This is a genomic window from Ruegeria sp. CL3, assembly GCF_056536505.1.
Genome location: NZ_JBQFPT010000004.1, coordinates 1 through 56,659, shown reverse-complemented (window position 1 = coordinate 56,659; position 56,659 = coordinate 1). Strand labels below are relative to the sequence as shown.

The window sequence follows — 56,659 nt, the reverse complement described above, 5'->3', positions numbered from 1 at the left end:
CGCGCTGCCCAATGGAATCATCGAGCCGAGCAGCACCACAACGGGCCATTCGATATGGTTGTAGATGTCACTGATCGGCATGATTTTGGTCAGGACGTAGGCCACCACGACAAAACCCAGCGCGATGGGCAGGTAGATCAACCCAATGCTGGCCGCCAGAACCGCAGCGGCGAACAGACCGATGGCGAGCCAGGCTTTTTCGTTTGCTGTTACGTTCAGGCCCCGCTGCGCCAGTGGCAGACAGCCCAGCCATTCTGTCACGTCTGCACCCCGGTCGCGGGGGCAGAGCAGAAGCAGGATGTCGCCGGCCTCGACCTCGGTCTTGCGGACTTGTTCGGTGATGCGGCGTCCCTGGCGCGAGATGCCCATCAGAACCGTGCTTTGCCGCCACGCCAGACCCAACCCTTGCGCGGTACGGCCGGTGATGCGTGCGCTTTCAGTGGCGACAACTTCGATCACCTCAAGCCCGTCGCCTTCTGCCGTCAGCATCTCTTGCCGGCGGGTGTCCGAGAAATCCAGCTTGAGCGCCGCGCGGAATTCATCCAGCGCTTCGGGCCGCGCTTCCAGTACCAGCGCGTCGCCCTCTTTCAGAGTAGCGTGGGCAGATCGGCCATAGCGCCGTTTGCCGTCGCGGATCAGGCCGATAATCGCCACATCGGACTTTTCGGCATCCTCGTACAGCTCACTGACGCGCTTGCCGATATGGGGTGACTCGGAGGGCAGGGTGAGTTCGGCGATGTATTCGGCCAGCGCCTCGGAGGCTTCTTCCTGTGCGCCTCGGTTCGGAATCAGCCGCCAGCCGATCAGCGAGACGAAAGCCAATCCGGCGATGGCTGCAATCCCGCCAACGGGGGCGAAGTCGAACATCTTGAACGGCTCGCCCAATGTCTCGGCCCGGATCGAGGCGATGATGATGTTTGGCGGTGTCCCGATCAGGGTCGCCATGCCACCCAGGATCGTCGCAAAACTGAGCGGCATGAGCGTCAGCCCCACAGCGCGCCCCGCTTTGCGCGCAGTCTGTATGTCAACCGGCATCAGAAGGGCCAGTGCGGCGACGTTGTTCATGAACGCTGACAAAACCGCGCCGATCCCGCCCATCAGTGCGATATGGGCGCCAAGACCGCGCGAGGCATCCACGAGGGTGCGCGTGATCAGGAATACGGCCCCGGATCGGACCAGCCCAGCCGAAACTACCAGCACCAAGGCAACGATGATCGTTGCGGGATGCCCGAACCCGGCAAAGGCGTTGTCGACTGGCACAACACCCAGCGTGACCCCGATCATCAGGGCAGTGAAGGCCACAAGGTCATACCGGAAACGGCCCCAAAGGAGCATTCCAAAGACTGTAATGAAAAGCGCAAACAGAATGATTTGATCGGTCGTCATGCGGCCACCTTACCCTCAGATGGGCGTCTCGCAAGCCGCTCTCTTGATCCTTTGCCCCGCAAACGTCTATATGAGCGCCGAATACGCTAACATGATGACGAGGACGCACCATGGCAGGCCACTCCAAATGGGCCAATATCCAGCACCGCAAGGGACGTCAGGACGCCGCGCGGTCCAAACTGTTTTCCAAACTGTCGAAAGAGATCACCGTGGCCGCCAAGATGGGCGACCCCGATCCCGACAAGAACCCGCGCCTGCGTCTGGCGGTGAAAGAGGCCAAGTCGAACTCGGTCCCCAAGGACGTGATCGACCGCGCGATCAAGAAATCGGTTGCAGGAGAAGGTGACGAATACGAAGAAATCCGGTACGAGGGTTACGGCCCCAACGGTGTGGCCGTGATCGTCGAAACCATGACGGATAACCGCAACCGGACGGCCTCGACCGTGCGCTCGACCTTTTCCAAGAACGGTGGAAACCTGGGCGAAACCGGTTCGGTCGGGTTCATGTTCGACCGCAAGGGTGAGGTGGTCTATCAGGCGGATGCAGGTGATGCGGATACCATCTTTGAAGCCGCGATCGAGGCAGGGGCCGAGGATGTCGAAAGTTCGGAAGATGGTCACATCATCTGGTGCGCCGATACCGATCTGAACGACGTATCGAATGCGCTGGAAGAGGCGTTAGGCGAATCCGAATCCACTAAGCTGGTCTGGAAACCCACCACGACCACTGAGCTGGGTCTGGAAGACATGCAGAAGCTGATGAAGCTGGTCGATGCGCTGGAAGATGACGATGACGTTCAGCGCGTGACAACCAATTTCGAAGCGACTGATGAGGTCATGGCGCAGCTCTGATCGCACTCAAAAACTGGTACCTGAAAGCCCGGCCCGTTTGGTCGGGCTTTTGTTTTTTGCTTCCGAAGTGTTGCTTGGCTGATCCGGCTCAAGCGATTACTCTTTGAAATGTGGGCGAGAAAACAAAAGGGCTGGCTTTGATGCCAGAGTGATTTATGGCGCGTGACCCGTCAGATCTGGCAAAACGCAACGTCCCGGTTCTCGCCGGGCAGAGCATTCTGTCTCAGGTCGCGTGGACCTTAGGCAGTCCGTCGGTGGTTTTACCGTTTCTGGCGGTCTCATTCGAGTTGCCGATGTTCATCGCTGGGGCGTTGGTCTCAGTTCGCATGGTCGGCAGCATGATCGCGGATTTCTTTCTGGCGCGTTCGATTGCCGCGCGGCCCGAGAAGAAACGCGGGATCGCGATGACCGAAATTGCAATCGGAACCTGCCTTTTGGTCGCCATGGGAGTGGCCGCCACAGGCATCGTGCCGTTGATTGCCATTGCCTTCATTGCAGTCTTTTTCCTGATCGGGCTTATCGATGAGGTGCAGAACCTCATGTTAACCGATCTACTGGGCGATCATGTGCATTCGAAATCCCGAATGATGATGCAGTATTTGCAACTGGGGGCCGGTGGGCTGGGCGCCATAGGGTTGGCGCTTTTGTTGCATGAGTTGACCAAGGACAATCCGCCGTTTTCGCGCCACTCAGCCGTCATCGCTGTCTCCGCCACGTTCTTTTTACTGTCTGCCCTGTCGATCCTCGCGATGTTTGAGATCCGCAAAGCCAACAGTTCAGCAGCCAATGAAGCGAAACACTTGGGCCTGTCTTTGAAAGCCAATATCAAGTCCATTTTCAGCATGTTCGAACATGCTTGGTTTCGCCGCTACCTGGTCATGCGCATGCCGCTTGTCGTGGTGTCCTTGTCGGTGCCGTTCTTTGCCCTGATCGCGGCCGAGGCGCATCACAGCTCGGCCAAGGGGCTGACCGCGATGATTGTGTCTTCTGCGTCTGGCTATCTTGTCTCGGCCCCGCTTTGGCAGCTGTTAAACATGAAATCCCATCGTACCGTCATGGTCGCAGGGACTTTGATGGTGGCGATCACGGGGATCGTCCTCTTGGCGTTTCACTATTTGGGCATCGACCACGAAGTTCACTTGCACGCAATTGCCCTGTTCATCGCAACGGTTGCCGTCACGGGGATCAGCAGCGCGCGCAAGCTCTACTTTCTTGACGTCGCCCCGAAAGAGCAGCGGGTTCAGGCCTCTGCCGCGATCAAAAGCATCGCACGCCTGACCGCTGTTGCCATGTCAGCCGCTTTGGCAGCGGTCGCTCATATGCATGAGGTTTCGCTGGCGGTTGCGTTCATTGTGCTGTGCAGTCTGGTCGCAACCGCTGCCTGTTATCTGGTCGTCTTACCCAAGCCTGCGACACCTGATCTGCAGGGCGGCCAACGTCGTTAGAGTTCCAATCAGAAGAACGACGAAATCTCGTCCAGAGGTTTCTTCATCTTGGCAACGGAGGGGACAGTCGCGGCCTCTGATGGGTGACCAACAGCGATGATCATCGTCGGCTTTTCCGATGCGGGGCGCCCCAGCGCGTCATTCAGGAATTTCATCGGGTTCGGCGTGTGCGTTAGTGTAGAAAGCCCGGCGTGATGCAGGGCAGCCAACAGAAAGCCCGTTGCGATATTGACGCTTTCCGGGACGTAGTAGTTTTTGTACCGCGTTCCATCCTCGAACTCACCCCAGCGCTGGGCGAATACCACGATCAGCCAGGGGGCAATGGTCAGGTGTTCTTTGACCGCGTTGGTCCCGATGGGCTCTAACGCTTTGATCCATTCATCCCCTGCGCCGCCAGCATAGAAACGACGTTCTTCTTCTTCGGCTTCTTCACGGATGCGCTGTTTCAAAGCCGGTTCAGCGATGGCGGCAAAATGCCATGGCTGGTGGTTGGCCCCGGATGGCGCGGTGCCTGCGGTCCGCAAGCAGGTCTCAATTACTTCGCGATCAACGGGGCGGTCGATGAAATCTCGAACGGTATGGCGCTGTCGCATCTTGTCGTAGAATGCCTGAGCGGCCTGCTGCATCTCGGCATCGTTCATCTCGCTTCGGTCGGGCAAAGGGATCGGATCATAGCTGAGCGCATCGCGTGAGAACATCGTCTTACTCCGGATTTTTGCCCTTTATCTGGTGGTCGGCATCCGGGATCAAGGCCTTTGCAGCGGCCTGCTTTACGGCTTTGGTCAAGGGGGTCAGGGCCGAGGCCAACACGCGACCAACCTGCCAATTGAGGGGCACGTCCAAAGGCGCATCGGGCGCGACTTCGCAAAGCCTTCCGTCCCGCAACGCTTCGCGCACCAAGGGCTCCGGATTCATGCCCCAACCCAATCCTGCAATAGCGGCGTCGACAAACCCATGGGAAGAAGGGATGAAATGCGAAGGTGGCGACAGTCGCTGCCTGGTTTGATTGGATATCCAGACCCGCTGAAGGCTGTCCTTGCGGTTGAATACAAGGCAGGGCGCTTGTGCCAGCGACCGCGCGGTCAACCCCTCACTGAACCAGCGTTTGGTGAACTCCGGGCTTGCCGTTGCGAGATACCGCATCGCGCCAATGGGATGCGTATCACATCCAGTGACTGGTTGCCCTCCGACGGTGATTGCGGCGCTAACCTCGCCCCGGCGCAGCCAGTCTGCCGAATGCTCCTGATCGTCGATCACGAGATCGAACAGCAGGTCCGGCACCTGCGTCATCACATCGATGAACCACGCAGCCAGAACATCGGCCGGAAGGGCGATGCGCACCCGCGCCGGACCGGGGCCGCTCTCCAAGGTCAATTCGCGTGCAAGTTGGGACTCCAGCAGTCCGATATCCTCGGCATGTTTGGCAATCCGCAGCCCGGCAGGCGTGGCGGTGCAGGGGGAGCCGCGATTGATCAGGCTGGTGCCGATGCGATCCTCCAACGCTTTGATCCGTTGGGATATTGCCGAGGGCGTGACGGACAGCTCAGAGGCGGCGGCGTCAAAGCTCCCATGCCGCAGAATCGCGGCCAGCGCGTTCAGATGATGCGGATCGATCAGCATTAGTCAGACTTAATCCTGTTCAGTATCTTTAATTTGATAGACCGAGGCGAAGTCGCTAGTCAAACCTTCAAACGACAGGAGGTTTCATGTCTGCGCCCCTCATTGCTGGTTTTGTCCTGAGCTTCAGTCTTATTCTGGCCATTGGTGCGCAGAATGCGTTCATCCTCAGGCAGGGTCTGCGGCGCGAGCATGTGTTTATCCTGTGCCTGACCTGTGCCGTATCGGACGCGATCCTGATTACCGCCGGGATTGCCGGGTTTGGCACTCTGGCACAGGCCGCGCCGTGGTTTGAGACGGTTATGCGCTATGGCGGCGCTGCGTTTCTTACATGGTACGGATTGCGCAGCCTGTGGTCAGCCTGGCAGGGGGCGGCGGCGATGGAACTGGGCGAGAGCCAACGCACAAGCCTGCGGTCGGCGATGCTGACCGTGCTGGCCTTCACCTGGCTGAATCCGCATGTCTATCTGGATACCGTGGTGCTGATCGGCTCGATTTCGGCCCAGTATGACGACCGGTTCAGCTTTGCCATTGGGGCCGTGACCTCAAGCTTTGTTTTCTTCTTCACGCTCGGCTACGGGGCCAGGATACTATCGCCGTTTTTCGCACGCCCGCGCGCATGGCAGGTGTTGGACGCTTTGATCGGGATTGTGATGCTGGGAATTGCGTGGAAGTTGCTTGTCATGTGAAGGGTTGTTCTGCCGGTGAATTCGGTGTTCAACCGGGAGCATGACAACAGCTTCAGCACCTTCGCGCCCCGTAGTGGGAATGTTCTGGATGTTCGCCGCGGGTCTGGCCTTTGTGGTGATGACGGCGCTGGTGAAATCGCTAGGCTCGACCATGGACCCGATTCAGGCCGCGTTTTTGCGCTACGTCCTTGGGTTGGTATTTCTGCTGCCTGCTCTGCGGTCGATCCTGGCCACACGGCTCAGCAAGCGCGATCTCTCACTATTCGGGCTAAGAGGGGTCATCCACGGGGTGGCGGTCATGCTGTGGTTCTACGCGATGACACGCATTCCTTTGGCCGAGGTGACGGCCATGAACTACATGACCCCGGTCTATGTCACGCTTGGCGCGGCCCTGTTTCTGGGTGAGAAGCTGGCCTTTCGCCGGTTGGCGGCCATTCTGGTCGCCCTGATCGGCGTGCTGATCATTCTGCGCCCCGGCTTTCGTGAGGTCTCCAGCGGGCATCTCGCCATGCTGGGAACGGCGCTGACGCTGGGTGGGTCCTACCTGCTGGCCAAACTGTTGGTGCGGGATATCCCGCCCTCGGTCGTGGTGGCCCATCTGTCGATCTGGGTGACGTTGGCCTTGATCCCCTTTGCAATCGCGGTCTGGTCGCCGCCTACTCTGCGGGACATCGGGGTGCTGTTTCTGGTCGCAAGCTTTGCAACGGCAGGACACTACTTTATGACATTGGCGCTGCAAGCCGCCCCGGTTGCGGTGACTCAGCCGGTCACCTTCCTGCAGCTGATCTGGGCGACGATTGTCGGTGCCTTGGTGTTCCACGAAAGCGTTGACATCTGGGTCGTGGCTGGCGGTACGCTGATCCTGACCGCCGTCAGCTTCATTTCCTGGCGCGAAGCGATGCTGAACAAACGCGATGTGACACCATCGGCTTTTGCACCCAAAGCATGAAATCATCCGTCTGAAAACGAGATTGATTGACGAGTCAATAAAAAGCGCCTAGCGTCGTCGGGAAATCCTGTTGCCCAGGGGGACGCGATGCCAAAAGTCGGAATGGAGCCTATACGCCGTGATGCGATCGTTCGTGCGACGATTGCCGAATTGGGCGTACAGAAATCTCTGGATGTGACCGTCAGCCAGATCGCCAAGCGCGCGGGCATGTCCAGCGCGCTGGCGCACCATTATTTTGGCGGCAAGGATCAGATCTTTCTGGCTGCCATGCGGCAAATCCTGACGGATTTCGGTAAGGAAGCCCGGACTGAGCTGGCCGCCGCAGCCCCTGACCAACGGGCTCAGGCCATCATCCGCGCCTGTTTTGCCCATTCGTGTTTCACCCCGGACGTGATTGCCGCGTGGATGACCTTCTATGTCCTTGCGCAAACCAATGACGATGCGCTGCGGCTGTGGAAGGTCTATCAGGCGCGCATCCGCTCGAACCTGATCCATGCGCTGCGCCCGCAAATTGCCGAACCGATCAACGCGGCCGAGACCATGATTGCCTTGATCGACGGGCTGTACATCCACTCGGCGCTGAGCGCCCCGGAAGAGCCACAGCTGGCTGCCAATCACGCCTTGCGCGTCCTGAATACTCTGCTCGAGGGCGAAAAATGACAAACCCAAACATTCTGATCCTGATGGTGGATCAGCTGAACGGCACCTTGTTTCCCGATGGTCCGGCCGACTGGTTGCACGCGCCGAACCTGAAGAAACTGGCCGAACGCTCGACCCGTTTTGCCAATGCCTATACTGCCTCACCGCTTTGCGCGCCGGGGCGGGCGAGCTTCATGTCGGGTCAGTTGCCCTCACGCACGGGGGTCTACGACAACGCAGCCGAGTTCCGCAGCGATATCCCGACCTATGCCCACCATCTGCGCCGCGCGGGGTACTACACTTGCCTGTCGGGCAAGATGCATTTTGTCGGGCCAGACCAGTTGCACGGGTTCGAAGACCGCCTGACCACCGATATCTACCCCGCCGATTTCGGCTGGACCCCGGATTACCGCAAACCGGGTGAGCGGATCGATTGGTGGTATCACAACATGGGCTCGGTCACTGGTGCGGGTGTGGCCGAAATCTCGAACCAGATGGAGTATGACGACGAGGTCGCTTACCACGCCAAGGCCAAGCTCTATGATCTGGCGCGCGGCAAGGACGACCGTCCGTGGGCTATGACCGTCAGCTTCACGCACCCTCATGACCCCTATGTTGCGCGCCGCAAGTATTGGGATCTTTATGAGGATTGCGAGCATCTGCTGCCCGAGATCTCTGATCTCGGCTATGAAAATCAGGACCCGCATTCCAAGCGTATTTTCGACGCCAACGACTGGCGCAGCTTCGACATCACCGAGGAAGATATCCGCAAGTCGCGCCGCGCGTATTTCGCCAATATCTCTTACATGGATGACAAGATCGGTGAGATCCTCGAAGTGCTGGAGACGACGCGCCAAGAGGCGATCATCATGTTTGTCTCGGATCATGGCGACATGCTGGGCGAACGCGGGTTGTGGTTCAAGATGACGTTCTTCGAGGGCTCGTCGCGAGTGCCACTGATGATCTCGGCACCGGATTTACCTGCCGGACTGATTGAAACGCCTGTGTCCACCATCGACGTGACCCCGACTCTGGGCGCGCTAGCCGGTGTTGATATGGCCGAGATTGCCCCATGGACGGATGGCGAAGACCTCGTGCCTCTGGCCAAAGGGCAGGAGCGGACAGCCCCTGTGGCGATGGAATACGCGGCCGAGGCCTCCTATGCGCCGCTAGTCTCGTTGCGCTACGGCAAGTGGAAATACAATCGTTGCGCGCTGGACCCCGATCAGCTGTTTGATCTTGAGGCTGACCCGCATGAACAGAACAACCTCGCCGATGACCCCGCGCATGCCGGAACCTTGCAAACGTTGCGTGCGAAGTCCGAGGCGCGCTGGAACCTGGGCCGGTTTGATGCGGATGTTCGCGCCAGTCAGGCGCGCCGCTGGGTTGTCTATGAGGCGTTGCGGCAGGGTGGGTACTACCCCTGGGACTACCAGCCGCTGCAAAAGGCATCCGAGCGCTACATGCGCAACCACATGGACCTGAATATTGTCGAGGAGAGCCAGCGGTTCCCGCGCGGCGAGTGACCTCTTCTTATTATTGAAAATACGCCCGCCGGAGGCAGAGCAGGTTTCGAAACCTCTCACGGCGGATCTATGGAGACGTGAAATGGAAGCAGATTTTGTCATTGTGGGTGCTGGCTCTGCCGGCTGTGCGATGGCCTATCGCCTGAGCGAGGCTGGGGCCTCGGTCCTGGTGATCGAACATGGGGGCACGGATGCCGGGCCCTTTATTCAGATGCCTGCGGCGCTGAGCTATCCGATGAATATGTCGCTGTACGACTGGGGATTCAGCTCGGAACCCGAACCTAACATGAACAACCGCCGGATGGCCTGTCCGCGCGGCAAGGTGATCGGTGGGTCGTCCTCTATCAACGGGATGGTCTATGTGCGCGGCCACGCGCGGGATTTTGACACTTGGGCGGATATGGGTGCGGATGGGTGGTCCTATGCGGATGTGCTGCCCTACTACAAACGTATGGAAACCTGGCATGATGGTGGCCATGGCGGTGACCCTGAATGGCGCGGCAAGGATGGTCCGCTGCATGTGTCACGCGGTCCGCGCAAAAACCCGTTGTTCCAAGCCTTCGTCGATGCCGGTCAGCAAGCGGGCTATGAAGTCACGGGCGACTATAACGGCGAAAAGCAGGAAGGCTTCGGCCCGATGGAACAGACCGTCTGGAAAGGACGGCGCTGGTCGGCGGCAAATGCTTATCTGCGACCTGCTCTGAAACGTCCCAACTGCGACCTCGTCAAGGGTTTGGCATCGCGCGTTGTAATGGAAGAGGGTCGCGCAGTCGGCGTCGAGCTGGTGCGTGGCGGCAAGAAAGAGGTCATTCGTGCCCGGCGTGAGGTTGTTCTGGCGGCCTCATCGATCAACTCGCCCAAACTGCTGATGCTATCGGGTATCGGGTCGGCGTCGCATCTGGCGGAGCATAGTATCGACGTTGTTGCTGATCGTCCGGGCGTGGGCGCAAACCTGCAGGACCATCTAGAGCTGTATATCCAGCAAGCCTCGCTGCAGCCGATCACGCTGTATAAGCACTGGAACCTGTTCAGCAAAGGGCTGATTGGCGCGCAGTGGCTGTTCACCAAAACTGGTCTTGGGGCCTCGAACCAGTTCGAGAGCGCGGCGTTCATCCGGTCGAACCCGGGCGTGGAATACCCCGACATCCAGTACCACTTCCTGCCGATTGCAGTGCGCTATGACGGTCAGGCCGCGGCTGAAGGGCATGGGTTCCAGGCGCATGTGGGGCCGATGCGGTCTCCGTCGCGTGGGGCTGTGACTTTGCGGTCGAACAAGGCTGAAGACGCGCCGGTGATCCGGTTCAACTACATGAGCCACGAAAAAGATTGGGAAGACTTCCGCAAATGTATCCGCCTCACCCGTGAGATCTTTGGTCAGGACGCCTTCAAACCCTATGCGGGCAAGGAGATCCAGCCCGGCGCCTCGGTGCAGACGGATGAGGAACTGAATGCCTTCATCGCAGAGCATGCCGAAAGCGCCTATCACCCCTGTGGTACCTGCCGGATGGGGCGCGCGGATGACAAGAACGCCGTGGTCGACCCTGAAGGTCGTGTCATCGGCGTGGATGGTTTGCGCGTGGCTGACAGCTCGATCTTCCCCCAGATCACCAATGGCAACCTCAACGCGCCGTCGATCATGGTTGGTGAGAAAATGTCGGACCACCTGCTGGGCAAGGATGCGCTTCCGAAGGCCAATGACCGCCCGTGGATTCACCCGCAATGGGAGGTAGCGCAGCGCTGATTTGATCCGCGTCAAAGTGGGGTGGGGCGACATTCGATAAACCTGAATCGCAACGACATTTATTCAGGAGCGAACAGAAATGTCCCACACCCCGCATGAACTGGCAGAAGAGTTTCCGGACAAAGTTGAGGTGATGAGCCAGCTCAAGCAGACGGACGCTCATTTTGCGCGGCTGGCTGATGAGTATCACGAAATCAACCGCCGCGTTCATCGCGCCGAAACCAATATCGAGCCGGTGGAAGAACTGGCCGAGGGCGAGATGCGAAAGAAACGCGCCGCGCTCAAGGATGAGATCTGGGCGATCGTGTCCAAGGCTTAATGCCAACAGCGGGGGCTCTGCCCCCGCACCCCCGGGATATTTTTGGCCAGATGAAGATCAAGTGACCTCGTATGGCAATGTGCCTCGGGTATGAGTGTCGATAGCCAAGCGCCGTTCCAGTGGCGGAACCGAGCGTTGGTGACAGTTGGCGCGCTCGCAGATGCGGCAGGAAATGCCGATCGGTTCATAGGCGCTGGCGTTGTTGATATCCAGATTGTCTGCATAGACCAAGGCTTCGGCATGGCGGGTTTCGCAGCCCAGTGCGATGGCATAGCGGCGTACCGGCGCACCGAATGAGCCGCCGGGCTTTGAAACATCCCTCGCCAGCGAAATGTAGCGGACACCATCGGGCGTTTCTGCCAGTTGCCGCAGGAAATGCCCCGGTGTTTCAAAGGCGCGGTGGACGTTCCACAACGGGCAGGCACCGCCAAAGCGGGCAAATTGCAGCCGCGTGGCCGAGTGGCGTTTGGTGATCGTTCCGGCTTGATCCACGCGGACGAAGAAGAACGGGATGCCTTTTGCGCCGGGGCGCTGCAACGTGGACAAGCGGTGCGCGACCTGCTCGATAGAAGCGCCAAACCGGTTGCTCAGCATCTCCAGGTCATGACGGTCTTCTTGGGCGGCGGCCAGAAACGCGCTGTAGGGCATCAGGGACGCGCCGGCGAAGTAGTTGGCAAGACCGATTTTGGCGATTGCGCGGGCCTCTTCACTCTGGAATTTGGCGAAATCGAGCGTCGCTTCTAACAGCTTGTCCTGACTGATCAGGGCAACCTGAAGCAACAGTTGGAAGACCTGTGTTTGCGGTGCAGCGCGTGAGGACAGGCGCAGGGTTCTGCTTTCCTTGTCGTAGCTGCGCAACGGGTTGATGTCTGAGAAGATCACTTGAATGCCGCGCTCTTCCAAACTTTGAAGGGCGGCCTGACGGATGCCGCCCGGGCCGTCGGCGCGTTTGGCAAACAGTTCGGCGGCGCGGTCAACCGCGTCGATGTAGTTGTCGCAATAGTGGAAGAAGTCGCGAACTTCCTCCCATGGGCTGGCTTGGGTGCGGGAGTCTTCGCGGCCTAGCGCTTCGTCTAGTGAGGCGAGGCGTTCGTGGGTTTGGCGATAGCTTCGGTGCAGCTTGATAAAGGCACGGGCAAGGGCTGGGGCGTTTGAGGCGGTCAGGCGCAGATCAGACAAAGGGGGGATGTCGTCGGCAAAGACCGGATCGGCTAGCGCTTCACGCATATCCGAGACCAGCCGTTCGCTATCGCCCGTACTCAGTTCGGTCACGTCCATGCCGAATTCCTGCGCCAAAGCCAGAACAACCGTGGTCGAGATCGGCCGGTTGTTGTTCTCCATCTGGTTCAGGTAGGGCAGGGAAACACCCAGTTTTGTGGCAAATTCCTTTTGGGTCAGCGTCAGGCGCGTGCGCATTTCGCGCAATTTGGCGCCGGCATAGAGTTTTTGGGTGGCCATCGGCGTGCCTTTGCAAATTTTCTATTTTGGCACGTTAACTTTGCAAACCCTCGGGGGCAAGGCGGCTTAGAGGCCCAATTGTCGTTCGCGCCAAATGACCGAGGAAATGGCCGCGATGGCGAGGATCGCCGTGACCAGCATGAGCCAGAGCAAGGGCATTGCGCCTGTTTCAACGGTCAGTAGCGCCCCTGCCAGTGCGCTCAGGCCTGCCCCTCCGCCCAGCATGATTGCGCCGCTGAGGCCCGAGGCGGTGGCGGCCAGATGTGGCCTTACGGACAGGGCGCCGGATGTTGCGTTTGGGATCGTCATGCCATTGCCCAATCCGACGAACGTCATGAAGCCGAAAAAGCTGAGCGCTGTTCCGAAGCCTGTCAGGAACAATGCGGCAGAAAGGGCGACGCCTGCGGCGTTCAACCAGGTTCCCCAAAGCACCATGCGGTTGATGCCGAACCTGACCGAATAGCGCCCGCTGAAGAAGTTCCCCAGAAAATAGCCCAAAGCAGGTGCGCCGAAATAGATCCCGACTTCGGCCGCGCTCATGCCAAAGACTTCGGTTCCGATAAAGGGCGCACCGCCCAGATAGGCAAAGAACGCGCCTGATGAGCAGGCAGAGGACAGCGAATAGCCCCAGAACCGGGGAGACATCAGCAGCTCAGGGTATTCGCGAAATTGCTGCAAAAGAGTTTTGCCGCTTTTGGCTGAGGTTTCCCCGAAATCGAGATAAGTCAAGGCAAGGGTCAAGGCGCCCAAAGCGAAAGGCAGCCAGAAATTGGCTTTCCAGCCAAAGCTCTCTTCCAGAAACCCGCCTATGGCCGGGCCAATCATCGGGACTACGGCCATTCCCATGGTGACATAGCCGATCATCGAGGCCGCCTGATCCTGATCATACATGTCCCGCACCGCGGCCCGGCTGAGGACCATCCCGACCACCACGACCGCCTGACACATGCGGAAAAGTAGGAACACCTCGGCTGTTGGTGCGTAGATGCAGCCAAGTGTCGCCAGCAGAAAGAGTGCGAGTCCCCAAAGCAAAACCGGGCGCCGTCCCGCTTTGTCTGCAATTGGTCCGATGATGATCTGCAGGACCGCGTTTACCAGCAGGTAAAGGGCAATCGACAGTTGCATGACCTTGTAATGCGTGTCGAAATGCAGGGCCATGTTCGGCAGGCTTGGCAGGAATAGATTCATGCTCAGCGCCGACAGTCCCGAGAGAAGAACCAAAGTGCCGATTGTGGGTGGTGTGCGAAAAGCCGACGACGTTCTGAACTGCATGGTTCGCTTGTATAGCTGTTGAGTAGGCAAAGGCCAGACGCTTGATGCAACTGGTTGAAATTCGCAAATTTACAGTTTGAGCAAATACGATTTTCAAAACTTTGCAAATTTGCCGAAAATATCTTTGGCTGAAGGGTCGCCCGCTGTAGGGTCCGGTCAGATTTCACAGGGGACTATCGCCATGAAAGACATCCTTTCCGAGCTTGAAGAACGCCGCAACGCGGCCCGTCTGGGTGGTGGGCAAAAACGGATCGACGCGCAGCATGGGCGGGGCAAGCTGACCGCGCGCGAGCGGATCGAGCTGCTGCTGGACGAAGGCAGTTTTGAAGAATTCGACATGTTCGTCAGCCATCGTTGCACCGAATTCGGGATGGAAAAACAAAAGCCTGCCGGGGATGGTGTGGTCACAGGATGGGGCACGATCAATGGCCGTATGGTCTACGTGTTCAGCCAGGATTTCACCGTGTTTGGTGGTTCGCTGTCGGAAACGCATGCGCAGAAGATCTGTAAGATCATGGATATGGCCGTGCAGAACGGCGCGCCGATCATCGGGATCAACGACTCGGGTGGTGCGCGAATCCAGGAAGGCGTTGCCTCGCTCGCGGGTTATGCCGAAGTGTTCCAGCGCAACATCACCGCGTCCGGCGTGGTACCTCAGATCAGCGTGATCATGGGCCCCTGTGCGGGTGGCGCGGTATACAGCCCGGCGATGACGGACTTTATCTTCATGGTGAACGACTCGTCCTACATGTTCGTCACCGGCCCAGACGTGGTGAAGACCGTCACGAATGAGGTCGTCACAGCTGAGGAACTGGGTGGAGCTTCTACGCATACCAAGAAGTCCTCGGTCGCGGATGGGGCGTTTGAAAACGATGTCGAAGCTTTGGCCGAGGTGCGCCGACTGGTCGACTTTCTGCCGCTCAACAACCAGGAAAAACCTCCGGTTCGACCTTTCTTTGACGATCCCAACCGTGTCGAAACCTCTTTGGATACACTGGTTCCGGACAATCCGAACACACCGTACGACATGAAGGAACTGATCACGAAGATCGCGGATGAAGGCGATTTTTACGAGATTCAGGAAGACTTCGCCAAGAACATCGTCACTGGCTTCATCCGTCTGGAAGGGCAGACTGTGGGTGTTGTGGCGAACCAGCCCATGGTTCTGGCCGGATGTCTGGATATCGACAGCTCACGCAAGGCGGCGCGGTTCGTGCGCTTCTGTGACTGTTTCGAGATCCCGATTCTGACGCTGGTGGACGTGCCCGGCTTCTTGCCCGGAACGCAGCAGGAATATAGCGGCGTGATCAAGCATGGTGCCAAGCTGCTTTATGCGTACGGTGAAGCGACCGTGCCGAAAGTGACCGTGATTACCCGTAAGGCTTACGGTGGTGCTTATGTTGTGATGGCCTCAAAGCATCTCCGTGGCGATTTCAACTATGCGTGGCCCACGGCCGAGATCGCGGTGATGGGTGCGAAAGGCGCGACCGAGATCATCCACCGCGCTGACCTCGGCGACGCTGAAAAGACCGCGCAGCATGTCTCCGACTACGAAGACCGTTTCGCCAACCCATTTGTGGCGGCTGAACGCGGCTTTGTGGACGAGGTGATCATGCCGCAATCAACGCGCCGTCGTGTCTCGCGGGCTTTTGCCAGCTTGCGCGGCAAGCAGTTGAAAAACCCGTGGAAAAAGCACGACAACATCCCTCTCTGAGCGTGCGGGGTGGGGCGACCCACCCAAATCCGCCGAAAATTGCGGTACTCCTCCGCAATTTGCCCGAAATCAAGGCAGAATTGACAACGAACGAAAAATCGTCGAATGATCCGATCCATCAGACATAGAACCGCGCGGGCACATAGCACTGCGCGCGCGATCCCGGAAGGAGGAGCCTGCCATTGGCGGGTCCGGGGTCGCGCCTTGGGTCTGATGTTCAGCATTCTGTCTTTGCCAAGCATTTCAGTGGCCGAAACTTCTCTGCCCGTGCCCTCTGGCCAACCCGTGCATCTGAGCGACGTTCTGTTGGACAACAACCCCGGTGAACTGTGGGTGCGGTTCCGGTTCATCGCCCCGAAGATTGGCGCGACGGTTGGGCGGATCGGCTATGACGTAGCGTCGAACGATATGGAGCATCTGTGCCAGACGCTGGCGGTTGCCTATGTCGCCCAGCATGATTTGGACCCGGCCTTGGTAGTGATTTCCCTGTCCGACCGCCCGATCCAATTCGGCGATGCCGCCCCCGATGCAACTCAGTTTTTCGAAGCCTACCGGCTGGAGCAGTCCCGGTGTATCTGGGAGGGGCTCTGACCATGATCTGTCGTCATGAAAGCAGAGCATCTCAGACAACGGATGCGGCTTTGGAGGTGCGCGCTATGACTTTTTCCCCTTTCGGGTGCGAATTCTTATTCCCGATGACAGCGGTCAACGAGGTGCTAGGATGTTGAAGCATCGGGGTTTTCCGGGCCGTCTGCCGGGGACGGATTTTCAATTCACTATCCGCCGTGCCAACCCTAAGGGCGTGACGCCGATCACCCGGCGTGAGCGGTTCCGCGACCGCAAACCTGCGGACCGTCGCGCAGATGCCGCCTTTATGGAGGCGCTTTGGCAGAACTTCGGGGATCAGCCCTTTGAACGCGGCAATCTGGATGCAGGGCGGCTGAGCTGGCTGTTTGAGCGTGAGGTCGTGCCAGCCGAAGATCCCTTCGACCCGGCTAGCTATGATGCGTTGTTGGTCATTGATCTGGACGCGGCACGTGCGTCTTTTCCCGAAGTTTTCGGAGTGGGCTGAGCGGTGATCCACCCTGTGCCTCATATCCTTGCCCGCATGGGTAAAACCCTGCCCGAAGACGGGCAGGGCGGGTATGTGGCGTCAGAAGTTCAGCTGCGCGGCGACCTGAACGCGGCTACCGTCGAAGGTGTCACCGGTTGTTGCGTCGTTGCGCTCACCATAGATGTACTCGGCGCTCAGCGTCAGGCTGTCGGTCGCCTGATAGAAGGCGTTGACGTGGATTGTCTCCAACTCGGTGAAGTTGAGGGATCCGCTGCCATCCGAAAAGCTGTTGGTCGCCAGATCATAGTCTTCCCGACCATAGGCGATGCCGACGTTCCATTTCGCACCCAGATCCTGACGGAGCTCGATCGTGTAGCCGTCGACGTCGTTGGCCTGGCCGTTGACGATGGCGTTGCCAAGGCCGATCAGGTAGGGGCCGATCGCTTGGCCAGTCACGTAGTTGACCTGGAACAGACCGCCTTCCCACGGGCGAACCGATCCCGACAGGGTCACGCCCCACTGGTCCACTTCGGTGGCACCATCGCTGGTTTCGGCTTTACCGTAGAGGCCCGAGATACGCGCGACGTAAGTACCGTCATTGTATTCAGCCGCCGCGGTCAAAACCGGGTCGTTCGAGTTCGAGCCGCTGACGTTTTCCTCGAGCGAAACGCTGAACTCAGTGTTCGTGCCGAAGCTGTTGGTATAGCGGATTTGCGGCTGACGGGCGAAGGCGATGCCGACGGGGCCGTTGAATTCAACCGACGTGGGGTAGGTGTCCAGCGGCTGGAAGTTGGTCCAGTACTGACCGATCAGCCAATTGTCACCAATGGTAATGTTAGCGTGACGCAGGCGCAGTTCGGCCGTGCCGTTGGACGCGAACAGGTCCAGCTCCAACTGACCGCCAATATCACCCAGCGCGCTGGGCGTGCTGGTGCGCAGGCCGATGCGCGACTGGCGTACGGTGCTACCGAAGGTGCCGCTGGTTGCGGTCGAAGGCTCGCCGATGACGTTCACGAATGCGGTGTCGCCCTGGTCGAAGTCGAAGTCATAAAAGAAGTCGGCCTTGATGTAGCCGTAAAGGTCCAGGCTGGTGTTCCCAAGGCGGAAATCGCCATTGGCGGGACCGGCGCTGGAGGCCTCGAGCGCTTCGACCCGAGCGCGGAGAGTGTCAAGCTCGGCTTGGGTTTGAGCGTCCTGAGCAAAGGCAAGCGTGCTGGTCACACTAAACGCAGTGGCAGCAAGCAGGATTGCCTTTTTTCTCTTTGTAAACATGTGGGTGTTTCCTTGTTTGCGAGTGTGCATGGCCAAAGTTCCACGCGTCCAGCGATCAGGGAAATCACGAAAAAGGGACGGAAAACGCGTTTTTGCTCAAGTATTTGTGTTGAAAATAAGGTCGTGATTCACGGCAGGGTGAACAGATCGGTTAACCCACAGCATATGCGCAAAAATAATCCGCGAACGGGTGTGAATGCCCGTGATGTTGCAGGCGCAGAAATCAGGCCAGCGGCAGGGAAGTGTAACGAAACTGTGACGGTTTGGGCGGGGTCGACGCAGCAAAATCGCACAACTCTTGTCGGCATGAATTTGCGCGGAGTTTCGCCTGTTGGGCAGATTCTGGCCGGAATCTTAGGTGGAAACAATAACTTGTTTGCAGACAGGATTGTGCAGTGCATCTTGATCCAGCCGTGCGACACTACTTTGCCTGCGTCGCACATGCACCTACTATTCCGTACCCCTTCCTTGCGCGGGCAGGCTTGTGTTCCCCACATCGTCCTGTCCGCGTTTTTCTTTGCACAAAAAACTGGCCTGAATGGGCATAAACCTGCGCAAAATGCGGATTTTACCCCGTTGTTATTGAATAACGGTGCTGAGTTCCGGCAACTGCCTCTAAGAGCAATACAAAAAACTACGAGGCAGACATCATGCGTATCTCAAAAGTGTTCCTTGCACTGGCAACCTGTGCGGGCATCACGGCCTGCGGCGATACTCTCGGCGAACAGGCCATCCTGGGCGGTGGCGCGGGCGCTGTCGGGGCAGCCGTTCTCAGTGCCGATCCGTTGTTCGGCGCGGCCGTCGGGGCCGCAGGCAACGTGCTGTACTGCAAGACGCAGAACACCTGTAACTAACGCGAATTTTCGGGGCGCAAGCCGCCCTGTCCGTCGTCACGCATTGCGCCGACGTGGGGATGTCCTCCCTGCGGCGGCTTTTTGCGTTTCCAGAACACCAAGCCAAAGGACGTTCCATGTTCAATAAGATCCTGATCGCCAACCGGGGCGAGATCGCCTGCCGGGTTATCAAGACCGCCCGCAAAATGGGTATCGGCACCGTCGCCATCTATTCGGACGCGGACAAGAACGCTCTGCACGTGTCGATGGCGGATGAGGCTGTCCATATCGGTCCGCCGCCTGCCAACCAGTCCTATATCGTAATCGATAAGGTCATGGATGCCATCCGCCAGAGCGGTGCTCAGGCTGTCCATCCCGGCTATGGCTTCTTGTCGGAGAACGCCAAATTCGCCGAGGCGCTCGACGCCGAAGGCGTGGCATTCGTCGGCCCCCCGGTTGGTGCGATTGAAAGCATGGGTGACAAGATCACCTCGAAAAAGATCGCGCAGGAGGCCGGTGTTTCCACCGTACCCGGCTATATGGGCCTGATCGAAGACGCCGATGAGGCGGTCAAGATCTCGAACGACATCGGTTACCCCGTCATGATCAAAGCCAGCGCCGGCGGCGGTGGCAAGGGCATGCGGATCGCTTGGAATGACGAAGAGGCCCGCGAGGGGTTCCAATCGTCCAAGAACGAGGCCGCGAACTCGTTCGGTGACGACCGGATCTTTATCGAGAAATTTGTGACCCAACCGCGCCACATCGAAATTCAGGTTCTGTGTGACAGCCATGGCAACGGAATCTATCTGGGCGAACGCGAATGCTCGATCCAGCGCCGGAACCAGAAAGTCGTAGAAGAGGCTCCGTCGCCCTTCCTGGATCCCGAGACCCGCAAAGCCATGGGCGAACAAGCCGTCGCACTGGCCAAGGCCGTGGGCTATTCCAGCGCGGGTACGGTGGAATTCATCGTCGATGGCGAAAAGAACTTCTACTTTCTAGAGATGAACACCCGTCTTCAGGTGGAACACCCGGTGACCGAACTGATCACCGGTGTCGATCTGGTGGAACAGATGATCCGCGTGGCGAATGGCGAAAAGCTGACCATCACGCAGGATGACGTAACGCTGACGGGTTGGGCGATTGAGAACCGTCTGTATGCAGAAGATCCCTATCGCAACTTCCTGCCCTCGATCGGCCGTCTGACCCGCTATCGCCCGCCGCAGGAAACCGCTGCCGGTCCGATGCTGGTCAATGGCAAATGGCAAGGCGACGCGCCCGAGGGTGAGGCTGCCGTGCGCAACGATACCGGCGTCTATGAGGGCGGCGAGATCAGCATGTATTACGACCCGATGATCGCCAAACTTTGCACATGGGCCCCGACCCGCGAAGCCGCGATTGAAGCAATGCGCGTGGCGCTGGACAGTTTCGAGGTTGAAGGGATTGGCCACAACCTGCCGTTCCTGTCGGCGGTGATGGATCACCCGAAATTCGTCAGCGGTGACATGACCACCGCCTTTATCGCCGAGGAATACCCGGACGGGTTCGAAGGCGTGACGCTGCCCGAAGACGACCTGCGTCGGATCGCGGCCTCTTGCGCGGCAATGCACCGGGTTGCTGAGATTCGCCGTACTCGTGTTTCGGGTCGGATGGACAACCACGAACGCAAGGTCGGCAAGCGCTGGGTCGTTTCGCTGGAGGGCCACGAGCTGGCCGTTCAGGTAAACGCCGACAAGGAAGGCGCGACCGTCAAGTTCGAGGACGGCTCGACCGTCCGCGTCGCATCTGACTGGACACCGGGCGATCAGCTAGCAGTGCTGGATGTGGATGGAAGCCCTCTGGTTCTGAAAGTCGGCAAGGTCTCGGGTGGGTTCCGCATTCGCAACCGGGGTGCGGATTTGAAGGTCCATGTGCGCCGTCCGCGTCAGGCCGAGCTAGCCAAGCTGATGCCAGAGAAACTGCCACCGGATACGTCGAAAATGCTGCTCTGCCCGATGCCGGGTCTGGTCGTGAAGATCGACGTGGAAGTCGGTCAGGAGGTCCAGGAAGGTCAGGCGCTGTGCACCATCGAGGCGATGAAGATGGAAAACATCCTGCGCGCCGAGAAGAAGGGCACCGTTGCCAAGATCAACGCAGGCCCGGGCGATAGCCTCGCCGTAGACGAAGTAATCATCGAGTTCGAATGATCATGACCGCGCTTTTGGCATATCCTCAGGTCTCGCCGGCGTTCTGCGCCGGTGGCTTGAGGCGTGGCAAAAGCGTTCAGCCGCCCTCGCGCCGTTCGCGGATTTCGCGTTCGCGCAAGGGGGTTTTGTCGATCGAGCGGCCGATCTCGCGCACGCTCCACGGGGACGGTTTGCGCAGTTTGACCACGCCGTCCTTGTCGACAAAAACCATCTGGAACCCACGCGGGCGCAGCTTGGACCGGATCGCGGATCGTGCGGACGGATCGGTATCTGTTAACACGACGACATCCCGATCCCGCATTGCGTCCTCGCCGTCCAGCAACATGTCGATCTGCTGCTGGAACCGGGGATCGGCGGGAGTATCGGCGAAGACGACAATGGGCCGGTGGGTCCACATGAAATCGCTCAACTCACTGTCGCCGACAGGGCGAACATATTCATCATCAGCAGGTGTTGTTCCGTCGGCGGCCAAGGCAGCCAGCGGGATAAGTGCCGAGAAAACAAGGGCAAGCGTTTTGTTCATGGGGCCTCCTGTCCCGTTGAATATAGCCTCTGCGCCCGCGAATGCGACCGGCGAATTGCATAAGACGCTTAATTTGTCGCGCGTGGGCCATGCCCGGCATCTGCTGAACCACGATACGCACGGATTGCAGGCTGCTGCAGGCCGAACTGACGAGAGGACACCTCGATGACCGACAAGAACGACTGGCGCGCGCTGGCCGAGAAAGAATTGCGCGGACGGCCACTGGACGATCTGACCAAGGAAACGCTGGAAGGCATCAGCGTCAAACCGCTTTACACGCAGGACGACACCGACGATTTGCCGCATATGGGCACTCTGCCAGGGTTTGGCCCGTTCACGCGCGGTGTGAAGGCGACGATGTATGCCGGGCGCCCTTGGACCATTCGCCAATATGCGGGGTTCTCGACCGCCGAGGAATCAAACGCCTTCTACCGGCGCAATCTGGCTGCAGGTCAGCAGGGTGTCTCGGTCGCCTTCGATCTGGCAACGCACCGCGGCTATGACAGCGATCATCCGCGCGTTGTCGGCGATGTCGGTAAGGCCGGTGTTGCGATTGACAGCGTTGAGGATATGAAAATCCTGTTCGACGGCATCCCGCTTGACAAGGTCTCGGTTTCGATGACCATGAACGGCGCGGTCATCCCGGTTTTGGCAAGCTTCATCGTTGCGGGCGAAGAGCAGGGGCACGGCAAATCGGTCCTGTCCGGCACCATTCAGAATGACATTCTGAAAGAGTTTATGGTGCGTAACACCTACATCTACCCGCCTGAGCCGTCGATGAAGATCATCTCGGACATTATCGAGTACACCTCGAACGAGATGCCCAAGTTCAACTCGATCTCGATCTCGGGCTATCACATGCAAGAGGCTGGCGCGAACCTTGTGCAGGAGCTGGCCTATACGATCGCAGATGGGCGCGAATATGTGCGGGCTGCGCTGGATGCGGGCATGGATGTCGATAAATTCGCAGGCCGTTTGTCGTTCTTCTTTGCTATCGGCATGAATTTCTTCATGGAGATTGCGAAACTGCGCGCCGCGCGGACCCTGTGGCATCGCGTGATGACTGAATTCGGGGCGAAGTCCGAACGCTCCAAGATGCTGCGAACACACTGCCAGACCTCAGGTGTCTCGCTGCAGGAGCAGGACCCTTATAACAATGTGATCCGCACCGCATATGAGGCGATGAGCGCCGTTCTGGGCGGTACCCAGTCGCTGCACACCAACGCTTTGGACGAGGCGATTGCCCTGCCCACAGATTTCTCGGCCCGCATTGCGCGGAACACGCAGCTGGTCTTGCAGGAAGAGACCGGCGTGACTGATGTGGTCGATCCGCTGGCGGGCTCTTACTACGTGGAAAGCCTGACCAATGATCTGATCGAGAAAGCCTGGGCCCTGATGGAAGAGGTCGAGGAAATGGGCGGTATGACCAAAGCCGTCGCCTCGGGCATGCCCAAGCTACGGATCGAGGAAAGCGCCGCGCGTCGTCAGGCGATGATCGACCGGGGAGATGAGGTGATCGTCGGCGTCAACAAATACCGCAAAGAACAGGAAGACCCGATCGACATTCTGGACGTCGACAACGTGGCCGTGCGCGAATCTCAGGTCGCGCGGCTGGAAGAGATCCGCGCCACCCGCGACGAGGCCGCTTGTCAGGCCGCGTTGGACGCGCTGACCAAGGCCGCACAAGAAGGCGGAAACCTGCTGGCTGCTGCGGTCGAGGCCGCCCGCGCCCGCGCATCGGTAGGAGAGATCAGTATGGCAATGGAGAAAGAGTTCGGCCGCCACCGCGCCGAGGTGAAGACCCTGGCGGGCGTTTATGGCGCTGCGTACGAGGGTGACGAGGGCTTTGCCGCAATCCAGAAATCCATCGAAGACTTTGCCGAGGTCGAGGGGCGTCGCCCCCGTCTGTTGGTGGTCAAGATGGGACAGGACGGTCACGACCGGGGCGCCAAGGTGATCGCAACCGCCTTTGCTGATATCGGGTTTGACGTGGACGTTGGCCCTCTGTTCCAAACCCCAGCCGAGGCCGCGCAGGACGCCGTGGACAATGACGTGCATGTGGTGGGTATCTCGTCTCAGGCGGCAGGCCACAAGACGCTGGCACCGCAGCTTGTTGAGGAGCTCAAGAAAGCCGGGGCTGAGGACATCATCGTAATTTGCGGTGGGGTGATCCCGCAGCAGGACTATCAGTTCCTTTATGACAACGGGGTCAAGGCGATCTTTGGGCCGGGGACGAATATACCCGACGCTGCGCAGGACATCTTGCGCCTGATCCGCGACGCGCGGGGCTGAGACGGGGCAGGGGGCTGTCTGCCCCCTCTTTGCCTGACGGCAAATTCACCCCCGAAGGTATTTTCAAACAGAAGAAGGGCGCGGGTTTGGCTTGCGCCATTTTGTTCTGTGCGTAGGGTGTCATCGTGGAGGGCGCAATGGAGTTGGATCATATTGCGGTGGCGGGTGCCACGTTGGAAGAGGCCACGGCGCATGTAGAAGATGCGCTGGGTGTCAGACTTCAGGCCGGTGGCAAGCATGAGGCATTTGGCACGCATAATCGGTTGCTTGGCCTGAAGGACGGGTTGTATCTGGAGGCGATTGCCACCGACCCAGATGCGCCTCGGCCCGACAGGACGCGGTGGTTCGATCTGGACCGGTTCGAGGGTGCGCCACGTCTGACCAACTGGATTTGCCGCGTACCCGATATCGAGGCCTCCCTGTCCGTGTTTCCCGATGGTGTGGGGTCGCCGATTGATTTGGCCCGGGGGGCTTTGCGGTGGCGGATGGCGGTTCCGCCAAACGGGCGTTTGCCCTTTGACAACTTGTTTCCGGCGCTGATCCAGTGGCAGGGGGATCTTCACCCTGCGCGTATGTTGGAAGACCATGGGTGCCGCCTGAGACGTCTGGTTGTCTACCACCCGGATGCGTTGCTCTTGGCAGAGCAGCTGGGTCCGCTTGATCCGGTCGTTTTTGACACGGGACCAGCGTCCATGCAGGCCGAGATCGAAACGCCTCATGGGGTACGTATTTTGCGATGAGGGTCCGTCAGGCCCAGCCAGCGGATGCAGCAGAGATCGCTTTGATCACCAACGCGATTATTCGCGACACATTGGTGACCTTCACTACCGATGAACGGAACGCAGAGTCGATTGCCAGAGATATCCAGGCGCGCGGAGCGGCGTTTCTGGTGGCTGAGGATCAGAGGCAGGTCCTTGGTTTCGCAACCTATGCCCCGTTCCGATCCGGGCCGGGCTATGCCAAGTGCCGTGAGCATTCGATTCAGCTGGCAGACAATGCACGGGGCCGTGGCGTTGGGCGCGCCCTTATGGAGCGGTTGCAGCAAGTGGCCCGCAGCGAAGGGGTGCATGTTCTGGTCGCCGGGATCTCGTCGGCCAATCCGGGGGCGATCGCCTTTCATTCAACGCTGGGGTTTTCAAAGGTGGGGCACATGCCTGAAGTTGGGCACAAATGGGGTCAGTATCTGGACCTTGTGCTGATGCAGAAAATTCTTTCGCCCGAAGGATCTATCGCACCTGACAGTCCTGCAATGGGACGCTAGTGTACGCCCATGTCGATCTGGACCCGCATATCCGATGCGCTAAGCGCCCTTGCCCAAGGTGAGAGCCTGACCGCTGTTTTCGAAAAGCTGCGCTCGCCGCCCGAACGCTCGGTCGCGTTTACAATTGCAGTGATCGCGCTGGGGGCCAAGATGGCCAAGGCCGATGGACAGGTGACACGGGATGAGGTGACGGCCTTCCGCGACGTGTTCCAGATTGCGCGCGAAGATGAAGAGGGTGCGGCCCGTGTCTTCAACATGGCCCGCACCGATGTGGCGGGCTATCAGGACTATGCCCGCAAGATCGCGCGGATGTTCTCGGAGGACAGCACCACGCTGTGCGATCTCATGGAGGGGCTGTTCCATATCGCCATGGCCGACGGGTTCTATCACCCGAACGAGAACCAGTTTCTGGAAGAGGTCAGCCGCATTTTCGGACAGACGGATGCTCAGTTTCTGGCCCTGCGTGCGCGGTTTGTGCCGGATGCGCCGAACGATCCTTATGTGGTTCTGGGCGTCTCGCGCGATATGTCGATCGCTGAGATCAGGAAGGTCTGGCGCAAGCTCGTGCGGGAAACCCACCCCGACGCGATGATGTCGCGTGGTGTGCCGGAAGAGGCGATCCGCCTGGCCGAGAAGAAGATGATCGACATCAACCGCGCCTGGGATGAGATCAACGGCGCGACGGTTTAGGCGATGCGTCTGGCGACCTACAATATCGAATGGTTTGCCAACCTGTTTGATCGCAACGACAGACTGATCGTCGACGACAGCTGGTCAGGTCGGCATGACGTGACCAAGGCCCAGCAGGTCGAAGCCATCGCCAAAGTCCTCACCGCGATTGACGCGGATGCGGTTCTGGTCGTCGAAGCGCCGAATACGGGCAAACGGCAGAACACGGTGCGCGCATTGCAGGCGTTTGCCGAGGTTTTTGAACTCCGCACCTCGCAGGCGATCATGGGATTTCCCAATGATACGCATCAGGAACTGGCGCTTCTCTACGATCCAGACGTTCTATCGGTTCGCCATGACCCAAAGGTGGCAGATGACGCCCCGCGCTTTGACGCGGAGTTTCAAATAGATCTGGACGTGGATGCGACACAGGACGTGGTACAGTTCTCCAAGCCGCCAATGGAGCTGTCGGTCCAGACCAAAGCGGGGTTTGAGTTTCGCCTGATCGGCGCGCATCTGAAATCCAAGGCTCCGCATGGGGCGGGGTCACGGGATGAGGCGATCCGTATCTCGATCGCCAACCGCCGCAAGCAGTTGGCACAGGCAATCTGGTTGTCTCGTCGGGTCGCGCATCACTTGGCTGAGGATGATCCAGTGATCCTGTTGGGTGACTTAAATGACGGGCCCGGTCTGGATGAGTTCGAACATCTGTTCGGGCGCTCCTCGGTCGAGATTCTGTTGCAGGCGGGTCTCTATGATCCCCATGCGGCTACGGCGTATGGGCCGCGTCCCGGATCGGTGCCCGCGACCGCGCGGTTTGCGCGGCCCGAGAACGGCACGTTCCTTGAGGCGCTGCTGGACTACATCATGATCAGCGAGGATTTGCAGTCTCGGCGACCTGTCTGGCGCATCTGGCATCCGTTTCGAGATGCTGCCTGCTGGGCCAAACCTGACCTGCGAGAGGCCCTTTTGACCGCATCAGATCACTTCCCAGTCACGTTGGATTTTGAGCTGTGACCTTTCAACTGGGCGCGGAAAGGCTTACATTCAACATATGAAACATATTCTGATGATCGGCGCGATGGTAGCCGCTTTTGCGCTGCCTGCAGGGGCCGAGGAAGAAGATGCACCAACGCTGATGGAGCAGGGGGCCGAGTTGTTTTTCGAGGGCCTGCGCCGCGAGATGGAGCCGGCTTTGGATGAATTGCTTGGCCTTGCAGATCAATTTGGCCCCGCAATGCGATCCTTCATGCAGGAGATGGGACCTGCGCTGGCAGAGCTTGCCGCCGAGGTAAAGGATTGGAGTGTCTACGAGATGCCCGAATTCCTGCCCAATGGCGACATCATCATCCGCAAGAAACAGACCGAAGATGCGCCTGACAAACCCGAAGTTTTGCCAGAGGACCCGGACGGAGCCACAGACATCTAGGGGCAGCTCAACCCTTGATGACCACACGCACTTCGGATTTCAGGGCATTTGCCAGTGAATTCAGGCGGGACTCGGCGACTTCGTTGAACAGGGGCTGCACGGATTTGGGCAGCACCAGATCAAGCTCACGCTTTTTGGGATAGAAGCGCAGCTTGCCCACATGTGCGTCGCTGTCCATGCACAACATGGCCCCGAACCGCATCGCCTTGCCCAGAATCTCGGCCTGTTTTTGGCCCTTTTCATCCAGCAACTCATAGAGTGGCGCAAAACGGTTGCCTTCGCGTTTGTTGCGATAGCGATGTTGCAGCGCAAGGCCGATGAAAACGCGTTCGGAGTGTTTCAGCCCCCCGAGATTGGCGCGGGTGACATAGTCGAAACAGACTTCGGCGCGGTAGTCGGGATGCGCGCGCCAGCTGACGTCATGCAAAAGGCAGGCGGCCTTGATCAGACGGACCTGCGTCGCAGGCGCAGATTTGAACAAAGGCATCACAAAATCAAAGAGCGTGCGGCCCATACCGGGCAGGCGGGCGTCTTTCGCCTCTGAAAAACGGCTGGCCTCAATGAGGGGATCGCGGTCACGCTGTTCCTGCGACATCTGCTCATACAGCAGCCCTTCACGGATACCATAGCTTGAGATCGCGATATCCTTGGGTTTGAAGGTGCGGATCAGCCGCGCAAGCACATCCATCGCATAAGGGATCAGCGCCATACGAGAGCTTGAGACCCCAGCCTGACTGCGCAATTTGTCATGATCGTTCGCGTCGATGAACTTGATCGTTTCGCGCACTTGTTTAGTGGTCATGCGGTATTCGTGCAGGACGTTTAGAGGATAGCCCCGCCGCAGCATGTCCAGCCGTGCAAAGGCACGCCAACTGCCGCCCACCAAAAACAGCCGGTCGCGCTGCTGACCCATCTGGCTGTGCAGCTCTTCCATTGTGGATTTTATATGGGCCTTGCGCGCCCGTCGCCCCCCCTTGATATCGCGCAGCTTCAGCGGACCAAGGGCCGAGGTCACGCGACGGCCTACATCGCCACCTCCGATCTCGGCCAATTCCATGGACGAGCCGCCTATGTCGCAGATCAGGCCAAACGCTCCGGGCCAGCCCAGCATAACGCCCTGGGCCGACAGGCGCGCCTCTTCCTGACCGTCGATCACTGCCACATGCAGCCCGGTTTTTGCTTTCACGTCCTGACAGAATTCGGGCCCGTCTTTCGCCTCACGTACGGCTGCGGTGGCCACGACATGCAGCCCCGGCAGGCCGAGGTCTTCCGCGATCCGCTGAAAGCGCTGCAGGGCTGCCATCGCCCTCTCACGCCCGCGTGGGTTCAAGTGGCCGGTTTCGGACAGTCCCGCGCCTAGCTCGCACATGACCTTTTCGTTGTAGAAATAGGCTGGTGACCGCGCCGCGCCATCAAAGACCACCATTCGGACCGAGTTCGATCCGACATCGACCACGCCCACACGTGACAGCGCCCTTGTGCCGGGGTCGTCGAACAGAGGTCTTCCGAAAGGCCCCCAATCAGGAATGTCGGTTTCGACTGTCTGGTCCATGTCTTACCCAGAAATTTCGCTGTCAGAATGAGCAATTGGCGCGCTTGGGTCAATCATTCGGTTCGCCTTCGTCCGGGTCCATTTTCAAGACGCGGATCGCCAATGCGCGCGTGATATCCCGTTTCTCGGACAATGCAAAATCGTCCAGCTGTGCGACCACGTCGGCGGCGGTCTCAAAGCGGCGATCCATATGCTTGACCAGATAGGCAATCACCTCTGGGCCAGGGTTCAGCTGCCGGTCTACAAACAGTTTTGCAAGCACCGCGCAGAGCAGCGCATCGTCCGGTGGATCGAGCGCGACGTGATGCGCGCCCTCGACCCGGCTTTGCAGATCCGCCAGCGGCAATTGCCAGAATTTCGGCGCCAGACGACCCGTCATCAGCAGGGCGTGGCCCTCGGCCAGAACGAGATTGTGCAGGTGAAACAGCACTTTCTGCTGCTCGATATCACCTGCGATCATCGGAACGTCTTCAACCGCAATCGGGCTGCGCGCCAGATCAGGCACGTCCTCGTACCGAAGTGCCTCGGCTTTGATTATGCGCCCGCCGGTTTCAGCCGCCCAGACATGGGCCAGGTGGGTCTTACCTGCTCCTGCCGGACCGCTCAGCACCAGTTTGTTGCCGGGCCATGAGGTGGCCGAAATCATCGCAACCGCAAGCGCGTTCGCCGGGGAGACAAAGAAATCCTCTCGCCCCAGCGCGGTTTTGGCGGGCAAATCGAAGCTTAATTGTCGAGCCATTTACGCGTTGTCCTGATCCTGGCTTTCGAGGCCGGTATAAAGGCGGCTATCCAGATAAACCGACGTGCCGAACCGCGCTAGCACACCCAGCGCTGCGGCAACCGGAACGGCGACCAGCATTCCTACAAAGCCGAAAAGTGCGCCAAAGACCGACAAGGCCAGCAACAGCCAGACCGGATGCAAGCCGACCGAGTCGCCGACCAGCTTGGGCGTCAGGAAGTTGCCCTCGGTCACTTGTCCCAATGCAAAAATGCCTGCGACCAGCCCGATATGCGCCCAATCCCCCCAGAACTGGAACAACGCCAGGCCGATAGCCAACGTGCCGCCAATCAACGCGCCCAGATAGGGAATGAAGGTCACCAGCCCGGCAATGAATCCGACGATCAGGCCGAATTGCAGCCCGACCAGCATCAAGGCAACCGCATAGTAGGTGCCAAGGATCAGACAGACCGTGCCCATGCCACGCACGAATGAGGCCAGCACGTTGTCGATCTCACCGGCAAGACGTTTGATCGTGGGGGCGTGGTCGCGGGGCAGCAGCTCTCCGATCCGGGCAACCATGCGGTCCCAATCCAGCAGCAGGTAGACCGAGACGACAGGCACGATGACAAGCAGCACCACCACGTTGATTGCCGAGCCAAGCGAGGCCACAACGGATTCCAGCACATCCCCAGTCTTGGATTTTAGCGTTTCACCCAGCCCGACAAGGAACTGGTGCGAGCTGGATTCGCGGTCTAGAATCGACGGGAATTGCTTCTCGATGAAGGCGCGCAGCTCTTGGAACAGGCTGGGCACTATGTCGACCAGGTCGATCAACTGTGTGACCAGAGCTGGCACAACCATCAGAATCGCAAGCACAAATCCAAGGACGCCGACCACGGTGATGATCCCGGTGGCAGCCATCCGCGACAGCCCCAGCTTTTCCAGCCGATCGGCGACGGGGTCGAGGAAATAGGCGATTGCGCCGCCGATCACGAAGGGCAAAAGCACATCGCCCAAGGCCCACAGGATCACGACAAAGACAACTGTGGCGATGCCCCAGTATCTCAGCTGATCCTTAACCGGCAAAGCCATGGCGCATCCCTTTGTTGCACAGCGTTGCCATGTTCTTGGCCCATGACGCGCGGCGATGCAAGCGGTTCATGGGCCTCGGTTTCTGCGTATCAGTCGGTCAGCGTGCCCAGTTCCGGAGTATCCCCTGTCGCGGTCTCGTCCGGCCAGTTGGTGCGCCAGATTTCAGCGGACCAATGGCCGCAATGCACGGCGGGGCGGTCAAAGCCGGGCAGGGCGGGTAGCAGAGGCTCGACAATAGCATCATGGCGCGGAACGGCGAAATAGGGGAACGAGTACCGCTCGCGCCCTGATCGGTTGACGACGCGGTGCGGCGTGGATTTCAATCGACCGCCCGACCATAGTTCCAGCATGTCGCCGATATTGACGACGAAGCCACCGGGCGGGCAATCGGGTGTGATCCAGTCTCCGGTGCGGGTTTGTACCTCGAGCCCTCCGACGGGGTCGGGGGCGATGATGGTCAGGGCATCTGTGTCCTTGTGCGGATGGATGCCATAACCCCCCTCATCCGGCGCCTGCGGAGGGTAGTGCAGCAGGGTCATGTTGGTCATCGGATCGCGGAACGCGTCGCGCAATTGGCGTTCCGGCAAGTCCAGCCCGGTTTCGAGCGCTGCGAGCAGAAGGTCTGCCACGTCGTCCAGCATCGACCAGTAGGTCAGGATGACATCGCGCGACCCCGGTACTTCGACTGGCCAGATGTTTGGGCCGTACAGCCCGCAGTCCTGACGGATCGCAGCATCAGCGTCGACTTCGTGATGCAGCTTGTAGCCTTCGTATTTGTCGGCTTTGCCCGAGCCGTCATTTGGCGTGAAGAACCCCATCGGGATGAACCCGCGATAGTTCTCGCGGGTGATGGCTTGTTGCCATTTAGAGGCCTCTTCGACCGCAAAGATCGCGCGCGCCATGCCGCGCACTTCATCAACAATTGCTTGGGGAATGCCAGTGCCGGTGATCGATAGAAATCCTATCTCCGTGCAGGCTTCCATGATCTGTTGAACGGTTTGGTCGTGGTCAGGATGCGCGGCGTCGCGCAAAGGGCTGAGGTCGATTGTCGGAATGTAGTCCATCAGTGAATCCTGACGCCTTGCCGATCCAGTTCAGCGTGAACAGGGGCGAGGTTCATGCTGTGCAGCTCCTGATTGCTTTTCAATGACAAGGCCGCCGCGATGCCAGCCCCTTGTCCCATGACCGCGCAGCACGCCATGTTGCGCGTGGCCGCATGAGCCACCTTGTCGGCGCCGTGCGAACGTCCGGCAACCAAAAGCCCCTTGATCCCTTTGGGCAGCATCGACCGATATGGCACCTGCATATAGCGGCCAGTGGTCGGCAGGATCAGGATGCCGTAGCCGTCGATGAACTCGGGATAGATACCAATCGTATCCTCGAACCGGCCCTGATGGCGCGCGTCATTTTCGGTCATGTTGTAGACCGCGTCGATCTTGCGGGTGTCGCGGATGCCGATGGTCATCCCGAAATTCCGCAGTCGCGCGTTTTCGCATCCGGGCATGAAGCGACGCAGCGCCTCAATGGCGAGCATGGATTGACGCCGGCCTTCGATCTCACCCTTTGTGAGGCTGTCAGGGTCGGTGCCGTCGATTTCAGCCAGATGGATGAGGTTCATATAGGTCAGCTCACCCGTGTCGTGCATCGCGCCCCAGGTGCCTGCGATCGTGTTTAGATGCGGCGGGATCAACCCCTCATCAATCGCCTGCTGGAAAGGTTTGTGAACGAAGGGAGAGAACATGTCGTCCTCTTTGCCCGAGGTTTCGATGTTCCATTCGCCACCGCCACCCCAGTCTTTATAGGTCTGCGGGTCGGCCTTGACGCCTTCCATAAAGGCGCGTTTGTCGACACCAGCGAGATGGAACATGACCGAGGCGGCCATCATATCCTCGCGCGCGGTTTTGTGTGTGGGGGCACCGGCGCGGTGGGCGACATCTGCGTCTCCGGTCGCGTCTATTACGACCTTGGCCAGAATTGCCTCGCGCCCGGCTTTGGATTCGGTGATGATGCCGGTGATCCGGTCGCCCTCCATGATCGGGGCGACGAACTGACGGTGCAGCATCGGGTGCACGCCTGCCTCTTCGACCAGCTTGTCGGCCACCAGCTTGAATCCTTCGCTGTCCAGCTCATAGCTGAGCGATTGGCTTTCCGGCACGGCGGCGCCCATGTCTTTGGCGCGGGTCTCGAACTCCATGCCGAGGCCCCCAGCCTCGACCGTTTGTTCGTGGCGGTACCAGGCGAATCCTTCCACGCCCACGGCGGTGATATTGCCGCCCATACAGCCGAAACGATCGACCAGCGACACTTCGGCCCCTGCGCGTGCGGCAGCCAAGGCGGCGGCCAGACCAGCGGGGCCAGAGCCTACGACCAGAACATCCGTTTGGTGAACAACGGGGATTTGACGGGCGGGTTCCGAGATTGTCTGCATCGGGGCCTCATGATTTTACATTTCCGTCACACTTTAGGTTCCTGATTGGCGGGTCAATAAAAAATGCGACGGACCTGAGGTCGCAAAATCACCAATGGCCGATTGCCCCCGGCGGGGGTTTGGCATAATCACCTTGAAAAGCTCAAATCCACCTTTGAAGGTCACCCAATGCGCCTTAGCCGTTACTTTCTGCCCGTTCTCAAGGAAAACCCCTCCGAGGCCCAGATCGTCAGCCACCGGCTGATGTTGCGCGCCGGGATGATCAAGCAGGCTGCGGCCGGGATCTATTCCTGGTTGCCGCTGGGCTTCAAAGTGCTGCGCAAGCTGGAAAACATTGTGCATGAGGAACAGGCGCGGGCAGGCCATATCGCGATCCAGATGCCAATCCTGCAATCGGCGGACCTGTGGCGCGAATCCGGTCGCTATGATGACTACGGCCAAGAGATGCTGCGGATGCAGGACCGTCACGGTCGCGACATGCTGTATACGCCCACGGCCGAGGAACTGGTGACCGACATCTTCCGCGGCCATGTCAGCAGCTACAAGGACCTGCCGCTGACCCTCTACCAGATCCAGTGGAAATTCCGCGATGAAATCCGCCCGCGTTTCGGTGTGATGCGGGGGCGTGAATTCTACATGAAGGACGGCTATAATTTCGACCTGACCAAAGAGGATGCGCTGCACGCCTATAACCGCCATCTGGTCAGCTACCTGCGCACCTACGAACGGATGGGGCTGCAAGCCATTCCAATGCGTGCCGATTCCGGCCCGATTGGTGGCGATGACACGCATGAATTCTTGGTGCTGGCCGACACCGGTGAATCCGAGGTCTTCTATGACAGCGCCGTCACAGACCTGACCTTTGGCGACCGTCAGATCGACTATGATGACCGGGCGCAATGTCAGGCGATTTTGGAGGAGTTCACCTCAAAATACGCGCGCACCGACGAAACCCATGATGAGGCTCTGTTCAATCAGGTCCCAGAAGAGCGCCGCCGCGTGGCGCGTGGGATCGAAGTGGGGCAGATCTTCTACTTCGGCACCAAGTACTCCGAGGCCATGGGCGCGACTGTTCAAGGCCCCGATGGCAAGCCGACCCCGGTTCATATGGGTAGCCATGGTATCGGCGTCAGCCGCCTGATCGGTGCGATCATCGAGGCCAGCCATGACGACAAGGGCATCATCTGGCCCGAAGGCGTAACCCCGTTCCATTGCGGCATCGTCAATCTGAAACAAGGTGATGAAGAGGCGGATGCGGCCTGTGACAAGCTCTATGGCGCTCTGACCGCTCTGGGTCTTGAGCCGCTCTATGACGACCGCAATGAGAGGGCAGGGGGCAAGTTCGCCACCATGGACCTGATCGGTCTGCCATGGCGCATCACCGTCGGGCCGCGTGGCCTGAAAAACGGTGTGGTCGAGTTGACCTGTCGCCGCACAGGCGAAAGCGAAGAACTGAGCCCCGAAGCCGCCGTCACCAAAATTGCCGGGATTTATGAGCAGATCGCCTGATCCGCTCATCTCGGTCATCACTGCGACCTACAACCTGCTGTCCCAAGGGCGGCAGGACAGTTTCAAAGGCGTTGTGGATTGCATGCAGCGCCAGAATTGCGCGCGAGCCGAGCATATCATTCAAGACGGCGCCTCAACCGACGGCACCGTCGCTCTGTTGCACGAGTTGACCGAAGGGATACCGCGCACGACCGTGATCAGTGAACCGGATGGCGGTTTGTATGACGCGATGAACAAGGGCGCGCATGCAGCAAAGGGCGAGTACCTTTTGTTCCTGAACTCAGACGACTCGCTGGCCTCGGATGATATTCTCAACCAAGCCGCAGATCGGCTGGAGGCGACCAAGCCTGACTTCCTGTATGGCTCAACGTTGCGCCGTTATGAGGATGGTGGCGAAACGATGGAAAAGCGGATGTCGCTGAAAGCCATCCTGCAGCGCATGCCGTTCTGCCATAACTCGGTCTTCATTCGTCGTGATGTGTTTCAGGCGCTGGGCGGGCACGATAGCCAGTTCCGTATTGCTGCCGACTATGATCTGATGCTGCGTCTGATCGGTTCGGGCTATCAGGGTGAGCGTATGGATGATCCGATCTCACTGTTCTGGGATCGAGGCGCGACCAGTGATCAGGATGCGACCGGCAAGGATTACGCTCGGGTCTGGATGAACTACTACACGGGATTCAAATCCGCGAAAGCCCTCAGTCTGGATGATTTCGCCGGGTTCTATCGACGTGGCCACATGCCGGCCCGTCTGATCTGGGAACTGTTACGGCGACCTGACACACCCGAGCCGATCAAGACCGCCGCGCGCCACAGTCTGGCAAAAACCTTGCGCCGGTCCGTTCAATTCTGGCGCAGCTACTAGGCCCGTACGATCGGACGCGCAGTCAGAATGTCTCCGTCTGCATCATTCCCGCGGGCCACAACGATCGGACGCCCCATGCGGCGTACCAGTTCCCGAAGCTCAAAACCCAAAAATCGTATTCCACAGACGCGTGCGCCGGTGTCACGGTCGGTTACGCACAGGCGTCCCTTGCGAAAGGCAAGGCGATAGCCTTTGTCCCTTAGGACCTCGGTCAAATTGTTCCAGCTAACTGCGCTTGCAAAGATCGGACGGATCGCCGCACGAAGCAGTGCCGCAGTCTCACAATCCAAATCTGATGAAGGTTTGTGGGCCAAAATCGGGCCCGTCCCAAGTTTTGTATTTTGAATATTCATGAGCGACCCCCGCTCTTTCAAATGTGTTCCCCCAAAGTCAGGGTGACAAAGTTTCTGATATTAAGCAAAAAGCGAAATAAAATTGCTCAATTGTTGTGGCATTTTGAGTTCAGTGCCTCACGCAATGCCGATATTGACTTCATAGCTGAAACAATAGCGGCCTGTCTGTGAAGGTCGTCACAACCTCTGGTGTAACCAATTGGCGGGCAAGACTACTTTTACCCTGCCAAAGGACCGGCAAGTGATTCGTTTCGATCTGAAGGCAGTGCAATTTGACCTCGGCGGATTTGCTGATAGACGAGGGCACGCCCCAGAGAAAGGCCGCAGGTTCGTGCTGAGTTTCGCCACTATCGTCTATTCCAAGGACTATCCGCTGCTCAGGCTTCAGGCGATGTCTATGGCCCGGTTTGTTGCGCCGGATCAGGTGGCCTCGATCCATATCGTTCTGAACGATGTAGATGAGGCTGGATTGGCGGCCAAGATCGAACCGATCCTTCAGCACTATGGCCCGCTGCGCCCTAAGGTGCGGATTCTGAAGGGCGAAGAGGCGTTGCTGGGCGAGGGGCACACTGCCAGGAGGCCGCTGAAAGATCGTATCCTTATCGAAGACCGCTATCGCCTTCCCCTGATCCGCAAAGGCGGATGGAGGGGCAACAATGGCTACCGCATGCAACAGGTACTGAAACTGGGCGCGGCGCGGATGGCAGAGGCCGAGAACATCGTCATTCTCGATACCAAGAACCTGTTCCTGCGGTCGTTCGAAGAAGGCGAGTTCTTCTCACCCCAAGGACCAGCACGTATTCAGTTCATGCCAGTTCAAAGCGATTATCACCGCAATTGGTTGCTCCAGAGCCTTGAAGCTTTGGGTGTTGAACAAACGCTGACGGACGACCTGCGTACCACGACGTTTTCAACGCCCTTTCCGGTACGCCGGACGCTGATCCTTTCGCTGCTTGATGAGATCAATACACGCTACGGCTCGGTTCAGGCGCTGTTCGCGTCTAAACGGCGGCCATCGGAGTTCATGTTGATGAACGCGTTCTGTCTGAAGTCACGTGATGGCTATGCGCCGTGGTTCGAACCCGCTGACCCTGCGCATATTGGGATGTGGCCGACTTATTCCACGGATGAGCTGGCCAAGCTGGTCGCGCGGCTGCAGGACGACAGATCGCTGACCCTCGGGTTGCACAACAGGGCGGTTGCAAACTTGCCAGAGGATTTGCGCGGGCAAGTCTATGCGGCCCTTGAAACGCGTGGCATATGCGATCGCCAGGTGACCGAAGAGGTTCTGCAGCAAACTTCCGCGCTTTCGAGCTGACCCATAAGGACAAGCGGCTTGACCCTCGGGCGAAATGCCGAGAGGGTCGCGCCAAACCAGAAAATGACCCGGAGCAGGCATGGCCAAAACACCCCCGCCTTTCGCCCCTTTTGAATGGAAGATCGCCTGGCGCTACCTGCGCGCGCGTCGGGCCGAGGGTGGCGTGAGCGTAATGACCTGGATCTCGCTGATCGGGATCACGCTGGCTGTTTTTGCCCTTATTGCGACCCTAGCGGTGCGCTCGGGGTTCCGGGCTGAATTCGTTGGCACCATTCTGGGGGCTAACGCACATGTGACGGTCTATTCCTCGGGTGAGATCGACGCGCAGGGACGGGTTGACCGGACCATTGCAGATTTTGAGGAGCGTACTGCGCGTTTGGCGCAGGTTCCCGGCGTTGAACGGGTCGCCCCCTTGGTCAAAGGGCAGGTGCTGATCACCAACCGCGACCGCAGCAGTGGGGTTCAGGTGTTCGGGATGCGCCCCGACGATCTGCGTGACTTGCCGGGTATTGCCGAAAGCGAGGAAGCGGTTGGCGATCTGTCCGCGTTTCAGACGGGCGAAGACGTCATCGCCATCGGCTCCGGCGTAGCACGCAGCATCGGCGCCACGGTTGGCGACACCGTCAAACTGACTTCACCCAACGGAGTCAAGACGGCCTTTGGAACCTCACCAAGGGTAAACGCCTATCGCGTTGTCTACGTGTTCTCGGCCGGGCGCTACGATATCGACCGCACGCGGGTTTACATGCCGTTCTCGCAGGCGCAGAGTTTCTTCAATCGTGAGGGCGTCGCCGACGAGATCGAGGTCATGGTCGAGCGCCCCGAAGACCTCAATCCGATCCTGATCCCCATCCTTGAAGCCGCAGGCGAGCGCAGCCAAATCTGGACGTGGCAGGACGCCTCGGGCGGGTTCTTGCGCGCGTTGGAGGTCGAGGACAACGTGATGTTCATCATCCTGTCGATCCTTGTCCTCATTGCGGCGATGAACATCGTCTCCGGCCTGATTATGCTGGTCAAAAACAAGGGCCGGGACATCGGTATCCTGCGCACTATCGGTCTCAGCGAGGGCTCGGTCCTGCGGGTGTTTTTCATCTGCGGCGCGTTCACGGGCATCATCGGCACGGTCATGGGCGTGATACTGGGCTGCCTCTTCGCGCTCTACATCGACCCGATTTTCTCGTTTGTGAACTACGCCATGGGCGGCGGTGTCTGGGATCCATCCATTCGTGGGATCTACGCGTTGCCCGCCGAGCTAAACGTCAGTGACGTTCTCAAGGCGATTGGCCTGTCTCTGGGCCTGTCTTTCTTTGTCACCTATTTCCCCGCCCGCCGCGCCGCGCGGCTGAACCCGGTTGAGGCGCTGCGCTATGAATGATGTGAGCTTGCGGCTGAACGGCCTGACGAAAACCTACCTAAAGGGAACCCCCGGTGAGGTGCAGGTTTTGCGCGGGATTGATCTGGAGTTGCAGGCAGGGGAGGCCGTCGCGCTTGTTGCGCCATCGGGTGCGGGCAAGTCGACCCTTTTGCATATCGCCGGGCTGCTGGACACGCCGGACAGCGGTAACGTTGAGATTGCGGGTCAGGATCTTGCAGGAAAAGGCGACCGTACGCGCACGGCTGTGCGGCGTCAGGATGTCGGGTTCGTCTACCAGTTCCACCACCTGCTGCCCGAGTTCACAGCGCTCGAGAACATCACTCTGCCACAACTCGCCAACGGTGTGTCCGAGCGGGATGCGCAGGACAGGGCAATGTCCCTGTTGGACCGCGTCGGAGTGGCCCAACGCGCCGATCACCGACCAGCGGCACTATCCGGGGGTGAACAGCAACGGGTCGCGTTCTGCCGCGCTCTGGCCAACGCGCCGCGCGTTTTGCTGGCGGATGAGCCGACGGGCAACCTTGATCCGGATACATCGGATCAGGTGTTCGAGGCCCTGATGACTTTGGTTCGCGACCAGGGCCTATCTGCTCTGATCGCCACGCACAATCTGGACCTGGCCGCGCGAATGGACCGTATCGTCAGACTGGAAGGTGGGGTGCTCAAGCCAGTTGAGTGATCGCCACTCCGATTGCCATCACCGCAATTCCTCCTGCGCGCATCAGGGTAAGTGGCGTGACCTGCGCGCCGAACAGGCCGAAATGGTCAATGGCGGCTGTGCTGATCAATTGCCCCAGAAGGACAAAGAACACGGCATTGCCGACGCCGAAATGCGGCGCGACATGGGTGATCGACAGAACGTAGAAGGCGATCAGAACGCCCGCGAGCAACAGGTGTTTCGGGGCCTGCGCCACTTTTGACAGCGCCTCAAAACCGGGAAAGACCACCATCACCAGCGCGGAAGACCCGAAGGCGATGGCAAACAGGATCACAGCCGCTGTGGTCGGCGAGCCGATAAGCTTGCCGAGGGCCGCGTTCAAAGCTGCAAGGATTGGGACTCCGATCCCGGCGGCCAACATGATGGCTGCGTATTGTGTCATGGCCCGAACCCTCTTTACCCGTATTCGTTGATCTGGATCATTGCGCCAAGCCGCGCAGCGGGCAAGCCTGTTGACAGCAATTGTGGTAGGAGGATGCGATGATCACAAAGCTTTGTTTTGCAACGGCGTCAGCTCTGTTTGCCATGTCTGTCCCCCTCTGGGCGCAGGATGCAGAGAAAGGCGCCGAGCTTTACCAGCACTATTGCGCCACTTGCCATGGGATTGATGCAACCGGCCATGGGCCGATGGCCGGAGTGCTTGTCATTCAGCCGACCAACCTGAAGACACTGGCAAATGCAGACGGTGTTTTCCCTACGGCCCGCGTGGTGGGGCGGATTGACGGGCGTGATCCGTTGGTGAGCCATGGCAGTCCGATGCCAGTTTATGGCCCGTATTTCGAAGGGCAGGACACGGCGATCAAAACGCCCGATGGGCAGCCGATCCTCACCAGCCAGCCCATTGTGGATCTGGTGGAGTATCTGAAAACCCTGCAGGACGGCTAAGCGTTCAACTGCAAACGCCTTCTACCTTTGCCTCGCTCCACGGGATCGCGATGTCACGCTCGCGGCCGATCTGCGGCAGCGGGGACAGATCGAAATGTACCCCTAACATGTCGTGCAATCGTTTGGTGCGCTGCGCCTGAGGGTCTAGCGCGCGGCAGCAGACATATTCCTCTACAATCGCGCCCTGCTGTTCGAACCCGTAGGACAGGAAATCGGGCGAGGTTTCCAGATCGAACAAATACGGATCTTTGCGCCCGCCATGTTCCGCTGCGGCGCGCAGGGGGTGATAGCCTGTGGTCTCGCGGTTCTGCCATTGCCAGATATGGGTCAGTTCATGGGCCAGCAGCATGGCGGCGATCAGGTTCATCTCTTCAGGGTAGTCGGACATGTAATCCTCAAGATACCAATCGCGCGCGAAATAGACTTTGTTGAACAGGGCAACGGCGGCCGGTTTTCCGGTGACCACACCAGCCTCGACAGGGGGCAGGATACGTTCCCGACAGGCCTCGCGCGGGCGCGCTTCGCGGAAATAGGTGACTGGCACGACGGGGGCCCCTTTTACCAGCCGGACGCTATCCAGATCCAAGGTCGTGCCTTGCACCGCGCTCGCAAAGCCACGCTCCTGCTCGGTCAGGGGACGCCCGCAGGAGGACAGAAGCAAAAGGAGCATAAACAGAATGCGCAAGGCCATGAGGTCAACCCTAGTGCGTCACTTGCGTTGCGCAAGGCGATTTCACGTAGACGTGGCCGGGCCGCAGCCGGTACTTGATCTGGCACAAGACCAAATCGGCACGATACCTTTACACGGGTCGAAAGATCTATCGGAGAGTCCATGTCCAGTTGGGTGCCATTCATATCGGCATTGACGGCGTTTTTCCTAAGCCACGCCATTCCCGCGCGGGCACCGGTGCGGGCCAGATTGGTAAAGGTTCTGGGGCAAAAGGGGTATTTGCTGGCGTATTCGGCATTGTCCGTCATTGTCCTTTCATGGCTAATCGTGGCCGCAGCGAACGCGCCCTATGTCGAGGTCATCCCTCCGTGGCCTGTGCTGCGTTGGGTGCCGTTGGTCGTGATGCCGGTGGTGTGCTGGCTTGCGGTGGCCGGACTGACCATCAGTAACCCGTTTTCCTTTGGTGGGCTGGGAAAGGCGGGTTTTGATCCGGACCGCCCCGGTATTCTGCGCACCACCCGTCATCCGCTTCTGGCGGCGCTGATGCTGTGGGCCGGGACGCATCTTCTGGCGAATGGCAGTTTGTCTCATGTGATCCTGTTTAGCCTGTTCGCCGGTTTTGCCGCGCTGGGCATGACGTTGATCGACCGCCGGACGGCCCGGTCATTAGGCAAGGACTGGCCTCGCCTGTCGCGCAATACCGCACGGTTTTCGCTACGCGCGCCCTTACCTTGGCCGCCCATGCGCGTTTGGCTTGCTTCGCTTGCCGTCTTTACCGTTCTGATCGCCTTGCACGGTGCTGTGATCGGCGTCTCGCCACTTCCCTGACGCAAGGAGTGGTCGCCCCGCATATCTCGTGCTATCTGATATGCCGAAGTCTGACTTGTGAGGTCCAAAAATGCATCTGGCCTATGTTACCACCACTGATCGCGGCGCGACTGACCGCTTGTTAAGCGCCGTGGCCGCACACCTGCTGGCGCGTGGTGCCAAACTGGCGGGGGTCGTGCAGACCAACACGGAATGCACCGATAGCAGCAAATGCGATATGGATGTGCAGGTTCTGCCCGATGGCGAGACCATCCGTATCTCGCAATCCCTGGGCGAGCATGCGCGCGGCTGCCGTCTAGACCCGGCGGCGCTCGAGCAGGCTGTGGGGCAGGTCATGGCAACGCTAGCCGATGACCCGCAGCTGATGATCATCAACAAGTTCGGCAAGCATGAGGCCGACGGGCGCGGCTTCCGCCCTGTCATCGCCGAGGCGCTGGCGCAGGACATTCCTGTTCTGCTGGGCGTGAACGGGTTGAATGATGAGAAGTTTCAGGCCTTCACGGGCGGCGCGGCAGAACAACTGACCCCGGATCTTGAGGCGATTGTCAGCTGGTTCGAAAAGGTCTCAGCCCAGCGGGCGGATGCCGCCTGAGGGCAGCCTCACGTAGCGTAATGCGCTGATATCCTGACTTGTTTGGCCGTGCCTTGGCTGCAATCCTCGTTCAGGGAGGATAATATGCATGTGGACGAACTGGGCCGGGAACGAAACCGCCACCGCTCCGATTGCGCGCCCTGTGGGGTTGGAACAGCTGCGGGCGACGGTGGCGGAGCCCGCAAACGTGCGGGTCGTTGGGGCAGGGCACTCCTTTACCCCAATCGTAGGCGGGGCCGAGCGGATATTGGATCTGTCGGAGTTGCATTTGCCTACAGTTGGACCGGTCGAAGATGGGCAGGTCTGGGTCAACGCAAATGCGCGTTTGCGTGATCTTTCGCCCGCTTTGGCCGAGCAGGGTGTGGCGTTTCGCAATCTGGGCGACATCAACACGCAGTCGCTGGCTGGGGCCGCGTCCACGGCTACTCATGGCACTGGACGCACTTTACCCTGCCTCGCAGCCGAGATTACCGATGCCAAGTTCATCGGTGCGACCGGTGATATTCTAACCACCGCGCAAATCCCGTTGGAGATGGCGCAGGTGACGCTGGGCTTGCTGGGTATTCTGACCGAGGCGCGGATCAATGTCGTGCCGAAATACAATCTGCGCCGTCAGGTCTCGCTGACCGATCTGCCGGATGTCTTGGCCAAAATGCATCAGAATTGGGCCGAAAACCGGAATTTTGAGTTCTTCTATATTCCCTTCACCGGCAAAGCGGTCGAGCTGCGCCACGCCGTCACCGACGCGCCCGAAAGCAAAGCTCCACGCGATTTGGATATGCTGGCGGTCAAGGTACTGAAGCTCGCCCGAAACGCGGGGCGCTTCAGCCCCGGCCTGCGCAAGCTGTTGCTGACCCTGCTTACGCTGGCCCAATCGGATGAGGACTACGTAGGCGAAAGCTGGCGGGTGCTGTGCAGCGACAGACATATTCGGTTCAAGGAGATGGAGTATCATCTACCCGCCGATATCGCTGGTGATGTGTTGGCCGAGGTTTTTCTCCGTCTGGAGCGTGACCACAAGGACATCTATTTTCCGATCGAAGTGCGCCAGACAGCAGGTGACACAGCCTGCCTGTCACCGTTTCAGGGTGGCTCGCGGATCTCGATCGCGCTGCACACGGATGCGGGTGAAGATCACAGCCGCTATTTCAACGCTCTGGAACCGTTATTTCTCGAGGCTGGAGGGCGCCCGCATTGGGGCAAGATGCACAGTCTTTCCTACAAAGACTTGTCCGGCTTGTATCCGGATTTCGACCGGTTCTGCGCCCTGCGTGAGGAATTGGACCCACAGGGCAAATTCATGACGCCCACCTTGGCTCGGTTGTTCCGGCCATGAGCGATCCCTACCTCACCAGGTTGTCCGAGGCTTTGCGCACCCACGGGGTCGATCAGCCTGTAGTCGCAATAGACCTGGATCGGGTCGAGGCAAATTGCCGGGCAGCACAGGCCGCAGCTGACCCCGGACTGGACCGGCGCTTGGTCGCAAAATCTCTGCCTTGCCTGCCGTTGCTGGATCATATCCGCGGGCTGATCCCAAGTTCAGGCCTGATGAGCTTTTCCGAACCGATGCTGTCGGCGCTGTTGCTAGCGGAGCAAAAGACAGATCATCTGATCGGAAAACCGCTACCCGTCACCTCTGCCGCGCGTTTGTTGCAGTCTTGCCCGTACGCCGCAGACCGAGTGCAATGGCTGATCGACACCTCAGAACGCCTGCGCGAGTATCTGGCTTTGGCGGGGATAAGCCAAACGGCTCTGCGTTTGTCGCTTGAGGTGGATATTGGTCTGCATCGCGGTGGGCTGAAGGTAGATCAGGTTGCCGAACTCGCACAGGTGATCTCAGCGCATCCAAACGCGCGTTTAAGCGGGCTTATGGGTTATGAAGCGCATTTGGCGAAGCTGCCCGGTGTCCTGAAGTCGCGGGCGAGTAAGTCGAGTGCAAAGGCGTTTGCTCAAGCCGTGGCTTCTCTGCCTGAAAGCGCGAACTATTGCCTGAATACCGGTGGCAGCCTGACCTTTCAGAGCTATCACACACCCGGCCCAGCCACTGAGGTTGCGTTTGGTTCTATCCTCGTGAAGCCATCCGATTTCGACCACGCGACCACCACTGGCTTTCAACCGGCTGCGTTTCTGGCGAGCCCTGTTCTTAAAACCATGCCGTCAAACCCTCTGCCCGGATTGGAATTCCTACCCAAACGCAAAACCCATATCGCGATCTTCGGAGGGCATTTCCCCGGCCAACCCGTACACCCCGGCGGGTTCATCTATTCCTCGGTCTTCGGGCGGTCGAGCAATCAGGAGGTTTGGATCGGCCGCACTAGCCAGGCCGTCAAACCCGGTGACATCGCGTTGATCCGCCCGAGCCAGAGCGAAGCTGTTCTGAACCTATTCGGATCAGTTTTGGCGGTGCGAGAGGGGCAGGTGATCGCGGAGTGGCCATGCTTGCCGAATTGACTCCGATAGCACAGCGATACTTGCGCGATTTTTCAGCCGTTTTTCACCGCGAAGCGCATTGAATTCGCAAAGCTATGGGCGTAGTTCTCAACGCGTGCCGACCTCGGGTCGACACAGGTTGCCCGCGTGGTGGAATGGTAGACACAAGAGACTTAAAATCTCTGGGCCGGAAGGCCGTGCCGGTTCGAGTCCGGCCGCGGGTACCACACACAGCTCCTTAGACCGGATAGTCGAGCCTTGTGATCAGCTGCCAGATATCTCGGTTCAGGGTGGACAGATCTTCGACAACCTGTTCGATCTCGCGCAGGGCCTCACCATCCAGAGTATCCGTGCGACCCATTTTGATGTCTGTTTTCCGGTCCGCAATGCGCATCAGAATGGTCTTGGGGTTGCCGCTTTCTGGGTCAAACGAATAAATGCAGTGATTGAACCGGTTGCGAATGCCGGACAGTTTTCCAAGCCGTTTGGTGTGCTCCAGGATCGGGTCCCGAATGCCCTCGGGGCGGCCATCCATTTTCGCGAGCCGCTCAACCAAATCAATCCGGGCGCGGGTCGTGTTCAGGGTCAGAAAGATGATAACGGCGGCATCTTTGCTGGTGCCTGCCAGACCCGCAATTAGGTGGATCAGCAGGCTTTCGGTGTTGGTCCACATATAGTTTAACCGCCCCACCAACAGGATAAGCCGGTCAAACCGTTCTTCCACGAGATCAGCCAACACGGGGGCTTTGCGCATCAAAAGGCGCAACCTCGAAATAGAAATGAGCGGCGGCGGTCCGGTTGCTGACCCCGATCTTGCCGACCACGTTATGCATATGCAACTTGACGGTATGTTCCGTAATCCCCAGCCCGGCGGCGATGACCTTGTTGCTCTGACCTTGAGACACCAACCTGAGGACCTCTTTTTCCCGTTTTGTCAGCCTGTCGAAGAGTTCAACCCGTTGTGTGTCGGCGGGCTTGGGCGTTACAGATGATGCCGGTGCCTTGCAGGGGTTCGCTTGGGGGCCCGCGACACAATCCGCGAGGAAGCTGGGCAGGTGAAGCTGCTCATGCATCAGCAGCCTCAAGATTGATCGCCACACGTCAGGGGCGACGTTCATAGGCAGAAAGCCGATCTCGCCGTACCGGCCGCGATCCCAGCGTTCAAACAGATGCCGTGCTGCGGCGTCCTTGCGATAAGAAAACGCGAGGCATCCAAACGGAACCTGTGCCGCGTATTTACTTGGCCGTTCCAGCAGATCCTCCAGCATGACCTGATCTACGACGAGAACGCGGCTATCCTTTGCTTTGGTAGATGTTAGGTCGTCCAGTGAATCGAAACGAGATGCACGAACGTCAAACTCGTTCTGGACGCTTCTGAGGGTTTGATTGGAGAGAAAAAGCTCTCGACCAATAAAGTGAATTGAAAGGTCTTCGGTCTTGGTATTCTGGTAGGCGTAGTCACGCTCAGACGAGTCAATCATTACTGTCCCCCCACTAAAAAACCGAACTGCAATTCGCAGTTTTTCACACAAGTAATTCGGGCAGTTCGAAAGCCGAAATAGTCTTAAAAATATAGACTTATTGTAGATGAAATGTAGGGGGGCAGCAACCGGATATTCGGATTTGATACTTGGTCCTAGAACCATTGATTAGGGTTGTGTTCCGGTGATTTCGGGTAAGTAGAGGGAATTCAACGGCTTCTTTCGTCTAAGCCCAATTGGTAGGGTTTTAGGTCGGATTTTTTAGCGAAAACTCCGACCACTCCCGCAATATCCCCGGATTTCAACAGGCTAGACGTTCTAGAGCTTTTCGATAGCTTGGCAGCTTTGTCAAAGGCTGCGACGCTTCCTCTACTTCAGATTGCGAAGGTTTTTCCTTTAACGCCCGCTTTTCGCGCATTTTCGCGAATCTCTTTTCAGCGGGGACGTCGGCTTAGCCGGGAAAGGAGGTGCAGAAAGCTCGGAACCAACAGACCGCAGGGTTATGCGTTCAGGCATACCGTGCGGATTTTTGTTTCAACCGCACGAGTAACCACCTTTGAGATGAATGGTGGTCAGGTGCGCCAATAGAGTGGAAATCAATATGTCTGACCGTAGAATTCTATCCCCAGTCACAACCGTCGAAGAAATTGATGTCGAAGACATGGACCCGGTCGTTGAAGACCCGGGTGTTGAAGATCCTGAATTGGAGATGGCTGAAAACGCCCAACAGCAGCAACAGCAACAACAACAGTCTGTCGACAACACAAACGGCGGTGACGACAGCAACACCAATGGTGGCAACGACAGTAACACCAATGGCGGCAATGACAGCAATACGAACGGTGGTAACGACAGCAACACCAATGGTGGTAACGACAGCAATACCGTTCGCGACAATGGCAACAGCACCAATGACAATGTGAACCGGGTCGATATCGACTTTGGTGAAGGCGAGTGGATTCCGCGCGACGACGACAAGGTTGACGTGGACATCGGCGACGATGCCTCGACCGGTGACGTGATCACGGCCGGAGACGACGTGAACTATGATCCCGGTGACGATCTGAATCTGGATATTTCGTTGAACGGCGAAGGCAATGACATGGCCTCGTTCAACAACCAGTATGCCAGCCTGACGGACAATGACACGCTGAACGGTGCGACCGTGTCCAACTCCGGTACCTTCGAACAGAATGGTGATGCCAATGGCGGCACCGCGACTGCAGAAGAGGGTATCGACACATCGTCCGATGGTGGAGCGTCAGGCAGCGGTGGCACCAGTCATGGCGGTGATGCGTGGGGTGATACCCATGGCAGCACTTCTATGGCCCTCGGTGGCCACTCCGGAGATGCGAACGGCGCGGCAACCGGTGGTGCGGGCGCAAGCTCGGGCGAGGCGCATAACGGCAGCCTCGGTCTCGGCTTGTCCGGTGCGCATGCGGATGGCACTGGTACTGGCGCAGCAGGCGGCAATGCCAACAGCAACTCGACCGCGAATAATACCGGGTCGTCCAGCGCAAGTGGCTCCGGGAATGGCGGAGAAGGTGGCGCGGCCGGATCTCTTGGTCTTGGCTTGGGTCTTGGCCTGTCTGGTTCGAACGCTGACGGCAACGCCAACGGCGGCGACAATACGTCTGGCTCGCTAGGAACCGGCCTTGGTCTTGCAGGAACAGATGCATCCGCACAAGGCTCGAATGCTGGCAGTGGTAATGCGCAATCCAATGGGACAGCGGACAACACAAGCTCTGGCAGCAACCAAGCCAATGGCGCTACCGCTGGTAGCAATAATGCTGCGGGTATCGCGGGCTCTGGCGCTCTTGGTGCCAATGACGCAGATGGCGGCAATGGTCCGGGCGGCGCAGGCTCTGGTGGTACTGGAACCGGTGGTAATGGTCCGGGCGGTGCCGGGACTGGCGGCAACGGGCCGGGCGGAGCTGGCACTGGCGGTAACGGACCGGGTGGTTCGGGTACCGGTGGTAACGGACCGGGCGGCACAGGTTCGGGCGGTAATGGTCCGGGCGGCGCTGGCCCAGGTGGCACAGGCTCTGGCGGAACTTCTGGCACAGCCGAAGGCGCATTGTCTGCGCTGAACCAGCAAAATCTGGGTCTTGGCCTGAATCTCGCCGATCCTGATCCGACAACGGGCGGCGGCGGCACAGCCGGCGATGCAACCGGAACCGGTGGTACCGGAACGGGCGGCGCAGGCTCTGGTGGCAATGGCCCCGGTGGCGCAGGGTCGGGCGGTAACGGCCCAGGCGGCACGGGTGCTGGTGGCAATGGTCCTGGTGGAGCCGGTTCGGGCGGCAATGGTCCGGGCGGTGCAGGTACCGGCGGCATGGGCTCAGGCGGGAATGGTCCCGGCGGCGCAGGTGCCGGTGGCGCAGGCGGAGGCCGCGTTGACACAAGTTCGGACGCGCAAGGCGTTGGTGATCAGTCTGCGACAGGTCCTGACATCTCGCAAAGCCCGGGTGACGTGACAGGTGCGACCAACAACCTGCAAACCCCCGATGGTTCGGGTGGCGCCGGTGGCAGCAATGCGACCGATGGCACGGCCGAAGCAACCGGAACCGGTGAATCGACAGCCGAAGGTACTGGTGGCGCAGGTGGTATGACCTCGCCGACGTCGACATCGACCGGTAGTGGTGCTGGATCTGCGGATGCGACCAACACTGCTGGCGATGGTGGTGACAACGAGGTGTTTGCAGAAGCTGACACCGATGGAACCGCTGACAGTCTGGCCGAAGCGATTGCCGGTTATGGCGGTGCTGGGTCTGCTGACAACGACGCAACCTCGACCGGTACCGGCAGCGCGACAGGTTCGGCCATGTCCGGTGACGGCGGCTATGGTGGCGCGGCCACAGCGGCTGGCGGCACCAGCGGCGCGGTCATGGGAAGCTCGACCGGCGGCATGACAAACGGTGCAACCAATACCGGTGGCGAGGCCTCGGGCGCCAATTCTGGCGCAGGTGGTGCAGGCGGAAACGCCGGTACCTGGGGCTCCGACAACGGTGGCGATGGCATCGTGAACGGCGAATCCTACGCATCGGCTGCGGCAGTTGTCGATACGGCAGCGTTCAACCAGTCAATCGTCATGGGCGCAAACGTCCTTGGTAACTCGGTCGATACGACCATGGTGGGCGGCTCGATGACGTCGTCCTACGCCAGCGACGATACCGAGGTCTAAGACCCGTTTCGGGCTCTGCCATTTTCAGAGCCCGAGCTTTTTTCAAAACCGCCGGGGGCGCGCCAAGTGGCCCCGGCTTAGCAAACCCAAAGCGGAAATTTTCGGCCGTAGCGGGTGACAAGGAACCTTAATATGTCCCTCGACAGTATTACTGAAACGATTGCACATTTTGTTGGAACTTTTGAGCTGACAATCGAACAAGGACGATTGAGAGACCAGTATGAAGAGTTCACCGCGCTTCGGCGGAAAGTCGAACTTGAAGATCTGTCAGACCCCACAAGAATTGAGGTCAAGGCCACGTTGAAGGCCGATCCGGGCAACTATGCCCCGATCCCTTTCAAATTCAACACACCTCCGGCCGAGCTGCCGCCACCACCCCCGGCAAACGGCCCGAACTATGAGACAAACATTTTCCTCGATCCACCAGAGGGTCCTTCTGAGGCGGTACGCGAGGCGGCATTGGGGCCGGCAGATGCGCCGCCTTTGATGCTGTTTCAGTTTCAGAACGAACTGATAGGGTCAGCAGTCACCTACACGTTCCAGACACTGTTCCTGCGCGACAATGACGTTGTCGGAGAAGGGGAGTTCCGCGATGTCGAGGCCCTGATAAGTGCAGGGCAGGACATGCTCGAGGCCGCGCTGACATTCCATGCGGTCGCTGCGCCGTCCTTTGCGTTGGCCGATTATGCGTCGCTTGAACTGCTCTCGGAGATTGCCGAGCAGATTGTGAACCCGATGAACTCCGAGATCGAAGGTGTCACGGTTCACCAATTCCACGGCGAAGACGCCGTTGGTGTGATCATAAACGGCGAAAAGGTTGAAGAGGCCCTGGAATGGGACGACCTGCTTCCCGCCTATCACCAACCAGATGAGGAAACCGAAACGCTGGATATGCTGCCCGTGGAATGGGACCGGTCGGGTGACGAAGAATTTGCCGACGGCCATATGCTCATCGCGGGCGGCAACCTTGCGGTCAACGAAGTGGCGGCAACGATTGCCTGGATTGATGCGCCCTACATAGCCGTAGGCGGCAAGGCGATGGATCTGACCGTGATCAGCCAGGTTGCTGTGATTTCCGACTGGGACCAGATCGAACAAGGCGGGAGCAGCGGAACCAAGGTGGTGCAGTCAGCCTCGGTCGGCGTTGAAGCGAAAGCCGCCTATTGGCTGAACCAGGCCGAGGGGGGCGAAGGGCAACCCGCCTTTGCCTCGGTCGATTGGATCAGTGGCGATCTGGTCGTTGCGAATTTCATCAAACAAGAGATCGACGCCACGGATATCGACCACATCCAGGCCGAAATCTCGGCCAGCACGACGCTTTATGCGATGGGCGACAATCAGATGGTCAATGTCACCGATATTGTCCAGCTGGGCAGCTACTATGATGTGATCATGATCGGCGGCAACATGATCTCGGTCGATATGCTGTTCCAGACCAACGTATTGATGGATGACGACGTCGTAACCGGCGGCTCGATCTCAGCGCAGGGTGATGAAAACCTTGTCATGAACGAGGCCTCCGTGTCGAAGACAGGCGAGGACAGCCACAAGGTGCTGCACCAGGATATGGCCAATGCCATGGCGCTTGGTGAAGCGGACATGGACGCGCTTGAGGACGCATTGCTTAACGATCCCATGTTCGCTGGGATGGAGCAGATCCGTGCCCTGAAAATTGAGGGCGATCTGATGCAGGTCAACATCATGGAACAGGTCACCATGCTGCTGGATCAGGACGATGTGCATGTGTCTGGGCCCAAGGCTGCCGAGACGGAAATCATCGCGGGCAGCAATGCCCTGCTGAATGCGGCGAATGTTGCCAAGGCCGGGATCGACTCGGTGGTGATGGCGGCTGAGGAAACCTATTCCGATCTGCTACTGCATCAGGCCAGCCTGTATGATGTGCCGGATCAGGAGGGCGTCTCGGATCTGACAAATGACGCCATCGCCGTGTTGATGGAAGAGGCCAACAGCGAGCTGGCCAAGATCCACGAAACCGTCGCCAAACAAACAGCCCCGACCGAGATGGCGTGCGCTGACGACGGCCTGCAGACCATGCTGGCCTGATTTCCTGTAATTTTAGCGAGTGACCGGAAGGTTAGTTTATGTCGATTGTGTTTTCGTCGCGCCGCTCCATCTGTTCCAGCCCTTTGGATCGAAATGGCGGCGTTGCCGTGTCCGAGGCGCCGCGTACCGAAAAGGGATCGAATACGCAGCAAGAACCCAAAGATTCAGCCTTGCTTCTGCTGCATGATGCGCTGCGCGTCGATACGCCAGACGCGTCGCGGGGCAAGGAGCAAATGGTAGCTAAGTCTTGTACTGCAGAACCGAAGAACACTCACCGCGCCGATTCTCCCCTTCGGCGCGAACAGCCGCAACCTTCGCAAGATACGACTCCTGAAGGTGGCGGCGCTGGGGTGGCCGAAGCCGAGGCCTCTGATCCTGTTGACACCAACATACCCAAAGCGCGTAAGACCCCCTCTGCGCGCACAGATGGTGGGGATCGCATAGGCACTACGATTGAGGCCAAGGCAAACGAGCCGTTGCCGCCGACCAAATCTGGCGGTGGTGACGGCAATGGGCCACCCCACACCTTTCACAAGCGAACCCCGCCCGAGGATTTCCGGCGCACGTTGCGGGTCTCGATGCGCGCGATCTACCGCAATCTGGTGTTCGTTCTGGTGTTGACCTGCGCCACCAATATTCTGATCCTCGCCATTCCTATCTACCTGTTTCAGATCAGCGACCGGGTCCTGACCAGCCGATCATTGGATACGCTGATCATGCTGACCACGATTGTTGCCGGAGCGGTGATCTTTCAGGCGGCATTTGATGCGGTCCGTCGGTTCATGCTGATGCGCACGGCGGTCGAAGTGGCCGCACGGTTGGGCGCCCCGGTGCTGAGTGCTGCGGCCCATGCCTCGCTTCACGGCAATGGACGCGAGTATCAGACCCTTGGGGATCTGCAGCAGGTGCGTGGTTTCTTGGTCTCGGGCACGTTGATCTCATTTCTGGATGTGCCTTTTGCACCTCTTTTCATCCTGATGATATTTCTGGTGCATCCGCAGCTTGGCATGATCGTGGTGGTGACGGCCCTGCTCCTGATGACGATTGCCCTGATCAACCAGAAAACGACCGCGAAACCGTTTGCTGAGGCGAACAAGGCCCAATCCATGGCGAACCAGCATCTGGATTCGATGTCGCGCAATAGCCAGATCATCAACGCGCTGGCGATGATCCCCGAGGCCGTTCGGATCTGGGGCCGCGACACTGCGCAATCTCTGACATGGCAGGTGCGTGCGCAGGATCGCAACGTGATCTTCGCCGCTATTTCGCGCGCGGTACGCCTGCTGACTCAGATCGCCATCCTGGGGTGGGGGGCGTTTCTGGCCCTGCAAGGCGAGATCACCGGTGGCATGGTCATCGCAGCCTCGATCATCGCCGGGCGTGCCTTTGCACCGATTGAAGGCTCGATTGAGGGGTGGAACGGCTTCCTTCTGACCCGCGGAGCCTATGGGCGGATCAACGCGCTCCTGTCCAATTCCGCGCTTCAGTTCGAAAAACTGCGCTTGCCGCGTCCCGAAGGACGGCTGGATGTTGAACGCCTTCTCTATGTGCCCGGAGGGACCAAACGCGTCGTGCTGAACGGGATCACCTTCGCGCTCAATCCCGGTGAGACGCTGGCGATCATCGGTAATTCCGGCGCGGGCAAGACGACGCTGGGTAAGACGCTTGTGGGGTCGATCCTGCCGACTTCGGGCAGCGTGCGACTGGACCTAATGGACATCCGCAACTGGGACCCGCGCCAGTTTGGCGAAAGCATCGGCTACCTGCCGCAGGACGTGCAGCTGTTCCCCGGCACCATCAAGGACAATATCGGCCGGATGCGAGAGGATGCGACGGACGAACAAATCCACGACGCTGCCGTTCTGGCCGATGTCCACAACATGATCGCAACCCTGCCGCAAGGATATGAAACCGTTGTCGCCGCTGACGGTTCGCCCCTGTCGGGCGGGCAGAAACAGCGCATTGCGCTGGCGCGCGCCTTCTTTGGCAATCCGCGTCTGGTGGTGTTGGATGAGCCGAACTCGAACCTCGACGTCGCGGGGGATCAAGCGCTGGCGCGGGCGATAGCTCAGGCCAAGGACAGCAAGATCACAGTCGTTGTGATTACGCAAAAGCCGACACTTCTGAATGTGGTGGACAAGATCATGCTGCTGACCGATGGGCGCGTCGCATTGTTCGGCCAGCGTGAACAGGTGCTGCAGCAACTGAATGCGCCACGAAAACAACCCGGCATTGAAGGCCAGCAGGGGGGCTGATCATGAACGATATCGTACCCGTCAATACGTCTCCGTCCGAGCCAACTGTCTGGTATTCAGAAGTGCCGCGCTCAATCAATCGTCTGATCGTGGTGGGGTTCGTGATGCTTGTCGTATGCTTCGGTGGCTTCGGCGTCTGGGCCTTCAGCGCGCCACTGGCGGCGGCCGTCATCGCACAGGGCAGCTTTGTCGCAACCGGCCGCAACAAGATCGTCCAGCACCTTGAGGGTGGGATCATCGAGGATATCAAAGTCTCGGAAGGTGAGGCCGTGCAGGCCGGTCAGGTACTGATGACGCTGGACCAGACATCGGCCGAGGCCAATGAGAGAGAGCTGTTTATCCGCAAAATCCGCCTGCAAGCCATGACCGAGCGGTTGCTGGCGGAATATGGCGAGCGCGAAAAGCTCAACTTCTCCCCCGACCTGATCGAGGCGTCAAATGATGTTGAGGTGATGACGATCCTCGATGGCCAACGGCTCAGCTTTGATGTCTCGCGCAAAACGCTGCTGAACGATGTCGCGCTTCTGGCGCGCAACATGGAGGCCTTAAGGATCCGCGCCAGCGGGTTTGAGGCTCAGTTGAAAAGCATGCAGAGACGCTCGGAGATCCTGCAAGAAGAGTTCGAGACAAAAGAAGCCTTGTTCGAAAAAGGATTGGTGCGCAAAGGCGATCTCAATACGATCCGCCGTGTTCAGGCCGAGGCCGATGGCCAGCAGGCCCGCCTGCAGGCCGAAGCAGCCGAGATCAACCAGATGCTGTTGAAATACGAGGAACAGATCTCACGCACCCGTTCAGCCTATCGCGAGGCTGCGCTGGATGAGTTGGGTGTGATCGAAGCCGACCTTGAAAGTGTGCGTGAGAAATCCCGACAAGCCCGCAGCGTTCTGGCCCGCGCGGTCGTGCGCGCGCCCGTCACCGGGACAGTTGTGCGCCTGCACTATCACACACCCGGCGGCGTGATCGAAACCGGCGAGCCCATCGCCGAGATCCTGCCCGCCGACGCTCCGCTGATCATCGAAGCGCAAATTCCCCGCACCGAGATTGACAGCGTCGTCACTGGCCAGGACGCGACGGTGCGCCTGATCGCGCTCAATCAGCGCACAACCCCGGTTCTGAGCGGTCAGGTCTTCTATGTCTCAGCCGACGCGCTGGTCGAGGATTCCCAAGGCGTCCCGCAAGAGGTCTATCTGGCGCGCATCTCCCTGACACCCGAAGAATTGAAACGCGTCCGGGGGTTCGTGCCCACTCCGGGTATGCCGGCCGAGATCATGATCCAGACCGAAGAACGCACCTTCGCCGCCTATATCGCCAAACCAGTCTCAGACAGCATGTCTCGGGCATTTCGAGAGCAATAGTTTGATTTGGCTACACCAACCCGTCGTCGCATGCTAATCCTCGCATGTGTAGGCAAAAGGGGGCGGTGCAAATGCCACTAACAGTGAAGGATATGATGGAGGCGGCCAATGCGGTGGTCGCGCGCATCGAAGTGGATCAAGCCAAGGCGATGATCGAGGGCGGAGCGCTTCTGCTGGATGTCCGCGACGTGGTCGAGCTTCAGCAGTCGGGACGCGCAACCGGCGCGCATCACATCCCACGCGGCATGCTTGAGTTCCGTGCCGATGAAACGCTGAAATCCCATGACCCCGAGCTGCGGAAAGACCGGGCCATTATCCTCTATTGCGCCGCCGGAGGGCGCGCGGCGCTGGCAGGGAAGCTCCTCAAGGATATGGGCTATGACAAGGTCTACAACCTTGGCGGTCTGGCTGATTGGGTCAATGGCGGCGGCGAGACTGTGTCCGCCTAAAGGCGCAGGTTATGCGTTCAGGAAAGCCCTGACGGCGGCCTCAAATTCACGGGGCTTTTCGGCATGCAGCCAATGTCCGGCTCCGGGGATTTTGGCAAAACGCGCGGCGGGAAACAGGGCTTTGATCTTGTCGCGGTGTTCGGGCAGAACATAGTCAGAATTGGCCCCGGCCAGAAACAGCGCCAGGCCATCCCAATGTCCGTCTATTTCGGGGAACCCCATGATCTTGGGCATCTCGGACGCCAGAGCATCAAGGTTCAAAAGCCAGCGTTTCCCCTCGATATCCAGTGATTGGGTAAAGAAGCTCTGTAAAGCTTGATCAACCCCTTGTTCTGCCAGCTGTTCCGCCGCGTCCGACCGGCGCGTGACCCGCGAGAAATCGACCGCGCGCATCGCCTCGATGAACTGGATCTGGCTATGGCCGTAGGTCACCGGCGCAATGTCGGCGACCACCAGTTTGCGAACCATATCCCCGTGTTGCAAAGCCAGCATCATGGCGGCCTTACCCCCCATCGAATGCCCCACCACATCGGCTGATCCGCCAAGGCTCTTGATCACTTCCGCCAGATCGGACGCGAGATCGGGATAGCCATGCTCATCGCTCCACAGGCTCTGAGAGTGGTTGCGCATGTCGACGGTAATCACCTGTCGCTCGTCGGAAAGACGCCGCGCGATAACGCTCCAGTTGCGGGCCGAGCCATAAAGCCCGTGCGCAATCAACAGGGGAGGGGTGTCCGTCGGGTCGCCATGGATGATCGTATTCAGCATAGTCTTGTGATACGCGCGACTGCATCGAACAACCAGCCCCATTGTCGCCCCAGTGCAGGGCGGTTAAGTTGTCCTGTCAGGAGGCGCAGATGACGCAGGAAACAGATATCCAGACCCAGATCGCGCAGACCATTCAGTTGCTGCGCAAGAAACTGGGGGTCAAGGACAAGACGCTGATCGCCTCGGTGCGCCGCGCCAAGCGACGTTTGCCGCGCAGTGTTTACAAGCAGGCCATGGTGTTGGCGCAAGCCGAACCGATGGCAGAACATCCGAAACTGCGTCTGGTTCTGGACGGGCCGAAGCTTGAGAAAGCCTCGGATGAGGTGCAGAGCCATCTGAATGCTATCAATTTGGCGGACCGTCGATTGGGATGGTTTCTGAGTTTTCTTGGGTCGGTCGCGTTGGGCCTGATCGCTTTAGCGGCAGTTACGATGATTGTGCTGCGCTGGCGCGGGTTCATCTGACTCAAACTTTATTGCAACGAAAAACGGCGCCGTGGGTGGCGCCGTTTTCTTTTTGTATAACCGAGAAGAATTACAAGTTCGGATAGATAGGGAAGCGGGCGCAGAGGTCGGCGACTTCTGCTTTGACCTTGGCCTCGACCTCGGCATTGCCGTCTTCGCCATTGGCGGCGAGACCGTCGAC

53 protein-coding genes and 1 tRNA gene (1 of these 54 cut by a window edge) are annotated in these 56,659 nt (G+C 59.1%); 36 read left to right on the top strand and 18 right to left on the bottom strand.

The genetic code is table 11. From position 1 onward, the window contains the following. Positions 1-1,386: the 5' portion of an SLC13 family permease gene (locus tag ACR0NO_RS06750; protein WP_480723417.1), read on the bottom strand. 387 nt of this gene lie to the left of the window's left edge; the window shows 1,386 of its 1,773 coding nt (coding positions 1-1,386); the start codon lies at positions 1,384-1,386; its stop codon lies beyond the left edge, outside the window. A gap of 110 nt (positions 1,387-1,496) precedes the next feature. On the opposite strand from ACR0NO_RS06750, the gene ACR0NO_RS06745 reads away from it, so the two are divergent. Beyond that, the gene (locus tag ACR0NO_RS06745; protein ID WP_170352472.1) at positions 1,497-2,237 is read left to right on the top strand and encodes a YebC/PmpR family DNA-binding transcriptional regulator; all 741 of its coding nucleotides are present in this window, start codon (positions 1,497-1,499) and stop codon (positions 2,235-2,237) included. A gap of 155 nt (positions 2,238-2,392) precedes the next feature. After that, positions 2,393-3,682, top strand: a complete 1,290-nt coding sequence (locus tag ACR0NO_RS06740; RefSeq protein WP_480723416.1) for an MFS transporter — start codon at positions 2,393-2,395, stop codon at positions 3,680-3,682. Positions 3,683-3,690: 8 nt separating this feature from the next. Here ACR0NO_RS06740 and ACR0NO_RS06735 read toward each other — a convergent pair whose 3' ends face one another. Continuing rightward, positions 3,691-4,380, bottom strand: a complete 690-nt coding sequence (locus ACR0NO_RS06735) for a nitroreductase family protein (protein ID WP_170660027.1) — start codon at positions 4,378-4,380, stop codon at positions 3,691-3,693. Positions 4,381-4,384: 4 nt separating this feature from the next. Beyond that, positions 4,385-5,302, bottom strand: coding sequence for an ArgP/LysG family DNA-binding transcriptional regulator (locus tag ACR0NO_RS06730; protein WP_480723415.1), 918 nt, complete (start codon positions 5,300-5,302; stop codon positions 4,385-4,387). A gap of 86 nt (positions 5,303-5,388) precedes the next feature. Between ACR0NO_RS06730 and ACR0NO_RS06725 the strand changes: the two genes are divergently transcribed. The 6 genes from ACR0NO_RS06725 (at position 5,389) to ACR0NO_RS06700 (ending at position 11,162) form a co-directional block, all read left to right on the top strand. Then, entirely contained in the window at positions 5,389-5,988 is a 600-nt protein-coding gene (locus ACR0NO_RS06725) for a LysE/ArgO family amino acid transporter (protein ID WP_480723414.1), read from the top strand. 79 nt (positions 5,989-6,067) lie between these two features. Beyond that, complete coding sequence (locus ACR0NO_RS06720; RefSeq protein WP_371812059.1) at positions 6,068-6,937, top strand: DMT family transporter; 870 nt, start codon at positions 6,068-6,070, stop codon at positions 6,935-6,937. Positions 6,938-7,024: 87 nt separating this feature from the next. Beyond that, positions 7,025-7,597, top strand: coding sequence for a choline-binding transcriptional repressor BetI (gene betI, locus ACR0NO_RS06715; RefSeq protein ID WP_170378015.1), 573 nt, complete (start codon positions 7,025-7,027; stop codon positions 7,595-7,597). Continuing rightward, positions 7,594-9,102: a choline-sulfatase gene (gene betC, locus ACR0NO_RS06710; protein ID WP_480723413.1), complete on the top strand. Its 1,509-nt coding sequence runs from the start codon at positions 7,594-7,596 to the stop codon at positions 9,100-9,102. The genes betI and betC overlap by 4 nt, the downstream gene beginning before the upstream one ends. 82 nt (positions 9,103-9,184) lie before the next feature. After that, positions 9,185-10,843 carry a choline dehydrogenase gene (gene betA, locus ACR0NO_RS06705; RefSeq protein ID WP_480723412.1) on the top strand — a complete coding sequence of 553 codons (1,659 nt, stop codon included), beginning with the start codon at positions 9,185-9,187 and terminating at the stop codon, positions 10,841-10,843. Between the two features lie 79 nt (positions 10,844-10,922). Beyond that, the gene (locus ACR0NO_RS06700) at positions 10,923-11,162 is read left to right on the top strand and encodes an HP1242/YdcH family protein (RefSeq protein WP_170378021.1); all 240 of its coding nucleotides are present in this window, start codon (positions 10,923-10,925) and stop codon (positions 11,160-11,162) included. A 57-nt stretch (positions 11,163-11,219) separates the two neighbouring features. Here ACR0NO_RS06700 and ACR0NO_RS06695 read toward each other — a convergent pair whose 3' ends face one another. Next, entirely contained in the window at positions 11,220-12,620 is a 1,401-nt protein-coding gene (locus tag ACR0NO_RS06695) for a helix-turn-helix domain-containing protein (protein WP_480723411.1), read from the bottom strand. A gap of 66 nt (positions 12,621-12,686) precedes the next feature. Next, positions 12,687-13,892: a multidrug effflux MFS transporter gene (locus ACR0NO_RS06690; protein ID WP_480723410.1), complete on the bottom strand. Its 1,206-nt coding sequence runs from the start codon at positions 13,890-13,892 to the stop codon at positions 12,687-12,689. A 181-nt stretch (positions 13,893-14,073) separates the two neighbouring features. Between ACR0NO_RS06690 and ACR0NO_RS06685 the strand changes: the two genes are divergently transcribed. From ACR0NO_RS06685 to ACR0NO_RS06675, 3 genes are all read left to right on the top strand, one after another. After that, positions 14,074-15,606 carry an acyl-CoA carboxylase subunit beta gene (locus ACR0NO_RS06685; RefSeq protein ID WP_480723409.1) on the top strand — a complete coding sequence of 511 codons (1,533 nt, stop codon included), beginning with the start codon at positions 14,074-14,076 and terminating at the stop codon, positions 15,604-15,606. 246 nt (positions 15,607-15,852) lie between these two features. Then, positions 15,853-16,197: a DUF6497 family protein gene (locus tag ACR0NO_RS06680; RefSeq protein WP_480723408.1), complete on the top strand. Its 345-nt coding sequence runs from the start codon at positions 15,853-15,855 to the stop codon at positions 16,195-16,197. 130 nt (positions 16,198-16,327) lie between these two features. Beyond that, positions 16,328-16,678 carry a hypothetical protein gene (locus ACR0NO_RS06675; protein ID WP_170471789.1) on the top strand — a complete coding sequence of 117 codons (351 nt, stop codon included), beginning with the start codon at positions 16,328-16,330 and terminating at the stop codon, positions 16,676-16,678. Positions 16,679-16,759: 81 nt separating this feature from the next. Here ACR0NO_RS06675 and ACR0NO_RS06670 read toward each other — a convergent pair whose 3' ends face one another. Next, a complete protein-coding gene (locus tag ACR0NO_RS06670; protein WP_480723407.1) occupies positions 16,760-17,932 on the bottom strand; it encodes a DcaP family trimeric outer membrane transporter in 1,173 nt (390 codons plus the stop codon). Between the two features lie 650 nt (positions 17,933-18,582). Here ACR0NO_RS06670 and ACR0NO_RS06665 point away from each other — a divergent pair. Together ACR0NO_RS06665 and ACR0NO_RS06660 are read left to right on the top strand one after the other, a co-directional pair. Further along, complete coding sequence (locus ACR0NO_RS06665) at positions 18,583-18,786, top strand: hypothetical protein (protein ID WP_480723406.1); 204 nt, start codon at positions 18,583-18,585, stop codon at positions 18,784-18,786. Positions 18,787-18,902: 116 nt separating this feature from the next. Further along, the gene (locus ACR0NO_RS06660; protein ID WP_480563708.1) at positions 18,903-20,948 is read left to right on the top strand and encodes an acetyl-CoA carboxylase biotin carboxylase subunit; all 2,046 of its coding nucleotides are present in this window, start codon (positions 18,903-18,905) and stop codon (positions 20,946-20,948) included. 76 nt (positions 20,949-21,024) lie between these two features. Here ACR0NO_RS06660 and ACR0NO_RS06655 read toward each other — a convergent pair whose 3' ends face one another. Beyond that, positions 21,025-21,471, bottom strand: coding sequence for a DUF4174 domain-containing protein (locus ACR0NO_RS06655; protein WP_170639402.1), 447 nt, complete (start codon positions 21,469-21,471; stop codon positions 21,025-21,027). Positions 21,472-21,636: 165 nt separating this feature from the next. Here ACR0NO_RS06655 and scpA point away from each other — a divergent pair, with 165 nt between their 5' ends. The 6 genes from scpA to ACR0NO_RS06625 all read left to right on the top strand — a co-directional run bounded on the left by scpA (position 21,637) and on the right by ACR0NO_RS06625 (position 27,122). Beyond that, positions 21,637-23,763, top strand: coding sequence for a methylmalonyl-CoA mutase (gene scpA, locus ACR0NO_RS06650; protein WP_480723405.1), 2,127 nt, complete (start codon positions 21,637-21,639; stop codon positions 23,761-23,763). A 137-nt stretch (positions 23,764-23,900) separates the two neighbouring features. Beyond that, positions 23,901-24,503, top strand: coding sequence for a VOC family protein (locus ACR0NO_RS06645; protein WP_480723404.1), 603 nt, complete (start codon positions 23,901-23,903; stop codon positions 24,501-24,503). Then, the gene (locus ACR0NO_RS06640) at positions 24,500-25,024 is read left to right on the top strand and encodes an N-acetyltransferase family protein (RefSeq protein WP_480723403.1); all 525 of its coding nucleotides are present in this window, start codon (positions 24,500-24,502) and stop codon (positions 25,022-25,024) included. Before ACR0NO_RS06645 ends, ACR0NO_RS06640 begins: the two co-directional genes overlap by 4 nt. A gap of 9 nt (positions 25,025-25,033) precedes the next feature. Continuing rightward, positions 25,034-25,714: a TerB family tellurite resistance protein gene (locus ACR0NO_RS06635; RefSeq protein ID WP_170665555.1), complete on the top strand. Its 681-nt coding sequence runs from the start codon at positions 25,034-25,036 to the stop codon at positions 25,712-25,714. Between the two features lie 3 nt (positions 25,715-25,717). Further along, entirely contained in the window at positions 25,718-26,710 is a 993-nt protein-coding gene (locus ACR0NO_RS06630; protein WP_480723402.1) for an endonuclease/exonuclease/phosphatase family protein, read from the top strand. Between the two features lie 37 nt (positions 26,711-26,747). Beyond that, positions 26,748-27,122 carry a hypothetical protein gene (locus ACR0NO_RS06625; RefSeq protein ID WP_480723401.1) on the top strand — a complete coding sequence of 125 codons (375 nt, stop codon included), beginning with the start codon at positions 26,748-26,750 and terminating at the stop codon, positions 27,120-27,122. Between the two features lie 7 nt (positions 27,123-27,129). Here the strand turns inward: ACR0NO_RS06625 and ACR0NO_RS06620 are convergent, their stop codons facing one another. From ACR0NO_RS06620 to ACR0NO_RS06600, 5 genes are all read right to left on the bottom strand, one after another. Next, a complete protein-coding gene (locus ACR0NO_RS06620; RefSeq protein WP_480723400.1) occupies positions 27,130-28,674 on the bottom strand; it encodes a Ppx/GppA family phosphatase in 1,545 nt (514 codons plus the stop codon). Positions 28,675-28,723: 49 nt separating this feature from the next. Beyond that, entirely contained in the window at positions 28,724-29,413 is a 690-nt protein-coding gene (locus ACR0NO_RS06615; protein WP_170462002.1) for a GTPase domain-containing protein, read from the bottom strand. Next, on the bottom strand, positions 29,414-30,487 hold the full coding sequence (locus tag ACR0NO_RS06610) for an AI-2E family transporter (protein ID WP_170378059.1): 1,074 nt from the start codon (positions 30,485-30,487) through the stop codon (positions 29,414-29,416). A gap of 89 nt (positions 30,488-30,576) precedes the next feature. Then, positions 30,577-31,551 (bottom strand): isopenicillin N synthase family dioxygenase, encoded by a 975-nt coding sequence (locus ACR0NO_RS06605; protein WP_480723399.1) that lies wholly within the window; start codon positions 31,549-31,551, stop codon positions 30,577-30,579. Then, the gene (locus tag ACR0NO_RS06600; protein WP_480723398.1) at positions 31,551-32,915 is read right to left on the bottom strand and encodes an FAD-dependent oxidoreductase; all 1,365 of its coding nucleotides are present in this window, start codon (positions 32,913-32,915) and stop codon (positions 31,551-31,553) included. The genes ACR0NO_RS06605 and ACR0NO_RS06600 overlap by 1 nt, the downstream gene beginning before the upstream one ends. Positions 32,916-33,083: 168 nt before the next feature. Here ACR0NO_RS06600 and proS point away from each other — a divergent pair, with 168 nt between their 5' ends. After that, on the top strand, positions 33,084-34,424 hold the full coding sequence (gene proS, locus ACR0NO_RS06595) for a proline--tRNA ligase (RefSeq protein WP_480723397.1): 1,341 nt from the start codon (positions 33,084-33,086) through the stop codon (positions 34,422-34,424). Further along, positions 34,408-35,289: a glycosyltransferase family 2 protein gene (locus ACR0NO_RS06590; RefSeq protein WP_480723396.1), complete on the top strand. Its 882-nt coding sequence runs from the start codon at positions 34,408-34,410 to the stop codon at positions 35,287-35,289. Before proS ends, ACR0NO_RS06590 begins: the two co-directional genes overlap by 17 nt. Here ACR0NO_RS06590 and ACR0NO_RS06585 read toward each other — a convergent pair. Beyond that, positions 35,286-35,642: a hypothetical protein gene (locus ACR0NO_RS06585; protein WP_170660052.1), complete on the bottom strand. Its 357-nt coding sequence runs from the start codon at positions 35,640-35,642 to the stop codon at positions 35,286-35,288. The genes ACR0NO_RS06590 and ACR0NO_RS06585 overlap by 4 nt on opposite strands. A gap of 241 nt (positions 35,643-35,883) precedes the next feature. Here ACR0NO_RS06585 and ACR0NO_RS06580 point away from each other — a divergent pair, with 241 nt between their 5' ends. The 3 genes from ACR0NO_RS06580 to ACR0NO_RS06570 all read left to right on the top strand — a co-directional run bounded on the left by ACR0NO_RS06580 (position 35,884) and on the right by ACR0NO_RS06570 (position 39,014). Next, positions 35,884-36,960 carry a DUF6492 family protein gene (locus ACR0NO_RS06580; protein ID WP_480723395.1) on the top strand — a complete coding sequence of 359 codons (1,077 nt, stop codon included), beginning with the start codon at positions 35,884-35,886 and terminating at the stop codon, positions 36,958-36,960. A gap of 79 nt (positions 36,961-37,039) precedes the next feature. After that, entirely contained in the window at positions 37,040-38,335 is a 1,296-nt protein-coding gene (locus tag ACR0NO_RS06575; protein WP_170639414.1) for a lipoprotein-releasing ABC transporter permease subunit, read from the top strand. Then, positions 38,328-39,014 (top strand): ABC transporter ATP-binding protein, encoded by a 687-nt coding sequence (locus ACR0NO_RS06570; RefSeq protein WP_170639415.1) that lies wholly within the window; start codon positions 38,328-38,330, stop codon positions 39,012-39,014. The genes ACR0NO_RS06575 and ACR0NO_RS06570 overlap by 8 nt, the downstream gene beginning before the upstream one ends. On the opposite strand, the gene ACR0NO_RS06565 is transcribed toward ACR0NO_RS06570, so the two are convergent. After that, positions 38,998-39,435, bottom strand: coding sequence for a DMT family transporter (locus tag ACR0NO_RS06565; protein WP_170461979.1), 438 nt, complete (start codon positions 39,433-39,435; stop codon positions 38,998-39,000). The two genes, ACR0NO_RS06570 and ACR0NO_RS06565, sit on opposite strands and share 17 nt — an antisense overlap. A 143-nt stretch (positions 39,436-39,578) precedes the next feature. Between ACR0NO_RS06565 and ACR0NO_RS06560 the strand changes: the two genes are divergently transcribed. Continuing rightward, entirely contained in the window at positions 39,579-39,938 is a 360-nt protein-coding gene (locus ACR0NO_RS06560) for a c-type cytochrome (protein WP_480723394.1), read from the top strand. A 4-nt stretch (positions 39,939-39,942) separates the two neighbouring features. Here the strand turns inward: ACR0NO_RS06560 and ACR0NO_RS06555 are convergent, their stop codons facing one another. Next, on the bottom strand, positions 39,943-40,608 hold the full coding sequence (locus ACR0NO_RS06555; protein WP_480723393.1) for a hypothetical protein: 666 nt from the start codon (positions 40,606-40,608) through the stop codon (positions 39,943-39,945). Between the two features lie 162 nt (positions 40,609-40,770). Here ACR0NO_RS06555 and ACR0NO_RS06550 point away from each other — a divergent pair, with 162 nt between their 5' ends. The 5 genes from ACR0NO_RS06550 to ACR0NO_RS06530 all read left to right on the top strand — a co-directional run bounded on the left by ACR0NO_RS06550 (position 40,771) and on the right by ACR0NO_RS06530 (position 44,685). Further along, positions 40,771-41,436, top strand: a complete 666-nt coding sequence (locus tag ACR0NO_RS06550) for an NnrU family protein (RefSeq protein ID WP_480723392.1) — start codon at positions 40,771-40,773, stop codon at positions 41,434-41,436. A 70-nt stretch (positions 41,437-41,506) separates the two neighbouring features. Then, positions 41,507-42,028: a DUF2478 domain-containing protein gene (locus ACR0NO_RS06545; protein ID WP_480723391.1), complete on the top strand. Its 522-nt coding sequence runs from the start codon at positions 41,507-41,509 to the stop codon at positions 42,026-42,028. An 88-nt stretch (positions 42,029-42,116) separates the two neighbouring features. After that, entirely contained in the window at positions 42,117-43,364 is a 1,248-nt protein-coding gene (locus ACR0NO_RS06540) for a D-arabinono-1,4-lactone oxidase (protein ID WP_480723390.1), read from the top strand. After that, complete coding sequence (locus ACR0NO_RS06535; protein WP_480723389.1) at positions 43,361-44,479, top strand: alanine racemase; 1,119 nt, start codon at positions 43,361-43,363, stop codon at positions 44,477-44,479. Before ACR0NO_RS06540 ends, ACR0NO_RS06535 begins: the two co-directional genes overlap by 4 nt. A 120-nt stretch (positions 44,480-44,599) precedes the next feature. After that, a tRNA-Leu gene (locus tag ACR0NO_RS06530) sits at positions 44,600-44,685 on the top strand. A gap of 11 nt (positions 44,686-44,696) precedes the next feature. Here the strand turns inward: ACR0NO_RS06530 and ACR0NO_RS06525 are convergent. Further along, entirely contained in the window at positions 44,697-45,212 is a 516-nt protein-coding gene (locus tag ACR0NO_RS06525; RefSeq protein WP_170471745.1) for a hypothetical protein, read from the bottom strand. After that, positions 45,187-45,990, bottom strand: a complete 804-nt coding sequence (locus ACR0NO_RS06520) for a helix-turn-helix domain-containing protein (protein ID WP_480723388.1) — start codon at positions 45,988-45,990, stop codon at positions 45,187-45,189. Before ACR0NO_RS06520 ends, ACR0NO_RS06525 begins: the two co-directional genes overlap by 26 nt. A gap of 550 nt (positions 45,991-46,540) precedes the next feature. On the opposite strand from ACR0NO_RS06520, the gene ACR0NO_RS06515 reads away from it, so the two are divergent. The 5 genes from ACR0NO_RS06515 to ACR0NO_RS06495 all read left to right on the top strand — a co-directional run bounded on the left by ACR0NO_RS06515 (position 46,541) and on the right by ACR0NO_RS06495 (position 55,246). Beyond that, on the top strand, positions 46,541-49,123 hold the full coding sequence (locus tag ACR0NO_RS06515) for a beta strand repeat-containing protein (protein WP_480723387.1): 2,583 nt from the start codon (positions 46,541-46,543) through the stop codon (positions 49,121-49,123). A gap of 132 nt (positions 49,124-49,255) precedes the next feature. Beyond that, positions 49,256-51,187, top strand: a complete 1,932-nt coding sequence (locus ACR0NO_RS06510) for a type I secretion protein (RefSeq protein WP_480723386.1) — start codon at positions 49,256-49,258, stop codon at positions 51,185-51,187. Positions 51,188-51,420: 233 nt separating this feature from the next. Then, entirely contained in the window at positions 51,421-53,442 is a 2,022-nt protein-coding gene (locus ACR0NO_RS06505) for a type I secretion system permease/ATPase (RefSeq protein WP_480723611.1), read from the top strand. Between the two features lie 2 nt (positions 53,443-53,444). Next, positions 53,445-54,797 (top strand): HlyD family type I secretion periplasmic adaptor subunit, encoded by a 1,353-nt coding sequence (locus ACR0NO_RS06500; RefSeq protein WP_170378100.1) that lies wholly within the window; start codon positions 53,445-53,447, stop codon positions 54,795-54,797. A 71-nt stretch (positions 54,798-54,868) separates the two neighbouring features. Continuing rightward, positions 54,869-55,246: a rhodanese-like domain-containing protein gene (locus tag ACR0NO_RS06495; RefSeq protein WP_480723385.1), complete on the top strand. Its 378-nt coding sequence runs from the start codon at positions 54,869-54,871 to the stop codon at positions 55,244-55,246. Positions 55,247-55,255: 9 nt separating this feature from the next. On the opposite strand, the gene ACR0NO_RS06490 is transcribed toward ACR0NO_RS06495, so the two are convergent. Continuing rightward, positions 55,256-56,014, bottom strand: coding sequence for an alpha/beta fold hydrolase (locus tag ACR0NO_RS06490; protein WP_480723384.1), 759 nt, complete (start codon positions 56,012-56,014; stop codon positions 55,256-55,258). 89 nt (positions 56,015-56,103) lie between these two features. Between ACR0NO_RS06490 and ACR0NO_RS06485 the strand changes: the two genes are divergently transcribed. Then, positions 56,104-56,478, top strand: coding sequence for a hypothetical protein (locus ACR0NO_RS06485; protein ID WP_480723383.1), 375 nt, complete (start codon positions 56,104-56,106; stop codon positions 56,476-56,478). Positions 56,479-56,659 lie beyond the last annotated feature (181 nt).

Excerpts from the sequence above, each read along its gene's own strand:
- ACR0NO_RS06745 (WP_170352472.1), top strand. The coding sequence starts at position 1,497 with ATGGCAGGCCACTCCAAATGGGCCAATATCCAGCACCGCAAGGGACGT.
- ACR0NO_RS06740 (WP_480723416.1), top strand. The coding sequence starts at position 2,393 with ATGGCGCGTGACCCGTCAGATCTGGCAAAACGCAACGTCCCGGTTCTC.
- ACR0NO_RS06735 (WP_170660027.1), bottom strand. The coding sequence starts at position 4,380 with ATGTTCTCACGCGATGCGCTCAGCTATGATCCGATCCCTTTGCCCGAC.
- ACR0NO_RS06730 (WP_480723415.1), bottom strand. The coding sequence starts at position 5,302 with ATGCTGATCGATCCGCATCATCTGAACGCGCTGGCCGCGATTCTGCGG.
- ACR0NO_RS06725 (WP_480723414.1), top strand. The coding sequence starts at position 5,389 with ATGTCTGCGCCCCTCATTGCTGGTTTTGTCCTGAGCTTCAGTCTTATT.
- ACR0NO_RS06720 (WP_371812059.1), top strand. The coding sequence starts at position 6,068 with ATGTTCTGGATGTTCGCCGCGGGTCTGGCCTTTGTGGTGATGACGGCG.
- betI (WP_170378015.1), top strand. The coding sequence starts at position 7,025 with ATGCCAAAAGTCGGAATGGAGCCTATACGCCGTGATGCGATCGTTCGT.
- betC (WP_480723413.1), top strand. The coding sequence starts at position 7,594 with ATGACAAACCCAAACATTCTGATCCTGATGGTGGATCAGCTGAACGGC.
- betA (WP_480723412.1), top strand. The coding sequence starts at position 9,185 with ATGGAAGCAGATTTTGTCATTGTGGGTGCTGGCTCTGCCGGCTGTGCG.
- ACR0NO_RS06700 (WP_170378021.1), top strand. The coding sequence starts at position 10,923 with ATGTCCCACACCCCGCATGAACTGGCAGAAGAGTTTCCGGACAAAGTT.
- ACR0NO_RS06695 (WP_480723411.1), bottom strand. The coding sequence starts at position 12,620 with ATGGCCACCCAAAAACTCTATGCCGGCGCCAAATTGCGCGAAATGCGC.
- ACR0NO_RS06690 (WP_480723410.1), bottom strand. The coding sequence starts at position 13,892 with ATGCAGTTCAGAACGTCGTCGGCTTTTCGCACACCACCCACAATCGGC.
- ACR0NO_RS06685 (WP_480723409.1), top strand. The coding sequence starts at position 14,074 with ATGAAAGACATCCTTTCCGAGCTTGAAGAACGCCGCAACGCGGCCCGT.
- ACR0NO_RS06675 (WP_170471789.1), top strand. The coding sequence starts at position 16,328 with ATGTTGAAGCATCGGGGTTTTCCGGGCCGTCTGCCGGGGACGGATTTT.
- ACR0NO_RS06670 (WP_480723407.1), bottom strand. The coding sequence starts at position 17,932 with ATGTTTACAAAGAGAAAAAAGGCAATCCTGCTTGCTGCCACTGCGTTT.
- ACR0NO_RS06665 (WP_480723406.1), top strand. The coding sequence starts at position 18,583 with ATGCGTATCTCAAAAGTGTTCCTTGCACTGGCAACCTGTGCGGGCATC.
- ACR0NO_RS06660 (WP_480563708.1), top strand. The coding sequence starts at position 18,903 with ATGTTCAATAAGATCCTGATCGCCAACCGGGGCGAGATCGCCTGCCGG.
- ACR0NO_RS06655 (WP_170639402.1), bottom strand. The coding sequence starts at position 21,471 with ATGAACAAAACGCTTGCCCTTGTTTTCTCGGCACTTATCCCGCTGGCT.
- scpA (WP_480723405.1), top strand. The coding sequence starts at position 21,637 with ATGACCGACAAGAACGACTGGCGCGCGCTGGCCGAGAAAGAATTGCGC.
- ACR0NO_RS06645 (WP_480723404.1), top strand. The coding sequence starts at position 23,901 with ATGGAGTTGGATCATATTGCGGTGGCGGGTGCCACGTTGGAAGAGGCC.
- ACR0NO_RS06640 (WP_480723403.1), top strand. The coding sequence starts at position 24,500 with ATGAGGGTCCGTCAGGCCCAGCCAGCGGATGCAGCAGAGATCGCTTTG.
- ACR0NO_RS06635 (WP_170665555.1), top strand. The coding sequence starts at position 25,034 with ATGTCGATCTGGACCCGCATATCCGATGCGCTAAGCGCCCTTGCCCAA.
- ACR0NO_RS06630 (WP_480723402.1), top strand. The coding sequence starts at position 25,718 with ATGCGTCTGGCGACCTACAATATCGAATGGTTTGCCAACCTGTTTGAT.
- ACR0NO_RS06625 (WP_480723401.1), top strand. The coding sequence starts at position 26,748 with ATGAAACATATTCTGATGATCGGCGCGATGGTAGCCGCTTTTGCGCTG.
- ACR0NO_RS06620 (WP_480723400.1), bottom strand. The coding sequence starts at position 28,674 with ATGGACCAGACAGTCGAAACCGACATTCCTGATTGGGGGCCTTTCGGA.
- ACR0NO_RS06615 (WP_170462002.1), bottom strand. The coding sequence starts at position 29,413 with ATGGCTCGACAATTAAGCTTCGATTTGCCCGCCAAAACCGCGCTGGGG.
- ACR0NO_RS06610 (WP_170378059.1), bottom strand. The coding sequence starts at position 30,487 with ATGGCTTTGCCGGTTAAGGATCAGCTGAGATACTGGGGCATCGCCACA.
- ACR0NO_RS06605 (WP_480723399.1), bottom strand. The coding sequence starts at position 31,551 with ATGGACTACATTCCGACAATCGACCTCAGCCCTTTGCGCGACGCCGCG.
- ACR0NO_RS06600 (WP_480723398.1), bottom strand. The coding sequence starts at position 32,915 with ATGCAGACAATCTCGGAACCCGCCCGTCAAATCCCCGTTGTTCACCAA.
- proS (WP_480723397.1), top strand. The coding sequence starts at position 33,084 with ATGCGCCTTAGCCGTTACTTTCTGCCCGTTCTCAAGGAAAACCCCTCC.
- ACR0NO_RS06590 (WP_480723396.1), top strand. The coding sequence starts at position 34,408 with ATGAGCAGATCGCCTGATCCGCTCATCTCGGTCATCACTGCGACCTAC.
- ACR0NO_RS06585 (WP_170660052.1), bottom strand. The coding sequence starts at position 35,642 with ATGAATATTCAAAATACAAAACTTGGGACGGGCCCGATTTTGGCCCAC.
- ACR0NO_RS06575 (WP_170639414.1), top strand. The coding sequence starts at position 37,040 with ATGGCCAAAACACCCCCGCCTTTCGCCCCTTTTGAATGGAAGATCGCC.
- ACR0NO_RS06570 (WP_170639415.1), top strand. The coding sequence starts at position 38,328 with ATGAATGATGTGAGCTTGCGGCTGAACGGCCTGACGAAAACCTACCTA.
- ACR0NO_RS06565 (WP_170461979.1), bottom strand. The coding sequence starts at position 39,435 with ATGACACAATACGCAGCCATCATGTTGGCCGCCGGGATCGGAGTCCCA.
- ACR0NO_RS06560 (WP_480723394.1), top strand. The coding sequence starts at position 39,579 with ATGTCTGTCCCCCTCTGGGCGCAGGATGCAGAGAAAGGCGCCGAGCTT.
- ACR0NO_RS06555 (WP_480723393.1), bottom strand. The coding sequence starts at position 40,608 with ATGCTCCTTTTGCTTCTGTCCTCCTGCGGGCGTCCCCTGACCGAGCAG.
- ACR0NO_RS06550 (WP_480723392.1), top strand. The coding sequence starts at position 40,771 with ATGTCCAGTTGGGTGCCATTCATATCGGCATTGACGGCGTTTTTCCTA.
- ACR0NO_RS06545 (WP_480723391.1), top strand. The coding sequence starts at position 41,507 with ATGCATCTGGCCTATGTTACCACCACTGATCGCGGCGCGACTGACCGC.
- ACR0NO_RS06540 (WP_480723390.1), top strand. The coding sequence starts at position 42,117 with ATGTGGACGAACTGGGCCGGGAACGAAACCGCCACCGCTCCGATTGCG.
- ACR0NO_RS06535 (WP_480723389.1), top strand. The coding sequence starts at position 43,361 with ATGAGCGATCCCTACCTCACCAGGTTGTCCGAGGCTTTGCGCACCCAC.
- ACR0NO_RS06525 (WP_170471745.1), bottom strand. The coding sequence starts at position 45,212 with ATGCGCAAAGCCCCCGTGTTGGCTGATCTCGTGGAAGAACGGTTTGAC.
- ACR0NO_RS06515 (WP_480723387.1), top strand. The coding sequence starts at position 46,541 with ATGTCTGACCGTAGAATTCTATCCCCAGTCACAACCGTCGAAGAAATT.
- ACR0NO_RS06510 (WP_480723386.1), top strand. The coding sequence starts at position 49,256 with ATGTCCCTCGACAGTATTACTGAAACGATTGCACATTTTGTTGGAACT.
- ACR0NO_RS06505 (WP_480723611.1), top strand. The coding sequence starts at position 51,421 with ATGGTAGCTAAGTCTTGTACTGCAGAACCGAAGAACACTCACCGCGCC.
- ACR0NO_RS06500 (WP_170378100.1), top strand. The coding sequence starts at position 53,445 with ATGAACGATATCGTACCCGTCAATACGTCTCCGTCCGAGCCAACTGTC.
- ACR0NO_RS06495 (WP_480723385.1), top strand. The coding sequence starts at position 54,869 with ATGCCACTAACAGTGAAGGATATGATGGAGGCGGCCAATGCGGTGGTC.
- ACR0NO_RS06490 (WP_480723384.1), bottom strand. The coding sequence starts at position 56,014 with ATGCTGAATACGATCATCCATGGCGACCCGACGGACACCCCTCCCCTG.
- ACR0NO_RS06485 (WP_480723383.1), top strand. The coding sequence starts at position 56,104 with ATGACGCAGGAAACAGATATCCAGACCCAGATCGCGCAGACCATTCAG.